A 57,671-nucleotide genomic window follows, 5' to 3' on the forward strand; every position below is an offset into this window, starting at 1 on the left:
GCTCGAAAGATATTCCCGGCGAAATCCTCGACCTGCTGGTGGTCGACACCAAGACGGTTGAAGCCAACCCCGATCTGGGCAAGGCGCTTGCGGGGATCTGGTACGAGACGCTGGCGCTGATGGAGCAGCAGAACGAAGCCGGTGCTTCGGCCCGCGCGGCCATGGCCGAACTGGCGGGAACGACGCCCGAGATGTTCGAAGGCCAGCTCGCTACCACGTTCCTTTACGTCAAACCCGCAGATGCCGTCGAGGCAGCCCGCTCGTCGACGTTGATCGAGAACATGACCCGCGTGCGCGACTTCAGCTTTGCGCAAGGGCTGTTCGGTCAGGGTGCCAGCTCGGCCGATGCGATCGGCATGGCGTTTCCCGGTGGCAAGACGCTCGGCGACACCAACAACATCACGCTCCGCTTCGATGACAGCTTCATGCAGATGGCAGCCGACGGTGCGCTCTAAGGCAATCCTTCTGCTGACGAGCACGAACGATCGGGAGTTTCCATGCGCTGGGTAAATCGCCATGTAAGCCGCAGCCGTTCGGTGATGATGGGCGCCATCCCGATCGTGCTGCTGGTGGTGCTGTATCTCGTGATCGCTGCCGAGCGGCACGCGGCAAACCCCAGCGACAAGATCCTCCCACTGCCCGGCGCGATGGTCGATGCCATGTGGGGCCTGCTGTTCGTGCCCGACCAGCTTTCGGGACGGCTGTTGTTCTGGGCCGATACGCTGGCGAGCCTGCAGCGGCTGTTCCTGGGGCTCGGCATTTCGACGCTCAGCGCCCTGCTGGTGGGGTTGCTGCTCGGGTTGCTGCCGCCGGTGCGCGCGACATTCGGCACGCTGGTGACGGGCATTGCGGTGATCCCGCCGATTGCCCTGCTGCCGATCCTGTTCATCGCCTTTGGCCTCGGCGAGACGGCCAAGGTGGCGCTGATCGTCATCGGCATCGCACCGTTCATGATCCGCGACATTGCCGGCCATGTCGCCGCCCTGCCGCGCGAACAGATACTCAAGGCGCAGACGCTCGGGGCGAGTACCTGGCAACTGATGATCCGCGTGGCCTTGCCGCAGGTCTTGCCGCGCCTGATCGAGGCGGTGCGGCTGTCGCTTGGCCCGGCCTGGGTGTTCCTGATATCGGCCGAGGCCATCGCCGCCGATATCGGGCTCGGCTACCGCATCTTCCTCGTGCGCCGTTACCTCGCGATGGATGTGATCCTGCCCTACGTCGCCTGGATCGCGCTCTTGGCCGCAGTGCTCGACATGATCCTCGTCTGGACCAACCGCAAGGCCTTCCCCTGGGCGCATGGAGGCCGTCGATGACCGCGCTGCTGTCGTTCAAGGACGTGTGGGTCGAGTATGGCGACAAGATCGTGCTCGAACAGATCAACCTCACCATCGAGGAGGGGGCCTTTGTCTCGGTGATCGGGCCTTCGGGCGCAGGCAAGAGCAGCCTCCTGCGGCTGGCGCTCGGACAGGAGGCGCCCTCTCGCGGCACGCTCATGCTCGATGGCGTACCGCTGCCACCCGAATGCGGACCGGATCGCGGGGTGGTGTTCCAGCACTATTCGGTGTTCCCGCACCTCACCGCGCTCGGCAATGTGATGTTCGGCCTTGAATGTGCGCAGTCGCCCCTCTTGGCAAAGTTAACCGGAGCGGCGCGGCGGCAGGCCCGCGAAGAGGCCGTCGCCATGCTCGAAGAGGTTGGGCTCAAGGACGCGATGCATTCCTACCCGGCGCAAATGTCGGGCGGGATGCAGCAGCGGCTCGCTATCGCCCAGGCGCTGATCAAGCGGCCGCGCATCCTCCTGCTCGACGAGCCGTTCGGTGCGCTAGATCCGGGTATCCGCAACGATATGCACCAGTTGATCACCCGCCTGTGGACCGACTACGAGTTGACGGTGATCATGGTCACGCACGATATCGGCGAGGCCTTCAAGCTCGGCACGCGGGTGCTCACGCTCGACAAATGGCGGCACGATCCGCACGCTCCGCACCGCTACGGCGCGAAGGTCGTTTACGACATCCCGCTCGAGCGCAACAAGCAAGAGAGCCTGTCTGAAGAGGCCGACGCACAACCCTTGTCAATCGCGCCGGATGATGCCGGTATTACGATTGACAGATTCGATAATAACTGAGAGGACGCAAAGATGTCCACCGAACCTACCAGCCTTGCCCGCCTCAGCATGAGCTTGCCCGCCGAACTGTTCCGCCAGCTTGATGCGATGGTGGAAGAACGGGGGTTGCCTTCGCGCTCGCAACTGATTGCCGAACTGATCCGCCATGCGCTGGTCGCGCATGAGGCAAATGTTCGTCCCGAAGAGACGATAGCAGGAACGATTACTCTGGTTTACCGCGGCGATCGCGGGTCCATTCGCCAGCAACTGGCGAAGACGCAGGCCGACTATCTCAAGGAGGTCATCTCCTCGCAGCACGTGTTCCTTGAAGAGGATCAGTCGCTGGAAGTCCTGCTGGTGCAGGGGCCGGCGGTGCGACTCAAGGAACTGTGCGACGCCTTGCGCAGCATTCGCGGCGTGCATCAGTTGCAGCTCGTCTCGACCACCGCGCTGCTTCCCCCCTTGCACGATCACACCGACGACGAGCAGGTGGAGGATGCGGCACAAGCTGCCGCTTCGGCCAAGGTTGTCTCCGCCAAGAAGGGCAAGCGCCGGAGGGCCGCAGCATGAGCGATACTGCGACGAGCCCGCTAGCCAACCCGCTGGCCGCGCGCGACCATGCCCGCGCCATGGCGGGCACGAAGGTCGAGGCCATGCCGATGCTTCCGCCCGAGGCGGACGATCTGCCCGAGGGCGTCCCGGCTGATGATCTGCTGTGGGAAGAGACCGTGGCCGCCGGGGGCTATTCCTCGCGCCGCCTGCCGCGCGGATCGCGCCTGCGGCTGATTGATCTTGCGGGCGATGCCTGCGCCTCGCTGCTGATCTACAACGCCGAGATGCCGACCGAGCGGCTTAACGTTGCCGACACGGTGAAGGTGCAGTGGAACGCTTATCTGGGCGAGGGCAAGCTGCTGCTCAGCGACATGGGTCGGGTGCTGATGAGCATCACCGACGATAGCGCGGGCACCCACGATGCCTTCTGCGGCACCTCGAACGCCGCCACCAACGAGGCGAAGTATGGGGAAGGCCGCAACAGTGGCGCCTATCCCAATGGGCGCGATCGCCTGTTGCTCGGCTCGTCCAAGCATGGCCTGCTCCGCCGCGACGTCCACCCTTGCGTGAACTTCTTCAAGGGCACGACAATCGAGCCCGATGGCACCATCACCCCGCAAATCGGCCCGTTCGAGGGCGGTCGGCAGGTGGTGCTGCGCGCAGAAATGGACGTGATCGTGGTGATCGCCAATTGCCCGCACGTGCTCGACCCGCGCGACACATGGAGCGTCAGCCCGCTGCGGCTCACCGCCTGGCGCGGTGCGACGACCGCGCTCGACGATCCCATTCGCCTCGCCACGCCCGAGGGCCTGCGCGCCTTCGAGAATGTCGAAGACTACTACCGCCGCTGAACGGAAGGTTTGCCCAAAGATGACTGTTGACCCGGGAACTGAAGGCCTTTCCGGCACCATAATCCACGACGAGCTGGTGCCCGCCCGTGCGCCCTGGCTTCACCACGTGGCCAAGGGGCAGACGCTCCGCATTGTCGATGTCGAAGGCAATCAGGCGGTAGATTTCCTGCTCTATTCCGCTGCCGACGATGTCGAGCGCTACAGCGCGCAGGATACCGTTTCGGCGCAGGGTAACCTGTTCTTGCGCAAGGGCAGCGTGCTGCGCTCGAACGAGGGGCGGCCGATGGCGACGATCACCGGCACCTCGGTCGACTATCACGACACCATCGGCGGGGCGTGTTCCTGCGAGTCGAACACGCTGCGCTATGGCCACCACACCAAGGCGCAGCACGCCTGTGTCGACAATTTCCTCGAAGCGAACCTCACCGAAGGGCGGGGCAAGCGCGATATGGTGCCCAACATCAACTTCTTCATGAACGTGCCGGTCGAAGCCGATGGCTCGCTTGGCATTGTCGACGGGATTTCCGCGCCCGGCCTCACGGTCGATCTGCGCGCAGAGATGGATATTATCGTGGTCGTTTCGAATTGCCCGCAAATCAACAACCCGTGCAACGCCTTCAACCCCACCCCGGTACGGATGATCGTTTCGGTATGAGCAAGGGCACGGTTCTGATCGCCAACCGTGGAGCGATCGCCACCCGCATTATCCGCACTGTCCGCCAGATGGGGCTGCGCTCGGTCGCGGTCTATTCCGAGGCCGACGCGGAATCGCTTCACGTAGCGCAGGCCGATGCCGCCGTGTGCATCGGCCCGGCCCCGGCGGCGGAGAGCTATCTCAACGTGCCCGCGATCATCGCTGCCGCGAAGGAAACCGGCGCGACGATGATCCATCCGGGGTACGGGTTCCTCGCCGAGAATGCCGAGTTCGCCGAGGCCTGCGAGGCGGCAGGAATCGCCTTCGTCGGCCCGCGCCCCGAGCATATCCGCGTGTTCGGGCTGAAGCACAGCGCCCGCGCGCTGGCTGAGGAGCACGCGATCCCGCTGGCCCCCGGCACCAACCTCCTCACCGACGAGGACGAGGCGGCAGCGGCGGCCAATGCCATCGGCTATCCGGTCATCCTCAAGGCGACTGCGGGCGGCGGCGGCATCGGTATGCGCATCTGTGAGAGCGAGGCTGAGGTCCGCGAGGGTTTTGCCGGGGTCGCGCGGCAGGGCGGGGCCAGCTTTGGCGATGCGGGGGTGTTCCTCGAACGCTACATCGCGAAGGCGCGCCACATCGAGGTGCAGATCTTTGGCGATGGCGAAGGCCGGGTCATGGCGCTGGGCGAGCGTGATTGCTCGCTGCAACGGCGCAACCAGAAGGTGGTCGAGGAAGCGCCTGCGCCGCTCCTGCCGCAATCAGTGCGGCAGAACCTGCTTGCCGCGGCGGCGCGGCTGGCCGAGGCGGCCAATTATCGCTCGGCGGGAACGGTGGAGTTCCTTTACGATGCCGAGCGTGAGGAATTTTACTTCCTCGAAATGAACACCCGGCTCCAGGTCGAACACGGCGTCACCGAAGAGGTGATGGGGATCGACCTCGTCGAATGGATGCTGCGCGGCGGGATGGGCGACTATGCCTTCCTCGAAGGCCCCGCGCCCGAGCCGAACGGCCACGCGGTGCAGGTGCGCGTCTATGCCGAGGACCCGGCGCTCGACTATCGCCCCACCACCGGCACGCTCACCGCGCTGCAATTCCCGGCGAACATCCGGGCAGACACATGGTGCGAGGCGGGCAGCACGGTCAGCGCCTGGTACGATCCGATGATCGCCAAGCTGATCACCCATGCCGAGAGCCGCGAAGCCGCCATTGCGGCCATGCAATCAGCGCTCGACGAAAGCCGGATTGACGGCATCGAGACCAACCTGCGCTGGCTGCGCGATGTCGTGCGCGACGAACGGTTCGAGAGCGGGCAGGTCTACACCCGGATGCTCGACAGCGTGGGCTATCACCCGCGTTCGGTCCGCGTGATCTCGGGCGGTACGGCCACCACCGTGCAGGACTGGCCGGGCCGCGAGGGGCTGTGGTCGATCGGGGTGCCGCCGTCAGGGCCGATGGACGATAATTCGTTCCGCATGGGCAATCTGGCGCTCGGCAATCCCGAGGGCACAGCGGGGCTCGAAGTCACCTTCACTGGTCCTACGCTTCAGTTCAACGCCCCTGCCACGCTATGCCTGACCGGGGCCGACTTCGGCGCGAAGCTCGATGGCGAGCCGGTGGCGCGCGGCGTGCCGTTCGACGTTGCCGAGGGACAGACCTTGGCGCTTGGCCGCGTGAGCGGCGGCGGGATGCGTGGCTATATTCTGTTTGCGGGCGGGCTCGACATCGCGCCCTATCTCGATAGCCACGCGACCTTCGAGCTGGGCCAGTTCGGCGGCCATGCCGCGCGCCGTTTGCTGGCAGGCGATACGCTGCACCTTGGCAATGCTCCGGTTGATCCGGCACTGGCCGAGGGCGTGGGCGCGCAGGAGGACTATGGCCAGCACTGGGAAATCCGTGTGATGTACGGCCCCCACGGCGCGCCCGATTTCTTCACCGATGGCGACATCGCCAGCGTGGTCGAGGCCGAGTGGAAGGTGCATTACAACTCCAACCGCACCGGCGTACGGCTGGTCGGCCCCAAGCCCGAATGGGCGCGCAAGGACGGCGGGGAAGCGGGGCTTCACCCCTCAAACATTCACGACAACCCCTATGCCATCGGCGCGGTCGACTTCACCGGCGATATGCCGATCATCCTGGGGCCTGACGGCCCCTCGCTGGGCGGGTTCGTCTGCCCCTTCGTGGTGATCGCGGCGGACCGCTGGAAGATCGGCCAGCTTGCTCCGGGCAACCGCCTACGCTTCGTTCCGGTCGACATCGAAACCGCCGAGGCCGCCAACCGCGAGGCGCTTGCTTTCGGCAAGCCCGATGTGGCGGAAAGCGGGAAGGCCGTGGCCGATCTCTCCCCGGTTCTCGCGCAGACCGAGGCTAGCGGGCACCGTCCGCGCACTGTCTATCGCCAGCAGGGCGACCGCAATATCCTCGTGGAGTACGGCCCTATCGTGCTCGATCTGGAGCTGCGCATCCGCGTTCACGCGCTGATGACGGTGCTGGAGGCCAAGGGGCTTGCGGGCGTGATCGACATCGTGCCCGGTATCCGCTCGTTGCAGCTGCACTTCGATGGCAAGCAGCTCGATCAGGCCGCCGCGCTTGCGGCGCTGATGGCGGCGGAAGAGGAGCTGGGCGAGCTCGACGATTTCACCATCCCCTCCCGGATCGTCCACCTGCCGCTGAGCTGGCGCGATCCGGCGACGCTCGAAACCATCGAGAAATATATCGCCGCCGTGCGCAAGGATGCGCCGTGGTGCCCCGACAACATCGAGTTCATCCGCCGCATCAACGGGCTGGAGGACGAGGACGCGGTGCGCTCCGTGGTGTTCGACGCCAGCTATCTGGTGATGGGGCTGGGCGATGTGTACCTCGGCGCGCCGGTCGCCACGCCGGTTGATCCACGCCACCGGCTGGTGACGACCAAGTACAACCCCGCGCGCACATGGACCCCGCCCAACGTAGTCGGCATCGGCGGGGCCTATATGTGCATCTACGGGATGGAAGGGCCGGGCGGCTATCAGCTGTTCGGGCGCACCATTCAGGTGTGGAACACCTATCGCCAGACCGACGCCTTCGTCGATGGCAAGCCGTGGCTGCTGCGCTTCTTCGACCAGATCCGCTTTTATGAAGTGAGCGCCGAAGAGCTGGAAGAATGGCGACGCGATTTCCCCGCCGGTCGCCGCAGCATCGAAGTCGAGCAGTCGGAGTTCCGACTGGCCGACTATCGCCAGTTCCTTTCCGACAATGCCGAATCCATCTCCGCCTTTCAGGAGCACCGCCAAGCAGCTTTCGACGCCGAACGCGCCGAGTGGGAGCGCAACGGCGAATTCGCCCGCGTATCCGAGCTGGTCGAAGACGCGGAGGGCGCCGTTCTGGAGGAACCAGCTGTTGAAGTGCCCGAGGGCTCCGAGGTGGTTGAGGCCCCGTTTGGCGGCAACGTGTGGAAGCTGCTGGTGAAGCAGGGCGATACGGTCGAAGAGGGCCAGACAATCGCCGTGATCGAGGCGATGAAGATGGAATGCCCGCTCGAAAGCCCCGCTGCGGGCACTATCTCCGCGCTTTACATCGAGGAGGCGCAGAACATCACCCCCGGCGCGCCGCTGCTGGCGCTGGAGGCAGAGGCATGAGCGCGCTCGAACGCCAGAGCGCGGGTGCCATCGCTGCGGCTGTCAACAAGGGCGAAACTTCCGCGCAGGACGTGATGGCCGATGTGCTCGAACGCCTAGCTGTTTACGATAAGGTGCAGCCGCAAGCGTGGATCAGCCGCGCCGAACCTTCGGCCTTGCTGGCGGCGGCGCAGGCGGTCGATGCGCGTATAGCTGCGGGCCAGAGCCTGCCGCTGGCGGGCGTGCCCTTCGCGGTGAAGGACAATATCGACGTTCTCGGCTTCATGACGACCGCCGGCTGTCCGGCCTTTGCCTATGATCCCGACGATTCCGCCACTGTAGTTCGCAAGCTGCTGGCGGCGGGTGCGATCTGCGTAGGCAAGACCAACCTCGACCAGTTCGCAACCGGCCTTGTTGGCACGCGCAGCCCCTATGGCATTCCGCGCAACACCTCGAACCTCGCTTACGTAAGCGGCGGGTCGAGTTCGGGTTCGGCGGTGGCGGTGGCGGCGGGTTTGGTGGCCTTTGCCCTCGGCACCGATACCGCCGGTTCGGGCCGTGTGCCCGCCGCGTTCAACCACCTCGTCGGGTTGAAGCCGAGCAAGGGGCGCTGGAGCACGCAAGGGTTGCTCCCAGCCTGCCGCACACTTGATTGTATCTCGGTGTTTACCGACAGGCTCGACGATGCGGCGCTGGTCGATCAGGTAATCGCCGGATTCGATCCGGTCGACGCCTATTCGAAGCCGCTGGTGGACCGGACGCTTCCTTCGGCGCGGATCGGGGTGCCCTTGCGCCACCAGCGCCAGTTCTTCGGCGATGCTCGCTCGGAGTATCTCTACGACAAGGCGCTGGAGCAGCTCGCAGGGTTGGGCGAGGTCGTCGAGATCGACACCGCCTTCCTCTCCGAAGCCGCCGCCTTGCTCTATTCCGGCCCATGGGTGGCCGAACGCACCGCCGCCATCGAGGGCCTGCTCAAGAGCAACCCCGAAGCTATCGACCCCACCGTGCGCGCCGTGGTCGCGCCGGGTGAAGATATTTCGGCAGTCGCGCTGTTCAACGGCATGTACCGCCTCGCCGCTCTGCAACGGCAGGCCGAGGAAATGTGGCAGGACGTGGGGATGCTCGCCTTTCCCACCACCGGCACCACCTATCGGGTGAGCGAACTGGCCGCCGCGCCGGTGGCGCTCAACTCGAACCTCGGGGCCTACACCAATTTCGTGAACCTGCTCGACATGGCGGCGCTCGCGCTGCCTGCTGGCCAGCGCGCTAACGGCACCGGCTTCGGCATCACGCTGATCGGCCCGGCTGGCAGCGACCTGGCGCTGGTCGAAGCAGGAAAAACCTATCTCGCCGGAGCGGAGCTGCCTGCTCCGCCTCCGCTCGACATGGAGGGAAAGATGGAAACCGTGAAACTGGCCGTCGTGGGCGCGCACCTCAAGGACATGCCGCTGCATTGGCAGCTCACCTCGCGCGAGGCGCAGTTCGTTTGCGCGACCGAAACCGCGCCCAGCTATCGCCTCTATGCCATGGCCGATTCGGTCCCGCCGAAGCCCGCGCTGGTTTATAGCGAGGACGGGGCGGCGATTGCGGTCGAGGTTTACGAGCTGGATGTCGCCGCCTTCGGCAGTTTCACCGCCGAGGTGCCAGCGCCTCTCGCCATCGGCACCGTGACCCTCGCGGACGGCACCAGCGTGAAGGGATTCGTCGCGGAACCCCGCGCCACCGATGGAGCGGAGGATATCACCTCTCTGGGAGGCTGGCGTGCTTATATCGCGCGCGATTGAGCCGTCACCGTGCGGGCTTGACTCACAGAAAGTCAATTTTCTTTCGTTATTACTCTTGACCTGATCTTTAATACCTATAGCCTCTCCCCCAAGCCATTAGAGCATAATGTTCGCCGGGAGAGATTCTGCAATCGCCCGGGCCGCAAAGGCCCGGCCAATGGAGAATAGGCATGGCCGGGGTTCGAGTAGGAAACAGGATTATTGGCGCTGACGCACCGGTGACGGTGGGTTGGGAGAATATACCGAAGGTTGAAGGGGGACCGCTAAAGGTTGCTTTCTTCACATACTTTCAGCCTGCGAGTCTCATCGCGCTGCTGGCTTTCTGGTATTACGCGCCAAACTCGATCGCGACCGCGCAGACGGCAATCATCATCAGCCTCTGCTTCCGGGCGTTTCTGATTGCTCTTGAATTGATGGCGCCACGTCACCGCAGTTGGATGTTGACCTGGAAAGAGGCCGTTACCGACCTGTTCTATGTCGGTATGGGCTACACCATCGTGCGCATGATGGGCGCCTATCTGGGCGATGACGTCATCATCGAGGCGGTGCAGGGCGCGGCCGACTGGAGCAAGCTGGATTGGTTTGCGGGCATGCCGCTGTTGATCCAGGCGCTGGCGATCTCACTGCTGTTCGATTTCGGCCAGTATTGGATGCACCGCGGAATGCACAACTGGTATCCGCTGTGGCTGACCCACGCGCCGCATCACTACATCACGCAGCTCAACATCAACAAGGGCGCGGTCGGTAACCCGGTGGAACTCTTCCTGATCGGCCTTGGTATCGGCGGCTTCTTCGATTTCCTGCCGCGCGCGGCGTTGCTGGCGGGCACCTTTGGCCTTGCCATTGGCACCTATCAGCACATCAACGTGCGCTTCAACACGCCGCGTTGGTGGAGGTTCTTCTTCAACACCACCGAGCACCACAGCGTCCACCACTCGCAGGATTACGAGGCCAGCCGCAGCAACTACGGCGCGACCTGGATCATCTTCGATCGCATCTTCGGCACCTGCATCGATGGCGAAGCCGAGCAGCTGGGCATGGAAGGCGGCCGCCGAATGACGGTCAAGGAAGCCATGCACTATCCCTTCAGCGAGGGATACAAGACCAGCAAGCAATGGTTCCGGTCGAAGTTCCACAAGCCGAGCGCGATTCCGGCTGAATAGCTACCCCTCCCCCGGCTCGATCCGCGGGCCGGGGGCACCCACCTGATCGCAAGCAACAGACCGTTCACCTTGCTCCCTCGGGGGGCGGGCCGGGGTGCGGCTGCTTGCTCTCCAAACGCCGGAGATTGCCACAGTGAACCTGCCTTTCATCGACTGGATCTGGCGCATCCGTGGCGAGATCGCCATCGAGCCGCCGCTGACGACCGAAGAGACCTTCGCGCGGCTTCAGCCACTGGTCGACAAGGAAACCACCGAGTGCGACATCGGCGACAGCACACTGACCTACGTCAAAGGCAATCCCGCGGCGCAGGACCGGCTGGCGACCTTCTCCAGGGGCACCTTCACTGTTGAGCAGCAGGGCGGACTGACCAGGCTCCTTTACGATGTGAAGAGCAATGCACTGGCGCTCGTCCTGCTGGCTCCGCTGTTTTTTCTGGGGTTCGCCCAGGTGGCTGTCGCCATCAACCAGTGGGAAGATCGCAAGGCCGAGTTGGCCAAGGGCGAAGCGACGGGCGAAGCTGTCGAGGACGAAGAAGAAGGAGAGCCAGCGCCGCATCACTGGATCGACGAGGCGCTGGGCGCGCCGGCACCCGAGACGCTGGAGCAGAAGCAACAACGCATGGAGGAAGAGGGCGAGCAGAAGAAAGAGAAGCTCCCCACGACCCCTTCCTACGCTCTCGCGGGCCTGTTCCTTGCGCTCTATGTTCTTGGTCGTTTCCTTGAACCCTACCTGTTCAGGCGGACCCTCAAGCGGGCTGTCAATCTGGAGCTGGCCGAGATGAAGGCTGTGGCGCCGGAGGCAGCGCAGGCCGGCCGGGCAAGCTGAGCCCGCTCCAACATATCGCTTTTCCTATCCAACCAACCCCGGCGCGATCCGCGCCAGCAGGAGCACTGTGAGAAATGATTACGCTTTCCGTTACCGATCGCGAAGGGAAACCCCACGCCATCAAGACCACGCCCGATGGCACGCTGATGGAAGCGATCCGCGATTATGGCCTGACCGATGGGTTCGCGCTGTGCGGTGGCCATTGTTCATGCGCCACCTGCCACGTGATCCTCGACGATGCGGTTCTGCCGATGCTCTCACCGGTGTCAGATGACGAGGACGGCCTGCTTGACGGTTCCGATCACCGCGAGGCGGGCTCGCGTCTTGCGTGCCAGGTGGCGCTAACGTCTTCGTTCGACCTTGCGAGCGTAAAGATAGCGCCGGCCGACTAATCCGGTCAGCCAAGTCAGTCGATCGTCATGTGGTCGGGAGCGATCCCGGCCACTTGGCGTTTGTGCATCGCGGCAAAGGCCGCCTCGAGTTGGCGGGCATAGGGCGCCGAACGGAACAGCGGAGCCTCTGTGCGGCCTGCTGCGAGCTGCTGGCGGACTTGCGCCATAGCCTCGGCATTTGTCGCCAGTTCGAGCGCCTTGGCCTCGTACTCAGCGGCATTGCTGGTAGCCAGCTCGGGCACACCCGCAGCACTGACCAGGCTTGCCGCAACCCGCGAGAGGAACTGCCGCCCGGCCATCGTCAGCAGCGGCAGGCCCGCCCATAGCGCGTCGGAGGCGCTGGTGTGGGCATTGACTGCGAAGCTGTCGAGAAACAGGTCAGCGTGGACCATGCGGCCGAGGTGCTCGTTGTGCGGCAAGTCGGGCGCGAAGACGATGCGGGTGGGATCGACCCCGCGCTCTGCCGCCTCGCGGGCGAGGTTGGCCTCGGCCCACTCGTTCGAGCGCAGCAGCCACAAGACCGATCCCTCGACCTCCTTCAGGAGACGCATCCAGATATCGAACTCTTGCGGCCCGATCTTGTACGTGTGGTTGAACGAGCAGAACACGAAGCCTTGCTCGGGCAGGCCGTGGTCAGCGCGGGTTCGGCTGTCGGCGATGATTGCGCGCTGGTCGTCGTTGGGCTGATAACAGTTCGGCAGGCGCACCAGCTTCTCGGTGAAATACTGTTCGTAGCCCGCGGGCGTGGTGACGGGATCGGCGATCAGATAGTCCATCGCCGGATGGCCGAGCGATCCGGGGTAGCCCAGATAGTTGACCTGCACCGGGGCGAGCCGGTGGCCAAACATCCCTGAGCGGGTGAAGCGGGTATAACCCTTGAGGTCGACCGCGATGTCGAGCCCATCGGCGCGGGCTTTCTCGGCCACCTGCGCGTCGGAAAGGTGGGCGATCTCGGTGAAGCTGTCGCAATGGGTGCGGGCATGAGCGCGCATGGCATCGCCTTCGCGCGCCGGGCCGTAGCTGTAGGCATGGAGGGCGAAGCGGCTCCGGTCGTGCTCGCGCAGCAGGCCCGCCATCAGGTACATGGTAGCGTGATCGTGGAAGTCGGCCGAGAAATAGCCGATGCGGATACGACCGTCGCTCGAAGGGGCCGGGGCAGGAGGCGTTGGCGCCACCAGCGGGAACACCTTGGCCGCATGAGCCTTGGCATGGGCGAGCTGTCGCGCGGGATCGTCAGCGAAGGGAAAGGCGGCGAAGGGTTGCAGCGAGCCGAGCTGGGACGGCGGCAGCTGGTCGAATTCGCCGCGGGCGTGCCAGTCGCAGATGTGCGCTTCCTGGAACAGCGCATGAAGGTGGGCCTCGGCGTTCAGCGGTTCTTGCCGCAGCACCGTGCGGAAGCTCGTGATGGCATCGGGTAGCGCGCCGGTGGACACCTGCGCCTTGCCCCGGTTGAGCAGCACCTTCGTGTCGTCCGGTTGCAATGCCAGCGCGCGGTCGTAAGCGGCGACAGCTTCCTCGGGCTGGTGCAGCGCCTGTAGCTCTGCGCCCATGTTGTTGTGCGTGTCGGCGTGGTCGGGGCGGACGCGGGCGGCTTCGAGGAACTGGGCGAGCGCTTCCTTGTGGCGCTTCTGCGCGGCAAGCAGGTTGCCGAAATTGTAGTGCGCATCGGCGTGATCGGGCGCCATTGCGAGGCATTCATTGTAAGCCGCTTCGGCCTCTCCGTCGTGACCGCGTTCCTGCAGCACGTGGGCCAGGTTGTAGCGCGCGTCGATATAGGCCGGGTCGATCGCGATGGCCTCGCGATAGAGCTGCTCGGCGGCCTCTTTCTCGCCCATGCGCGAGAGCGTGATGCCGAGGTTGTTGGTGCAGGCTGCGTCACCGGGGGCGAGGTCGCGGGCGCACTGGAACGCGTCGCGGGCGGCTGCGAGGTCGCCCAGCTGCAGCAGTGCTGCGCCGCGCAGGTTGTGAATCGCATGTTTGCCCGGATGGGTGCGGCACAGCGCCTCGCCGATGCGTGCTGCATCGGCCATCTCACCGGCCTTGTAGGCAGCAACCATCTTGTCGAGCGCGACCTGCGCATCGTTGCCGGTGTCGAGCTGGTCGAGCGCGAGGCGCAGCCGCTTGTTGCGCGGATAGCGCGCCAGCGCCTCTTCGTAGAGGGCACGCGCCGTGTCGGCGTCGCCACGCTTCAATGCGCCGTTCGCCTTGATCAGCGTGCTTTCTAGTCCTGCCATGCGCGCCTGGTCCTTCCGCAGTATGTCACGCAATGGCGCTAGCCAATCATGGTTGAGGAGCGGGAAGGGTGGACTAAGGGAATTTCCTTATGGCCATCTTCGTCGCCATCTCCTCTTCCGTCTTGCCCGGCGAACCTCTAGGCGGAGGTCGCTAGAAGCGAGAAGAGGACCGCCTGTGAGCGAGAAGCCGCGCGACCGCGATTTGGTCGACCACAAGTTCTATCATGCCGATGCCGAGGCCGGGTTTGCCGACAGTGCGCCCGATGATACGCCGCAAACGCGCCACCCCAGCTACAAGCTGGCCTTCCGCGATACCGAGTTCCTGCTGCGCGAGGAGCTGCGTCCGGTGCGTTTCCAGCTCGAACTGCTCAAGCCCGAGATGGTGCTGGAAGAGGCGCGGGTCGGCTCGACGCTGGTGATGTATGGCTCGGCCCGTATCCCTGCGCCCGAGCAGATCGACGATGTGATGGCGCGCGCGCAGACGCCCGAAGAGAAAAAGATCGCCGAAAAGCTGGCGGAAAAGTCGCGCTACTATGTCGAGGCGCACAAGCTGGCAAAGCTGGTGAGCGAGAAGAGCATCATCGAGGACGGCCTGCGCCAGTTCGTGATTTGCTCGGGCGGCGGCCCCTCGATCATGGAAGCGGCCAATCGCGGTGCGAGCGAGGCCGGCGCGGAGAGCGTCGGGCTCAACATCGTGCTTCCGCACGAGCAGGCGCCCAATGCCTATGTGACGCCCTATCTTTCGCTCAACTTCCACTATTTCGCGCTTCGCAAGATGCACTTCCTGATCCGCGCGCGGGCCGTGGCGGTGTTCCCCGGCGGCTTCGGCACCTGCGACGAGCTGTTCGAGCTGCTGACCCTGATCCAGACGGGCAAGATGAGGCCGATCCCGGTGCTCCTGTTCGGCAAGAATTTCTGGGACCGGGTGATCAACTTCGAGGCGCTGGTCGAGGAAGGCACGATCAACGCCGCCGATCTCGACCTGTTTCAGCGGGTCGAGACGGCCGAGCAGGCCTGGAAGCACATCGCGCAGTTTTACGAGCTGGAGGGGTAGGGGACTATCTCGCATCCCGCTCGTCCTGAGCGGATTGGGTCTTGGGGCTGCTGTCAGCCCATCCGCACCGCCTGATGCCCCATCGGGCCCGCGCCGCCGCCATAGCCGGGCGCAGCGTGGAGCGCCTCGCGCACGAACTGGCGCGCCTTGTCTATCGCCTCCTCCAGCGGAGCCCCACGCGCAAGCTGGGTGGCGATAGCGCTAGATAAGGTGCAGCCGGTGCCGTGCGTGTGGCGGGTGACGATGCGCGCCTCGCTCCAAACCTTGTCGGGCTGGCCCGGGCGCACGAGCCGGTCTTCCACCATCGGACCATCGGCATCGCCGCCCTTGGCAAGAAAGCTCATGCCCTTGTCTGTCAGCGCTGCTGCTCCGCCAAGTGCTTCGAGTTCGGGCACGTTGGGCGTCGTCAGCGTCGCCAGCTCCATCAGCCAGGAAAACACCGCGATGGTCGCCTCGTCGGCCAGCACCGAGCCGCTGGTGGCCACCATCACCGGATCGAACACGATCGGGCAGGGCAGGTCTTCCAGCCGGTCGGCCACGACTTCGGCGATGTCGGCACTGCCGAGCATGCCGATCTTCACCGCTTCCACGCCGATGTCTTCCATGCAAGCATCGATCTGCGCAGCTACGAAATCGGGCGACAGCGCTTCGACCCCGCGCACGCCGCGGGTGTTCTGGGCGGTGACGGCGGTGATCGCGGTCATCGCATAGCCGCCGAGCATGGTGATGGTCTTGATGTCGGCCTGAATCCCCGCGCCGCCGGAACTGTCCGATCCGGCGATCACCAGCACGCGGGGCGGGCGTTCGCTCACGCTGCCGCCTGCACCGCGTCGCAGATGCGGTCTACCACCGCTTCGACCTGGCCCGCATCGTCGCCCTCGGCCATCACGCGCACCAGTGGCTCTGTGCCCGACTTACGGATCACGAGACGGCCCTTGCCGGCCAGTTCGCCTTCGGCTTGCGCAATCACCGCCTGCACACTGTCGGCGGCAAGCGGATCGCCGCCGTCATAACGCACGTTCTTCAAAAGCTGCGGCACCGGATCGAACAGGTGGAGCAATTCGCTGGCGGGCTTGCCGCTCTGCACCAGTGCCGCCAGCACTTGTAGCGCGGCCACGGTGCCATCGCCGGTGGTGGCGTGATCGAGCAGGATCATGTGGCCCGACTGTTCGCCGCCGACATTGTAGCCGCCCGCCTTCATTGCCTCGAGCACGTAGCGGTCGCCCACCTTCGCGCGCACCAGCGAGAGCCCGCGCGCATCGAGGAAGCGTTCGAGCCCGAGGTTGCTCATCACCGTGGCGACCACGCCGCCGCCCTTGAGCTGGCCCTGTTCGGCAAGGCGCGATCCGATCAGCGCCATGATCTGGTCGCCATCGACCGCCTCGCCCTTTTCGTCGATCACGATCAACCGGTCGGCATCGCCATCGAGCGCAATACCGAGGTCGGCGCCTTCCTCCACCACCTTGGCCTTCACCGCGTCGAGCGAGGTCGAGCCGACACCGTCGTTGATGTTGAGGCCATTGGGCGCAACGCCCATCGCGATCACCTTCGCGCCCAGCTCCCAGATCGCGGTGGGAGCGACCTGATAGGCCGCGCCATGCGCGCAATCGACCACGATCTTCAGCCCGTCGAGCCGCACATCGTTCGGCAGCGACTGCTTCACCGCATGGATATAGCGCCCGCGCGCATCCTCGATCCGGCGCGCCCGGCCGATGTCGGCGCCCTCTGCCAGGGTCTGGTCCTCGCCGAGAAGCTTCTCGATCTGCGCTTCGTCTTCGTCCGACAGCTTGAACCCGTCGGGGCCGAACAGCTTGATGCCATTGTCACCGAACGGATTGTGGCTGGCCGAGATCATCACGCCGAGGTCGGCGCGCATCTCGCGCGCGAGCAGGGCCACGGCAGGGGTCGGCAGGGGGCCGGTCATGATCACGTCCATGCCCACGCTGGTAAAGCCGGCCACCAGAGCGTTTTCCATCATGTAGCCCGACAGGCGCGTGTCCTTGCCGATCACCACCCTGTGCCTGTGATCGCCGCGCAGGAAGTGCTGCCCGGCCGCCATGCCGACCTTCATCGCCAGCGATGCGGTTAGCTTCTTTCCGTTGGCGCGGCCGCGAATGCCGTCGGTCCCGAAGTAGGTGCGTCCCATTGAATTCCCTGAACTTGCCGAAATGCGCGTTGTTGTCCTGCTTTGCCGCTTGAAATCGGGCTTGTCACGCCCGAGATGGTTCCTTGTCTTGCTCATGCAACCCGGCGGCGGTTCACGCGTTGGGAAATCAGTTACGACCCAAGAGACAGGAAGGACCATACCATGGCATTCACCCTTATTGACCTGCCCTACGACAGCGAAGCGCTCGCCCCGGCGATCAGCGCCGAGACGCTGGGCTATCACCACGGCAAGCATCACAAGGCCTATATCGACAAGACCAACGCTGCGGTCGAAGGTGGCGAGCTTGACGGAAAGCCGCTTGAAGACGTGATCGTGGCAGCGCGCGGATCGAATCAGGGTCTGTTCAACAATGCGGCGCAGAGCTGGAACCACGGGTTCTACTGGCACTCGCTCGCCCCCTCGACCAGCGGCCCCTCGGGCGATCTGGCCAGCAAGATCGACGAAGCTTTCGGCTCGCTCGACGAGCTGAAGACCAAGCTCAAGGATCGCGGTGCCGGCCACTTCGCCAGTGGTTGGGTGTGGCTGGCCGAGAAGGGCGGCAAGCTCTCGATCGAAGAGACCCACGATGGCGACACGCTGGCCGACAGTGGCTTCAACCCGCTGCTGACCATCGACGTGTGGGAGCACGCTTACTACCTTGACCACCAGAATGCCCGTCCGAGCTATCTCTCGGCTGTGGTTGACGGTCACCTCAACTGGGATTTCGCCGCCGACAACTTGGCGCGCGGTTCGGCCTGGGCCTACCCGGCCTGATCCGACTGATCCGCTTAATTCGAGAAGACCCGCTCCGGCATCAGGCCGGGGCGGGTCTTCTCGTATCGGGGTCAGTCTTCGTTTTGCAGATCGAGCACGTTGGCGGCAAACAGAGGTTCGCCGAACAGGAAGCCGATGAAGTTGGGCCGCCCTAGGTGATCTACCAGCGCCGTCAGCGTCAGCAGGATCGGCACCGAAAGCAGCGCGCCGGCAACGCCCCAGATCCACCCGAAATAGGTCAGCGCCAGCAGAATCAGCACCGGGTTCATCGTGAAGCGCGCGCCCAGCACGGCGGGCGTGACGATGTTAGCCTCGATAGTATGCAGGCCAAGATAGGCGGCGGCAGGAATGAGGCCGACCAACAAGTGGTCCGCCGAGCCGATCCCGAACAGCGACAACAGGCCCACCATCGCCAGCGGGCCGACGTAGGGCACGAAATTGAGCAGTGCGGCAAGGCCGCCCCACATCAAGGGAGCTTCGAGCCCGATCATCCAGGCCCCCAGCGTCACCACGATGCCAACGCCGGTGTTGATAAGGCCAACGGTGAGGATATAGGCTGCCACCCGGTCCTGCACCTCGCGCATGGCGCGCGCGGCCTTGAGGCTGGCTCCCACTTGCTGGCGGTCGAGCAGCAAGCGGCGGCGCAGGCGGATGCGCGCTTCGATCATGAAGAAGGCCATCATGAAGGTGAGCAAGACTTCGAGCAGCACGGTGGGCGTGGCAAAGGCCAGCTGTTCTAGGAAGCTCGGCGTCGCCAGCACGACCTCGCGGACTTCCTCGCCCTCTTCAAAACCGCCGAGTTGCTGATTGAGGTCGGTTATCCAGCTGAAGGCCATGCGAAGTTCGGCAAAGTGCTTCTGCACCTGCGCGACCATCGCGGGCACATCGTCGAACAGCGATACCGCCGGTTGCAGCACCACTGTAAGCGCGAGCGCAAGCACGCCGAGAAAAGCCAGCAGAGCAAGCAGCGAAGCGAGGAAATTGGGCACCCCCCAGCTCGACAGCTTGTCGGCCAGGGGAGAAAGGATGATCGTCAGGATCACCGCCGATACCAGCGGCAGGAACACCACCGAACCGATCGACAGAACAAAGGGCAGGGCGAAAAACAGCCCCAGGGCCATCAGGAACACCAGCGCCGAAATCAGGCGCAACTCCTGCGCCGCGAAGCTTAGTTGCTGGCCAGGTTGTGATTCTGAGTCGGGCTCGCTGGCTTTGCCCGTGGGATCGATGCTCACCCGGCGCTCGTCATCGGGTCGGTTCTGCCACGCCCAGCCCAGCTGCAACCTTCCCCAGCTCGTCGAGAATGGCGCGGTGCGCAGCCGGGTCATCGCTCGAGCGGTCGGGGATGTCGCCACTTTCGAGCATGGCCGAAAGTGCGGACCGGGCGCGGCCCACACGACTCTTGATCGTACCTACCGCGCAGCCGCAAATTTCTGCAGCTTCTTCATAGGAAAAGCCCCCTGCGCCAACCAGCAACAGGGCCTCGCGCCGTTCGGCAGGCAGCGTGAGTAGTGCCCGGTGCATGTCGGAAAGATGCATTGGCTCCTCCTGACTTGCGGGCTCGGTCAGCGTGCGTTCGGCAACGCCTTCGTCATACTCACCGCGGAATCGATTTCGCCTCATGTCGGTCAAATAGGCATTGCGCAGAATCACGAAGGTCCAGGCGCGCATCGAGGTGCCCGGTTCGAACCGTTCTTGCGCGGCCCAGGCTTTCATTAGCGCTTCCTGCACAAGGTCGTCGGCCATGTCGGGTCTGCCGCACAGGCCGCGCGCAAAGGCACGCAGGTGCGGGATGACTTCGGTCAGTTCGCGTTTGAAATCGCTCCGTTCGGCTGCGCTGCGCTTGGGCCGGGAGTCTTCCTTCGCCGAGCCACTCATTTGCGCGTGCTGCTTTCTCCTTCAGCGCCGCTATCAAGCTTGGACAGAAGGTCGTGAAAGGTATCGGGCAGGGGTTCGTCCACGACCGAATTATAGAGCTGTTTGAGGCCGTTGGCCCATTCGGGTTCGTCCATGGTCTTATCCTTGCCGGGTCGGCCTTTCGTCATCGCTGGTCCGCACTTTTTCCATTTGTCTATCGATGCCCGAAGCGTTCCGGGCAAATGTAGTCGCTTTTTTGGAACGAAACGGCCTTCATCTGGTTCCCAGAAATGATTGTAGAGTAAAATCGGGTGCGGAAATTGCCAAGAGGGCTGTTCCGGCTATTGGCAGGCACAGGGTGTTGCGGTCGCTTCCTCGCGCACATCCAGGGCTTCGAAGGGCATTGGGTGAACCATCAGCAGCAACAGCAGGGCAGACGCAAGGATGCAAAGCGGTGGCTGGTGAAGTTCCCGCGCGCTTTGCCGATTGGTATCTTTCTCCTGATCAGCGCTATTGCGCTGTTGAGCGCTTTTGCCATCGAACGTGGCGAGGCACAACGAGCATCGACGCAGCTTACCGCGCGCACCGACGCGATAGCCTCTGCCCTTGAGCGGCGCGCCAATGCTTCAAGCGCCTATTTGCGGGCCGGCGCGGCGCTGCTTTCAACGCTTGGCGACATACCCGAAGCCGAATTCCGCCGTTTCGTCTCAGAGCTGCGGCTGGATTCCGACTTTCGCGGCAACGACGGCATCGGTTGGGCCATGGTGGTAAGGCCGGGCGAAGAGGATGAGTTCGACGCTCTGATGGAGCGCGATTACGCCATGCCGCACCCGCTTTATCCGCGTCCGACCGGCAGCCAGCCTTTCGCCGTCCCGGTTACCTATCTCCATCCCCAGAACGATCGTTCGCGCCGCGCGCTGGGGTACGACATGTATTCCGAGCCAGCCCGCCGGTCGGCCATGATCGAGGCTGCCGTTTCCGCGAGCCCGACGGCGAGTGATGGCGTGGTCCTCCAGCAGGAGGGAGGCATCGAGGCACCCGGCTTTCTCATTTACATGCCGGTCTATACTCCGGCGCCCGGCGGGCGGGCGCTGCAGGGGTATATCTACAGCCCTTTCAACGCCGACCAGTTCCTCCACACTGCGCTTGAGCTGGAAGAGGCGGGGCAGTTCGGCGTTCAGCTGTTCGATGGCGATCGGGCCTCGCCGGGCAACCTCCTGGCGAGCACGATTGCGGATGAGAACCCCGATGCTCACTTCAGTCGCCGCGAGGTGACGATTGCCAACAATACGTGGCTGCTGGTGGTGAGCCGCAGCGGAGGCGGCTTGCTCTCAGGCCTCGCTTTTGCAACGCTGATGTTCGGCTTGCTGGTGGCGAGCCTGCTCGCCGTGGTGGTGCGTCTGCTTACCCAGCAGGCGGAAGAAGACGAGGCGACTCTGGCCTGGTATAGCGAGCAGGCGTCGATCCGCAATTCACTCACGCGCGAACTTAACCACAGGGTCAAGAACACACTCGCGAATGTGCTCTCGATCATCTCGCTCACCCGGCGCCGCAGCGAGGATCTCGAAAGCTTTGCCGATTCTCTTACCGGGCGCATCCGGGCGCTGTCGGCCACGCACGACCTGCTCACCCAGTCCGACTGGGGGGCTACCCCGGTCGGCGCGGTGGTCGAGGCCGAATTGCTGCCCTATGCCACCAGCGGAGATCACACGCTGGTGATCGAAGGCGAGGCGGTGAATCTGGCGCCGAACGAGGCCTTGTCGCTCGGTCTGGCCGTGCATGAGCTGGCCACGAATGCAGCCAAATATGGCGCGCTCAGCGTGCCCGATGGCAACCTCAAGGTCACCTGGGAACTGGTCAGTGAGGAATTGGTCCGGATCGAATGGCTGGAACGCGGTGGTCCTCCGGTCAAGCAGGACCGTGGGCGCGGGTTCGGCACCGATCTGATCCAGCGCATTGTTGCCCACGAGCTGAGCAATCCGGTCGAACTTAGTTTTGAACCGGAGGGTGTGCGCTGCGTGATGTGCGTGCCGATCCGACGTCCGCGCGAGTTCGCCCTGCGCGCCGGGGCCCTGACGAGCAAGGGCAAGCGTATGCGCAGGGGACGCATTGCCTCGCGGCTCGAAGCCGAGGGGCAGTAAACGCAGGCGAGGCCACCCGCGATTGCCGTAGACCTACTGTATACACCCATATATAGCGCGCAATGCGATGCGCAGCTTTCCGTCACTTCTTGTCCTAATTCTGGCCTCAGGCAGCCTGTTTCTGGCTGCTTGTGACGCCAAACCCGATGCGAACAGCGCGCCGGTAGTGCTGGCGGCCGCAAGCATGCAGGAGGCGATTGAGGATGCTGCTCAGGGCTGGGCTTCGGCAGGACATGCCCGTCCGCTGCTATCCTTTGCGTCGAGCGCGGTTGTTGCTCGCCAGGCTGCCGAGGGCGCTCCGGCCGATCTGGTCGTGACCGCCGACGAGCAGTGGATGGACTGGATGGAAGCCCGGCAGCTGCTTCGCCCCGGAACGCGGCGGAACATTGCGGGCAACACACTGGTGCTGGTCGCACCGGCCGATCCGGACGAAGGGCAAGCGGACCTATCCATGCTGCTTGCGGCATTCACCGGGCGCCTAGCGATTGCCGAGCCGGAAACGGTGCCCGCTGGGCGTTATGCGATGGCGGCATTGACGCAGATGGGCTTCGCCGAACGTCTGTCCGACCGGATTGTCCCGGCCGAAAACGTGCGCGCTGCGCTGGCTCTGGTCGAGCGGGGTGAGGTCGAACTCGGGATTGTCTATGCCACCGATGCTCTCGCTTCGGACAAGGTGACAGTGCTGGCAACCTTCGATCCCGACGCGCACGCGCCGATCCGCTATCCGCTGGCGGTGCTGGCAGGCTCGACCCAACCCGATGCAGAAGCATTTGCCGACTATATTGCGTCCCCCGCCGGCCAGGCGATCCTCGCAAGACATGGCTTTTCCGCAAGCCGATGAGCGGCTGGTTGTCTGCAGCCGAATGGGCGGTGATCGCGCTGTCGCTCAAGGTCAGCCTTGTGGCCGTGCTGGCAAGCTTGCCGCTGGCCTATGCGCTGGCCTGGCTGATCGCGCGGCGGCGGTTTCCGGGGCGGATGCTGCTCGATGCCGCTGTGCACCTGCCGCTTGTGCTGCCGCCGGTGGTGACGGGCTGGCTGCTGCTGCTCGCTTTCGGGCGCAACGGACCGATTGGCCACTGGCTTGAACAGGCCTTTGGAGTCTCGTTGGTGTTCACTTGGGGCGGCGCGGCGCTGGCGGCGGCAGTGATGGCGCTGCCGCTGATGGTGCGCGCCATGCGGCTTTCTATCGAGGCGGTGGACCGCAAACTGGTTGAGGCGGCGCGCACGCTTGGCGCTTCGCCGCTGCGGGCCTTTGCCACGATCACGCTGCCGCTCAGCCTCCCGGGAATAGCGGCGGGCGCGATGCTTGGGTTCGCGCGCTCGCTGGGCGAGTTCGGCGCGACCATCACCTTTGCCGCCAATATCGAGGGGCAGACGCGCACCCTGCCGCTCGCAATCTACACGGGCCTGCAAGTCCCCGGCAGCGAGGGGGCGGTGGCGCGGCTGGCGATCATGGCTATCGTGCTGTCGCTGGGCGCGCTGATGGTGTCCGAATGGCTGGTGCGCCGCTCGGGTGGGAGCCGTGCCCATGTCCTTTGAGGTGCGGTTGAGCCTGCGACTGGGCGAGGCGGAGGTGTTTGCCGAGTTCTCGTCCGATGCCCGGTTAACCGCGCTGGTCGGCCCTTCGGGTGCGGGCAAGACCAGCGTACTCAACGCCATTGCTGGGCTTCTGAGACCGCGCGAGGGGCGGGTGGTGGCGGCAGGTCAGGTGCTGTTCGACAGCACACGGGGCATCGACCTCGCCCCCGAAGCGCGCCGCGCAGGCTACGTGTTTCAGGACGGCCGGCTGTTTCCGCACATGAGCGTGCGCGCGAACCTTGCCTATGGCGAGCGGCTGGCCCCGCCGTCCGAGCGCTGGATCACACGCGACGAGGTTGCGGGCCTGCTCGATATCGGCAATCTGCTGGATCGGCGAACCACCAACCTCTCGGGCGGCGAGGTCCGCCGGGTGGCGATTGCCCGCGCCTTGCTGGCGGCCCCGCGCTTCCTCCTGCTCGACGAACCGACCGCCTCGCTCGATGCCGCTCGCGCCGAGGCGCTGCTCGGCCTGATAGAGCGCATTCGCGATGCGCTCGAGGTGCCGATCCTGCTCGTCAGCCACAGCCGCGCCGAGGTCGAACGGCTGGCCGGACAAGTGGTCGAGATGGCCTGAACGGTGCTCCTCCCACGCGGGGAGAGGCACCGGTTGGATCAGGCAAACAGGCTGCTGGTGTCGATGGGCAGGCTGCGCACGCGCTTGCCGGTAAGGGCGAACAGCGCGTTGGTCAGAGCCGGGATCACCGGGGGCAGGGCTGGTTCACCAAGCCCGGTCGGCGAATTGTCCGACTTCACCCATTCGACGTGGATTTGCGGCGTCATCGGCATGCGCGGCAGCGGGTAGTTGTGGAAGTTCGACTGCTTGACCGCGCCGCCTTCGACCTCGACCGCGAGCTGCAGAGCCTGGCCGATGCCGTCGATAATCGCGCCCTCCACCTGGTTCAGCGCACCGAAGGGGTTGATGATCTGGTTGCCGACATCGCCAGCGCACCAGACATTGTGCACCTGCACCTTGTTGCTGTCGGACAGCGAAACTTCGACCACCTCGGCGAAGTATCCCTGGTGACTCCAGTAGTAACCGAAGCCCAGCGCATGCCCGTCGGCCACCGGCTTGCCCCAGTCGGCCATTTCGGTGGCCTTGCGGGTCACTGCGCGCAGGCGACCGGGGTTGAAGCCGGGGGTGGGGCCGGTGAAGCCCATGGTGGTCGGCTCCGGCTCGGCGCCCTCGACAATCTCCATCAGCAGCGTCGGCAGATCCTTGCCCGTTTCATGCGCAACCTCATCAAGGAAGCTCTGCGTCACGAAAGCCAGCGCGTTGCTGTTGGGCGCGCGCAGGGCACCCATCGGGATCGCCGTGCGCAGCATGTCCTGCTCCAGCAGCAGATTGTCCATCAGCTTGGCAGGGAAGGTATCGGGCGCCATCAGCGCCGGATTGAACGGGCTTTCGCCCAGATCGAAGGTGACGAAGTGGTCTTTGAGGCCCGTCATCTTGCCCTCGGCATCGACCGAGGCGGTCAGGCGGTGCCAGCCGGCTGGGCGATAGAAGTCGGTCTTGACGTCGTCTTCACGGCTCCAGATCAGCTGCACCGGCGTGCCGGGCATTTCCTTGGCGATAGCCGCGACCTGCACCATGTAATCGTTATTCAGACGCCGGCCAAAGCCGCCACCCATGCGGGTGATGTGAACGATCACCTTTTCCGGCGGCAGGCCAAGGTAATTCGCCACTGAGGTAAGCCCACCCTGCGGAGTCTGCGAAGGAGCCCACATCTCCATCACGCCATCGTCACGCATCAGCGCGGTGCAGTTCATCGGCTCCATCGGCACGTGGGCGAGGAACGGGTAGGAATAGTCGGCGGTGACGACCTTGGCCGCCGAGGCGAGTGCCCCGGCCATGTCGCCGCGTTCGCCGAACACTTCGGCCGCCTGCCCGCCGTCCATCAGTTCCTTGGCCTTGGCGGCATAGCCTGCGGTCGAGTGGCTGGCCCATTCCCCGTTGTCCCACTCGGGCTTCAATGCACTGCGGGCGCGGTTGGCGAGCCACCAGTTCGAAGCGATCACGGCCACGCCATCGACCAGCTCTTCGGGGTTGCCGTTGCCGCGCACGACAAAGGCGTCGATCACGCCGGGCTGTGCCTTCGCGGCCTCCAGATCGGCGCCCTTAAGCGTCGCGCCGAACACGGGCGAGCGTTCATAGGCGGCATAGACCATGCCCGGCAGTTGCATGTCGACGCCGAAGATCGGCTCGCCGCGCACGATCTTGGGGCTGTCGATCCCGCCAATGGCGCGGCCGATAATGCGGAAATCGGCCTGATCCTTCAGCGTCAGGCTTTCGGGATCGGGCACCGGCATCGTTGCCGCGAGGCTGGCCAATTCGCCGTAGGTTGCCGAACGACCCGAGGCCTTCTCGACCACCTTGCCCGGCTCGGTGCTGAGCGACGCGGCGGAGACGCCCCACTGCTGCGCGGCAGCGGCGATCAGCATGGCGCGCGCCGTTGCGCCGGTCTGGCGCATCGGCATCCAGTTCATCGGGGTCGAGAACGAGCCGCCCGCGAGCTGCGGGCCGTATTTGGCCATGTTTGTATCGGCCATCTCGATCTTGACCAGATCCCAGTCGGCATCGAGTTCCTCGGCCACGATCATCGGCAGCGAGGTCTTGATGCCCTGGCCGATCTCGGGGTTCTTGCCGATGATGGTGATCGTGTTGTCGGGCGCGATGGTGACGAAGGCGGTCAGCTCGGCCGGAGCGGCAGCCTCGCCGCCCACGGCGCGGGCGACCATCGGCATGGTGGCGCTCAGCGCAAAGCCGCCGCCAGCCAGCGCCGAGACCTTGAGCAGGCTGCGCCGCGAAAGGGTGGTTGCCTCAGACATTGGCGGTTTCCTCATTGCGCGCGACCTGGGCGATGGCGGTCTTGATCCGTTTGTAGCAGGCGCAGCGGCAGATATTGCCCTGCATGGCTGCGTCAATCTCGTCGTCCGAAGGGGTGGCGTTCTTGTTCAGAAGCGCGGTTGCGCTCATCAGCTGGCCGGCCTGGCAATATCCGCACTGCATCACATCCTCGTCGAGCCAAGCCTGTTGCAGTGCCTGGCCGACCTCGGATTGTGCAAGGTTCTCGATGGTGGAGACCTTCTTGTCGCCGATGGCCGAAAGCGGCAGCGAGCACGAGCGCACCGCCTGCCCGTCTAGGTGCACGGTGCAGGCACCGCACATGCCGATCCCGCAGCCGAATTTGGTGCCAACCATGCCGAGTTCCTGGCGCAGGGCCCATAGCAGGGGCATGTCGCCCGGCGCGTCGATCTCGCGCGTTTCGTTGTTGATAGTGACCGTGATGGCCATGTCGCTAGTCTCCCGAAATTCCAGAGCGCCCGGGGCAGGCGCGGTGATACGTCGAGCAGTCTACCGGGTTTGTCCTTTCAAGCCAACGACAAAGGATATTGGCTTCGGCCCGGCCTCAGGAAAGCAGGTGGAAGCTGGCAACGGCCGCGAAATTGCCCAGCATGATGCCCGCGAGGCCGCACAGGATCGATGGCATGACAAGGTCTTCGCGCCCCTGCGCCGCCGCGACAGCCGCCGCCGAGGGTGGCCCGCCCACGCCGCACAGCGAGGCCAGGAACAACTGGTGGGGATCGGTGCGAAGGATGCGCCCTCCGATCAGGAGGACGATCAGATGGACAGTCAGCGCCAGCGTTGCAAACAACGCGACCCGCAATGCCTGTGCCCCCATGCTGAAGAGGTCGATCTGCGCGGCGATGGCGCAAACGAACAGGAACATCAGGACAAGGCCAAGTTCGCGATCGCCGCTGACGAGGCAGCGAATGCTTTTGAACACGTTGGGCACCGCAATCGCGACCACGGTGATCGCGAGAATCGTGAGATGCCCAAGGCCGACCGCGCGCATGACGCTGTCGACCGCGATAAATATTCCGATGCCATAGAGCAGTGCCATCAGCATGCCCATGGGCGGTCTGGGCGGAGACCGATCTTTGACAGACGCTTCGACGACGACTGTTTCCTCTGCGGCGTTCAGGCTGGAGCCGGGCGCGGCGCGGAGGAAGCGACCAAGAGCCTCGCTGCGCATCAGATAGGTGGCTGCGCCAAGATAGGCGGGCAGGACGAAGGCGCAGCCGGCAATCGCGGCGGTGAGGAAGGTCGGGTCCATGCGCACTGCCTGGGCGGTGGCAACGACATTGACGGTGCTTCCGGTAAGATAGGCCACGAGTACTGCCGCCACGTCGGCTCCATGCGCGCCGACATCGATGCTCATAAAGGCGACGCTGATGCCGATATAGCTTGCCAGCAGGCCGACGAAGAACAGGCCCAGCATGCCGCCCGATCGGCGAATGATCTCGCCGATGTCTGCACGCAGCAGAAGCAGGGCCACGCCGACCGGCACGCTGAACTGGTAGATCGCATCGTATTCGGGCGCGGCCGAGGGGATGATGCCCAGGTTGGCCAGGGCGCAGGGGATGATGATCACCGTCACCGGTCCGGGCAGATATTTCTTCAACCGGCTCCGTTCCAGCGCGAGGGTGAGCGCGATGATAGCAAGGAATACCCAGATGATCGGGTAGATTTCGCCAGCCGGAATCAGGGGGTCGGTCAAGATTCCCTCACCTCCGGGCAATACCCGGCCTGCGCGCTTGGTGGCATAAACCTGCCTGGTGCAGCAGGACTGAGCAGCCCGATCATCTCGATAACCCTCCCAAGGTTCTTAAAGTAATTGTTTACTTACTCTTCTTGGCCTTGGCAACCGTTCACTGACGGGGGAGAAAGTTCGGCCAGCGTGGTGGCGGGGCGCGACTTAGCCCGTGTCCATCGTGGCTAGTGCCGGAGAGCCTTACTCTTCAGGCGCGGGTTGAAGGAGGAGCCGCCCGACCTTCTTCAGCGCCTTGCGATAGCGGGCCTGGAACTCTTCGCTTTCGGGGTCTTCGTTCAGGGCGATGCTCACCGATTGGGGAAAGCTCATCGGGTAAATCGCCAGCGCCACGAGGATGAGGTACAACACTTCCGGTTCGATGTCGGCGGAGACTTCGTCGCGTTCCTGCGCTTTGCGTATGGTATCGACCCGGCGTTGCAAGGCCGCCCGGCGGCCCTCGACATCGGTCACGTCCCGGCTGGGTGGGCGGGCGGTGCCGACAGCGGTTGCTTCGAGTGCCTCCCACTCGAGCAAGCGAACCCGGTGCCGGTCGGACGCATAGCCATCGAACAGGAACAGGAGGAAGTCGTCGATCCGGTCGGGCAATGTGCCCATCTGCTCCTGACGGCTTAGGAAGATGTCGGAGAGAACTGCTTCGAGCAGACCGAGCTTGTTGCCGAAATGATGGTAGATCATCCGGACGTTGACATCTGCCGCGGCGGTTATGCGCTCAATCCTTGCGCCCGAATACCCGTTGGCCGAGAACTCTTCGTAGGCTGCCTTGAGCAGCCGCTGCCGGCTGTCCGGCCCCGAACTGCCGGTCTCACCCTTTCGCTCGGCTCGCGCCTTCTTCGTCTGACGGTTCACGATATCCCTGTCGTCCTTGATGGAACCCGGGCCAACGGGGAAGACCCCGCATGTTGCCCAAATCCGGCTGAAACTGCGGCGCGATCTGGAAAGCGCATTTGCACACGCAACCTAGCATCCCTGCCAACTTCCTCATGCAAAGGTAGAGGTCAACCCCGCTCCGGTCTCATCCCCGCCAATTGCGCAAGCCCGAGTGGCCAAGGCGCGCGGGCGGCCGGCTAACGCTCTGCGCACCGCTCTCTTGACGAATCGCGGGATAAATGTAAGTGTTTACTTACTCAGTATGTCGGAGCATGCCGACTTTGCTAACAGTGCGCTGCTTTGCGATTGCATGCAGTGCTGGACGGGTGGAATGCGGCTTGCCATTATTGGTAAGTAAGCGCTTATTGAAAGTGGCGACAAGGCCTGATTGGAATCCGCCAGGAGCGGAGCGCGGGCCAGCGCGAGAGGAGTGCAGAGGATGAGCAGGGGCCTTGCGATTGCCGTGTTGCTGTGCGCGTTTGCCAGCCCGGCGTATGCCCAGATCGATTGGCCGGTGGCGGTCGATGGGGGAGAGGTTGCGGGCGTGCCCGCCGACGGGGTTGTCGAATTTAAAGGCATCCCTTTCGCTCGTCCGCCAATTGACTCGCTGCGATGGCAGCCTCCTCAGCCGGTCGAAAGCTGGAAAGGAGTTCTGCATGCAGACAGATTTGCCCCGGCCTGCCCGCAGCTCGGCGGCGGGGCGATGGCAGGCGATAGCGATGTCCTTCCCGCGGGCGAGGACGAGGATTGCCTGTATCTGAATGTCTGGACTGCAGCCGAAAGCGCTGACGAGAAAAGGCCGGTTATGGTCTGGATCTATGGCGGCGGATACCGTGCCGGGGCGACTGACCTGCCTGAATTTGACGGAGCCGCGCTGGCGGACAAGGGCGTGGTCTTTGTTAGCATCGCCTATCGCGTGGGCGTGCTCGGCTTTCTGGCGCATCCGGGGCTTTCCGCGCAATCGGCGCGCCACGTGTCGGGCAACTATGGTTTGCTGGACCAGATTGCGGCGCTCGACTGGATTCGGCGAAACATCGCTTCCTTCGGCGGTGACCCTGACAGGATCACCATCTTCGGCCAGTCGGCAGGTTCGATGTCGACCAGCTACCTGGCCGCATCGCCGCTCGCCACCGGCAAGTTTCACCGGCTGATCGGCGAAACGGGAGCTGGGTTTGGCCTGCTCACGCCGCGTCCGCTGGCGCAGGCGGAGGCGGAAGGACTGGAGTTCGCTCGTAAGGTTGGTGCCGACGGGGTGGACGATCTGCGTTCGATCCCCCCCGCGACCCTGGTGAGGGCGGCGGGACCGGCATCGGGCAGCTTCGAGCCCAATCGCGACGGCTGGCTCGTGCCTGACACACTGGCCGAGATCTATCGCAACGGGGCGCAGAACGATGTCGACATGCTGATCGGCTCCAACGCGGACGAGGCCGGCGAAGATCCGACGATGACGCTGGCCGCTTACCGCGAGCGTCTCCTATCGATCTATGGCCGCGATGCAGCGGCGCTGCTGCGGCTTCACCCGGCCACCGACGATGCCGAGGCACGCGCGAGCCATCGCCTGCTCTCCACCATCTCACTGGGCGATTACACCATGTACAGCTGGGCGAGGGCGCAGGCGCGGACCGGCACTGCGCCGCTTTACGTCTATCGGTTCACCCAGAACCCGCCGATTCCGAAAGCCGAACAGCCCGGTGGTCCCGACGCTGCTCCTCCGGGCGCGTGGCACGGGGCGGAGATCGTCTACGCGCTCGGAAATCTCGACAGCAAGGCATGGCCCTGGTCGGCCGCAGACCGTCGGCTCTCGGACCAGATGATGTCTTACTGGGTCAACTTCGCGACCAGCGGAAATCCGAACGGCGCGGGCCTGCCATACTGGCCGACCTATCACGAAACTCCCGGCGCGGTGATGCAACTGGGCGAGGATGTGGGCGCAATCCCACGGCCTTTTCTGCCCACAATGGAGATTCTGGACCGGCATCTGAGCCGGTGAAGCGGCCGGCTGGGCCGGGTCTTTGAAAAACACAACAGGTGAGAGGGAATAATCATGAGACATACCAACCATACTTCGATGAGCTCGCAGCGTGGCCGAAGCGCATTGCTTGCCGGCGCCGCCATGGCGCTGATGCCTATGGGCGCTGCCCATGCGCAGAGCGCGGATGAGGGTGCACAGGAGGCTGAACCCGAGGTCATCGTCGTCACCGGCAGCCGCATTCGCGGGGTTGCGCCGGTCGGTTCAAACCTCATCCAGATGGGGCCCGCCGATATCGCGAAATCGGGCGCGACCACCGTTTCCGACGTGTTGCGGCAGGTGCCGCAGGTCACCTCGCTGAGCATCAATGCTGAGGGTGCGACCGGGGCGGGGGCCAGCAGCAATATCACCCGTGCGACCGGCCCCAATCTTCGCGGGCTTGGCTCCACGGCAACGCTGGTCGTGTTTGACGGCCTGCGCGTGCCGGTGGCAGGAACGCAGGGCAATTTCGTCGATCCGTCGTTTGTCCCTTCGCTGGCCCTGCAACGTATCGAAGTTATCGCTGACGGTGCCTCGGCGATCTACGGGTCGGATGCAGTGGCAGGCGTCATCAACCTCATTCCGCGCAAGAATTTCGACGGCGTCGAGGTGAGTGGCCAGGCTGGCTTTGCCGATTCCTATTCCGAATATCGGATCGGTGGCATCGCCGGCAGCTCTTGGGGCAGCGGCAATATCGTCCTTGCCGCCGACTATGTGCACAACGATGCCTTGCTCGGGACCGACCGTGACTTCATCTCGTCAGACAGACGACGTGGCGGCGGGGCGGATGCGCGCTCGGTAGCCTGTCAGCGCGCTACGATTACGAGCGGCGGCGTCACCTATGCCGTGCCCGAGGGCGCGACGGGTGTGCTCGACTTCAACGATCTTGAAGCGGGCACGGTCAATCGCTGCGATCTGGCCAAAACAGGCTTCCTGATCCCCGAGCAGGATCGCGTCAGTGTCTACGGCAGCCTGCAGCAGAGCCTTGGCGATGTGATCGGCGTGTTTGCGCAAGGCTTTTACACCCGTCGCGAGTTTTCGGGGCGGGGTTCGGTTTCGGCGGTCAACAATGTCGTGGTGCCGACCAGCAATACATTCTACCCGACCAATGCTCCGGCCACGCCAATTTCGGTCAGCACGAACTTTTCCGATGGTGCCGGAGAGCGCGGTACGCAGGGGCTTTCGAAGAGCTTCCTCATCAATGCAGGGCTACGTGCCAACCTCAAGGCCTGGGAGGTGACGCTGGCAGGCTCCTATGGCGAAAGCTATGACGAGGAAAAGCGCGATCCAACGCTTAGCGCGTCGGCGCTGTCAGCCTTGTTGGCCGATTCCGATCCCGCCACCGCGATCAATCCTTTTGGCACCACGCCCTTCGATCCTGCGCGGGCCGACGCAATCTATGTTGATACCTTCAACCCCACTGCGACCAACCGCCTCAAGTCGATCGCGCTCGATGCCAATGGCCCGCTGTTCAGCCTGCCCGGCGGCGAAGCTCGCATGGCGTTGGGGGGCGAGTATCGCCAGGAGCGCCAGTTCGGAGCCTTCACCTTTGGCCGCGTTTCCGCGCCAATCAGCCTGCCGACCGACATCGACCGCGATGTAAAGGCGGTCTTTGCCGAGGTTTTCGTCCCCATCGTCGGGGCCGACAATGCCAGCCCGGGGCTGGCTAGCCTCGATCTGGTCGCGGCCGTACGGCACGAGGACTACAGCGATTTCGGCTCGACCACCAATCCGAAGGTCGGCCTCAACTACAGCCCGATGGACGGCGTGGTTCTGCGCGGTAGCTATGGCACCTCGTTCCGCGCGCCGGGCCTCGCGGAGGTGAACGCGAATTCGAGCGGTGCGGGTATTCGCACCCAGTCGCTGACCGTACCTGGTAACCCGGTGCCTCGGACTTTCGCCGTGCTGGCGGCGGGCAACCCGGATCTCGAACCGGAAACCGCCACCACCTGGTCCGCCGGCATCGACATCACACCGCCTGACGTGCCCTCGCTCAGGCTGAGTGCGACCTACTTCGACGTAACCTACGAAGCGCAGGTGCTCGATGTCTACACCATCCTGCCGCAGGTGCTGGCAGAACCGCAGAACTTTTCCGACATCCTCACATTCAACGATGGCAGCGCGAACTGGCAGGAGGCCGTCAGCTGGTTGAGCGGGACGCAATATTACGATCCCGGCTCGATCAATTTCAGCGCACTCGATGGCATTATCGATGCCCGCAAGGCCAACCTCGGCAACACGCTGGCCAACGGCATGGACTTTGAAGTGGGCTACAGCTTCTATGCGGGGCAGAACGATTTCAGCCTCGCAGCCAATGCCACCGTATTCTTCAGCTACAAGAACGCGACTGGCTCGGGAGAGCTGATCGACCGGCTGGGCACCTATGGCTATCCCAACGATTTCCGTGCGCGGGCGATGTTCGGCTGGGATCGCGGCCCGATCGCGACCCGCACGACTGTCAACTATCTTGGGGCTTATCAGAACATGACCAGCGCCCTGGTGCGGGACGTGTCGAGCTACCTGACGGTGGACTTCGATTTCAGCTACAGCTTCGGCGATACGGGCAGCCTTGCCGATGGCGTGAAGTTGGGTGTGAATATCCGCAACCTGTTCGACCGCGATCCGCCCTTTGTCGATGCCGGGTTGGGCTACGATCCCTCCTCGGCGAGCGCGCTGGGGCGGGTGGTCAGCTTCTCGCTGGCGAAGGCCTTCTAGCCTCCCGCGCTGCCGCCGGCACGCGCGCTGGCGGCAGCGTTCCCGGGCCGTCATCGGTTTCGTGCCGATGGCGGCCTTTTTCCTGGCACGCCGTAGCTACCTCTCAGCGGACAGCTACGGCGCATTCGTTTTGCTCTTCTTCAGAAGACGGAGGTCGTCGCGCCGCCGTCGATCACCAGGCTCTGGCCGGTGATGTAGTTGGCCTGCTCGCTACAGAACATCGCGACGAAGGCGCCAACATCATCGCAATCGCCGAAGCGCTCTGCCGCGATGCGCCAGTCCTTCGCGAAGTCCTCCACCACCTCCTCGTAGGTCTTGCCAGCCGCCGCCGCCCGTTCGCCGAACTGCTTCTCGACGAAGGCGGAATGATGCATGCCGGGCAGGAGATTGTTGATGACGACATTGTGCTTCGCCACCACCTTGGAAATCGCCACCGTGTAATTGGCAAGCGCGGCCCGTGTGCTGCCGGAGAGCAGGCGGATTTCGGCGGGGTATTTGGCGGCGACCGTGGCGATGTTGACGATCCGACCCCACTTGCGTTCGACCATTCCGTCGAGCACCTCTCGCATGAAGCGGACGGGTGACAGCAGCGAGATGTCGATTGCCGAACGCCACTGCTCGTCGGTGACTTCGCGGTAGTCGGGAGTCATGGGAGGGGGCGCGCAGGTGCCAACCAGAATGTCGGGGGCGGGGCAGGCTTCGAGAATGCGCTGGCGACCTTCGTCGCTGCTGTGGTCTGCGCAGACCGGTGTCACGCTGGCACCCGTTTCACGAGCGATTTCCTCACACGCTGCGACAAGCCGATCCTCGGTGCGCGCCGTCACGAATATGTCGGCGCCTTCGCGCGCCAGAGCCAGTGCCGCGCTGCGGCCCATCCCCGCGCTGCCCCCATTGATGAGCGCCTTGCGGCCCCGAATTCCGATGTCCACGTGTGATCTCCTTTCAGCAATCCATGCAGGCGGCCAGGCCCCGTCATTTCCTCGCGGATTACGCTGGCCTTCGCCTTGTTGGCTGGGGCGACCATGCCACTCCAATGGTAGGTAATAAAGCACTTACTTTCTTCATCGGCCTTGGTTATGAGGAAGAAGACTCATGGCCTCCTTATGGGCTGGCGCCGGCGTTTGTCAGGCACGACAGGAGCAGCCTGGAAGGGCCATCCGAATTGAATACGAATAGCTGCAAAGGAAGCGAAAATGCGCGAACTGGAAACCACCAAGATCAACGGTGTTGCCATCATCGATCGGCTGCAAATCCTCGATGAGGTCAACCGTTATGCTTGGGCGTGGGATAGCGGCGATATCGAGGAGTATCTCGATTGCTATGCCGAAGACGGAGCGCTCGAGCATCCGACCAAGGACGGCCAGCCCGGCTATCACACCGGGCGCGATGCCGTGCGCGCGGCGATCAAGGCCAATATGGAGGCTCGCCCGACCAACGCCTACGGACTTCAGCACCATTTCGGCTCGCCTCGGCTGGAACCGGATGGGGATGACGTTATCGTCAATGCCTATTGCGCGGTGCTGCGCCACGAATTCCACCGGACCTACTGGCCGAGCGGCCCGAGCTTCCGGATCGGAACCTGGCATTGCCGTTATACCCGCACCGATGCGGGATGGCGTATCAAGGTGCTTTCGGTGAAGATGTGGACGGACACCGCCTTCAACTCCGGAATCGCGATTCAGGATCGCAAGCCCGGCATGGTGGGAACGGGAACGCCGTTCGGCTGACCCGGCCTTCTCCGACAACTGATACTGCAACTTGAAAGATGGGAATTCCAAATTGTCCGCAACACCTGTGCTAGAACATGCCTTCAGCGTTCGCCTGCGTTTCCCCGAAGTGCCACGCACACGCTTTCAGCCAGCCTTTTCGCAGTTTACACGAGGCTTTGTCTCGGTCGCTGGAGGCGATGTCTATGGGCCACAGCTGAACGGCATCGTGGTCCCCAACTCAGGCGGTGACTGGCCGATGATGTGGGGGAGCGGGCTGATCGATTTCGAGGCGCACTACATGCTCGAAACCGACGACGGGACGCCGATCTATGTCCATAACCGGGGCCTGGCCTATTCATCGCCCGAAACGCTACGGAAGATCGAAGCGGGCGAGCAGGTGGCGCCGGAGGAGACCTATCTGCGGATAACGCCGCGCTTCGAAGTGCCCACAGGCAAGCATGAATGGCTTGCCCGCACGATCTTCGTGGGAACGGCGGAGCGGCAGGGCAACGAGACGCAGTTCGAGTACTATGCTGTCCGCTAAGGGCAATTGAACCAAATTTGCGCGGGGGCAATCCGGGGACGAGAACGCCCGGCTTGTGCTGCCAGGCCCTTATGGAGCTATCGCCACCCTCCATTCCAAACCCCGGCCTGCAACGCGTGAGAGCGTTCATGCCGGGGTGATGGGGAAGTCGATGTCCCACATACTGTTTTCGACACTCATGGCTGCCTTGCAGAAGCCGAGTGCGCTATCCCACTTCATGCCGTTTGTGGTGATGCAGAAGGTGTCACGAAAATACTCGCTGGGAAGACACTTCAGCGTGTCACTTCGCGACCTGTGCGTGAACATTTAGTCGAGCCGCCAGCGCCAGACGGGAATACCTTCGCCCATATGTTCTAGGACAATCTTCAGATTGGAAAAGCGGTCGAACAGTCCTGACCTGATCAAGCGCAATCCGTGTAGCCCGGTTCCCGCCCCCACACCCCTGGATTGCGGTTTCCAAGCCATACCGCATGACGGGTTCGGCCATGCCAGCCGAGGGTCGGCGCGGGTGGATGTCAGCGGGAATCGATAGCAGCTTTCTTTGCCGTAGCCGCATTGCCGAGCTCGCTCCCGCCGTTCGCGAGGAAGCCGGAAATGAGGGTTTTGAATTCTTCACCCGCCCCGATGCCGAGGATGGCTGGACGATGATAGAGCGGTATCGCGACCGCGCTGCGTTCGAAGCACATCTGCAGGCCGCTCACACGCGCGCGTTCAATGCCGCGCTGGAGAATCTGGTGGAGGACGGTGCGTCAGAGGTCACCGAACTTACCCCCGCGTGCCAGCCGCAAGACGCGGCTCCGGGCATTCGCGGGATCGACCATGTCGGCGTGACGGTGCCCGATATCGACACGGCGTCCGATTTTCTCAGCCGGGCCTTTGACGCGCGCGCACTCTACGACGTGCTGCCCGCCAATGCCGAGCCGATGAAGGGCGATGACGTGGAACACCAGCTCGGCCTGCCTAAAGGCGCGCGGATCGGCGCATCGGCCAATATCGAGATGTTCCGCATCGCAAATGCCGAGCAGGCGGGTTCCGCAGGGCTCGCCGACTATGGCCTTCAGCATATCGCGCTCTACGTGGATGACATGGCCGCCGCCGCCGCCCGGCTCGAAGAAGCCGGGGGCACACTGTTGTCCGATCCTCACGCGCTCGCTGGCGTAGAAGGGGCGCAGAACAATTCGGGGTTCTACGCTCGTGCTCCATGGCATATGTTGATCGAACTGATCTCCACGCCTGACGGGATCGACTACCCCGACGATTGCCCGATGCCCCGGTTGAAACCACAGCCCGGCGCGCAAGCAGCGGAGACGGTCCGATGATCAAAGATGGCCATGTTTCTCAAACGCAAGCAGGGAATGAGCCACGAAGCCTTCGTAAGACACCATATCGAGGTCCACGGACCCAAGTTTCGCTAAATTCCCGAGGCGGAAACGCATTGGTTGCGCTATATTCAAACCCATCCTGTGCAGCTTGACACCGACGCGGCCGAAAATGCCGATTACGACGGCATCGCCGAGCTGTGGTTCGACAGTCAGGAGGGCATGGAGGCCGTGTTGACATCACAGACTTACAACGACGTGGTCTTCCCCGGCGAGAAGACCTTTCTCGACCACGACAACACGCTGATCCTGGTCGGCGAGCAGTTCGAGATCATCGGCAACCATCGCGAGGGGGCATGAGCGCGGCAGCCGACCGCCCTTCCGCGACCCGAGCCGGTCTCGTAATTCTTGCGCTCGCGATGGGCGGGTTTGCGATTGGCACCACCGAGTTCGCGGCGATGAGCCTGCTGCCATTTTACGCGGCAGACTTCGCCATTAGCGAACCCGTCGCCGCGCACGCGGTGAGTGTCTACGCGCTGGGCGTGGTGATTGGCGCGCCGATCCTCGCCTTGTTCGGGGCGAGCTGGCCACGGCGTCGCCTGCTGGTGTGGCTGATGGCGGCGATCGCGATTGCCAATGCGGCGACGGTGCTGGCACCCACTTACCCTACTTTGTTGCTGTTCCGGTTCCTCAGCGGAGTGCCGCACGGTGCGTATTTCGGCGTGGCCGCATTGGTCGCCGCCTCGCTTATGCCGGAACGACGCGCGGCAGCGGCGTCCTACGTGATGGCGGGCCTTGCTGTCGCCACCGTGATCGGCGCGCCTTTCGCCAATTGGCTTGGCCTGCATGTCGGCTGGCGGGTGGCCTTCGGCGGCGTAGCGGGGATCGCAGCGGCGACAGCGCTTGCCCTCCGGATCCTGGCACCGCTGCAACCGGTGGAGGGGGTGCGAAGCCTACGAGGAGAAATGCGCGCGCTGTCGCATCCGCAGGTGCTGCTCACGCTGGGCGCCGGGGCGGTGGGCTTCGGTGGGTTGTTCGCTGTCTATAGCTTCCTTGCGCCAGTGCTGAGCGAATATACCGGCGCTGCGCCGGGCACCATCCCGTGGGTCTTCGCGATCTTTGGTATCGGCATCCTTGCCGGGAACCTTGTTGGGGGCTGGATGGCGGACCGCGCGCTCAGGCGGTCGGCCATAGGCCTGTTGGCATGGAGCGCCGTGTTCCTCGCCCTCTTCGCCTTCGCGGCCGGCAATATCTGGTTGCTCATGCCGGTATGCTTCGCCATCGGAATGGGCGGAGGCCTCGGGCCGATCCTTCAGGTCCGCCTGATGGATGTTGCGGGCGAAGCGCAGACGATGGCAGCGGCGCTCCACCACGCTGCGTTCAACATCGCCAACGCGCTGGGGCCATGGCTGGCTGGCCTCGCCATCACCGCCGGAATGGGCTGGACCGCGCCGGGCTGGGTCGGGCTCACACTTGCCTTGGGAGGCATCGCGATTCTCCTCGCTGCATTCGCGCTGGAGCGACGCAACGAGGGCCGCGTGGTCGTTGCGACGTCGCCTTAGTTGGCTGAGACCTTCAAACTCTCCTTAGCCCGGCGTCGAGCTGTGCGATGAGATCGTCTGCATCCTCGACGCCGCAGGAATAGCGCAGGAGGGTTTCCGATATACCGAGCGCTGCGCGCTGCTGCGCGGTGCATTCGACATGGCAGGTGACCGATGGCGGCCCGATCAGCGTATTGACCGATCCCAGGCTCGCCGCGCGGTGGACATATTTCAGCCCGCCAACGAAGCGCTTGAGCACCTCGAAATCGCCATCGACCGAGAAGCTCAGCATCCCGCCGAAGCCCGACATCTGGCGCTTGGCCACATCGTGCTTGTCGTGAGTTTCGAGGCCGGGGTAGAACACGCTCGCCACCTTGGGGTGCTGATTGAGAAAGCGCGCCACTGCGAGGCCGGTCTCGTTCTGTTTCTTCACCCTGAGGTCGAGCGTCTTCATCCCGCGCAAAAGAAGGTAGGCGGAGAAGGCGGAGAGGACCGCGCCGCAGATCTTGCGGTGTTCGTAAACCGTCTTCACCAGGTCTTCACGCCTGATCAGCACGCCGCCCATCGCATCCATCGCGATCAGCCCGCCGTCGCCGCCGAGCGCGCCGATCAACGTGTGGTGGCTCGGCGTGGAAGATGTGCCGATGGAATATGCCCAGCACCGCTATCTGACCAAGGATTCGGCCGCGACCTTTCTCAACCCCGACTACCAGATGCAGGAAGCGACCACCTTTGCCGGACGGACTTTCAAGCGCGTGATGTATTACGCATGCTCGGACCCGGCCCGACTGTTGCCGCCGGTTACCGCGATGCTGACCGCGTTCGAAAGGGGCACGCGAGACGATCTGGCCTGGGTGGAACTCACGGCTGGCACCATGATCGAGAGCGGCAAGCGGGATGCTGCACGCAAACTGCTTACCCACTATGCCGGCACCCGCGCCATGGCCGCGCTCGATATGGGCGAGACGATGGCCGATGCGCTCGATGCCTATACGTTGCTGGCGATGGGTCGGCGCGTGCCTGCGGGCAGTGAGATCAACACGTTCGATCCGACGGTCAACTGCCTTGCCAATGGCGACCCCGACGTGCCGGATTGAGCTGACCGACCGTTTCGATGCCGATTGCGATGTGCTCGCGGATCGGCTGCTCGTAGAAGCGGTTGGCCTGCCCCGGCCGCTTGATCTCGCCATGAAGCGGCTGGTCCGAAACGCACAGCAGCATTCCGCGGGGCAAGCGAAAGCGCTGGCCTTGCGTGGCGATGGTTACCGATTCCATGTTGATGGCCACGGCGCGCGACTGGTTGAAGCGCAGCGCATATTCATCGTGCCGCAGTTCCCAGTTGCGATCGTCGGTGGTGACGATGGTGCCGGTGCGCAGCCGGTCGCGAACGCCTGCGTCATCCTTTCCGGCGACGATTGCGGTCGCGCGGTGAAGGGCCTGCTGACCTCCGCGAGTGGCGGCACCGGTCGAGCATCCGGTCGAGCACATGATCGTCGCGCAGATAGCCATGGGCGAGCACGTAGTCGCCGATGACCTGGCTCGACCCCAGGCCGCGAAGGCATCGACATAGCGGTGCTGAACAGCACTTAGCGCTGAAATGCCCGAGCGGGCGAATCGCAGCCTGGCGCACTGCGCCATCAGCGACATGATCGCCAACCAGCGCCGGCTCGGTGGTCGGCAGGACCGTCGCCAGCTCTGCGGCCCGCACGTCCTCAAGGTCCAGACCGTCAATTGCGTAAGGGTAAGGGATTTCGACGCCGGAGGTCGCGATCTCTACCTCGATCTCGTGATCGGATTCAGCGGCCGATACGGATCACCCCGTCGTGTTCTTCCACCGGGGTATCGAGGCTGACCGCGATCGCATCGGCAAAGCTACGCGCTTCGTTCGGCTTGAACGAGCCTTGGAGCTGTTGCTCCCCCAGCCTGCGATCGGTCACTCGCATTTGTATGCGGTTGTGCCGGCTGAATTCGGCCACTGCGACGCAGAGCGTTTCTCAGTTCAAATCGATATTGCCTTCACGCCACGCCAGCGCGCAGCGCATGTCGCCCGTCTCGACGCGCTGCACCAGGCCCGTTTTCTTGATGCGCTAATGCCATTCATCCCCGGCGACGGTCGAACCGTCTTCGAGGGCAAGCGAGCAAACCTCGCCGTGTTCGGTCACGATTGTCTGCTCGGCGATGGGCAGGAAAAGGACCGCCGCCAGAATAGCGTCGATCCGGTCGAGCTTTCGACGGGAGCAGACGACCTCTTCGGTATCCGACCCAGGCATCCCGACGACCGGCGACTGATTTTCCGTAAGCGCCTCGAGCTGGATCACACGCTCGCGGCGCAGCCGATCCCGGCAAAGTTGGCGACGAGATCTGGCAACAGCAACGGCAACGGTCGGGCCGCGCGATCCCGCCGCCGCGATAGCGACAAAAAACGGTACGCAGGAATATCATGCGCAATGGAACAACGGCGGTTCTTGGGGTTTTAAAGAGCGTACATGGTCTATACCCTGCGTCATGAAGGCGAGTGTGCCAACAGATGAAGCTAGCTCCCGACTTCTGGAATTTTCGCGGCTCGTTCAAGGTGGCCAAGATCATCGACGTGGGGACCCATCTATCGCTGGTCCGCCGCCCCAATGGACGCTTCCTCGTCCTTGACAGCTATGATCTGGAACAGGAGCAGCGTGATCAGCTGATGCGGTTGACGGACGATGGCAAAGCGGTGGACGCCATCGTAAACGTTCATCCGTTCCACACCGTCTTTTGCCGCGCCACACACGAACTTTTGCCCCATGCGCGATTGATCGGCACAAGGCGGCATCTGTCGGAGTTGCCGGAGTTGCCCTGGGACAAAAACGTGATCGAAGATACCGCGACCCAGGCAGACTTCGCCGATACGCTGGAATTCTCGCTCCCAGGCGGCGTCGATCTGGTGACGGACGATCCGGATGTGCATGCAGGTTCGGTGCTTGCCCGCCACCGCGAAAGCCGGATCGTCCATGTGGACGACACAATCAACGTCCTGGCTGCCCCGGGCTTTCTTGGCCGCCTGCTGCCGCAATCCTCGCTCAAGTTTCATCCCAAGCTGCCTGAGGCGCTGGAGAAGCGGCCGGGTGCGACCGATGCGTTCGCGGGCTGGGCGCGAGACATCGCAGAGCGCTGGTCTGACACACGGATCGTCTGCGCCGCCCACTCCGACATACGCCACCTTGGCGAGGGCGGCTGGCGAGAGGAGGTGCTGAAAGCGCTGGAAGGCGTGGACAAGACGCTTTCCAGACACCGCGCGGAATTCGGCTAAGCCGCCGATCGCGCCACTCGATACCATGCTCCTCCCGCAAGCGGACCCAAGTGAATGACGGACAGTTTGAAATGCGATGTCGCTGTGATCGGCGCCGGCACAGCGGGGCTGGCGGCGGAACGTGCGGCGCGCAACAACGGTGCGACCACTTTGCTGATCGACCCGCATTTCGCGGGGACCTTGTGCGCGACCACTGGCTGCATGCCCTCGAAGTTGCTGATCGCCGCTGCGGAAGAAGCGCATCGTATCGAACGGGCCGATACCTTCGGCATTATAGTCGGCGACATCGAAATCGACGGGCCTGCCGTCATGCGCCGGGTCCGGTCCGAACGCGACCGCTTCGCCCGGCTCACCCGGGAAGGCTTCGATAATATTCCCGACGGCATCATGATCGAGAGCCGCGCGCGCTTTCTCGGTCCGAACCGGCTGGCTCTTGCCGATGGGCGCGAGATCGAGGCAAAAGCGATCGTGATCGCCACTGGCGGGGAGGCCAGGCTTCCACCCGCCTATGCCCGGCTCGGCTCGCGCGCGCTCACCCACGAAAGCATCTTCGAGATCGAGGATTTGCCTCGCCGCCTGGCCGTGGTCGGCAGCGGCCCGATTGGCCTCGAACTGGCGCAAGCCTTCGCGCGCCTCGGGGTGGAGGTCGCCTTGTTCGACCGCGCCGACACCTTGGCCAAGGTGCGCTGCCAGCGCGTGCATCGCGCGCTGCTCGAAACGGTCGAGAGCGAACTGAGCGTCCATCTTGGCTGCGATGTCGAGCCCGAGCTGTCCGAAGAGGGTGTCACCATACGCTGGTCGGCGAACGGAGGTGGAAACGAAAACGGCGAGGAGCATTTCGACCTCGTTCTTGCCGCCATGGGGCGACCGCCTGCCCTCGAAGGTCTCGATATCGACAAGGCCGGGCTGGACTGCGATGAACACGGCGTGCCGTGCCATGACCGCGCGACGATGCGCTGCGGCGACAGCGCGATCTTCCTCGCCGGGGACGTGGCGGCGGACTTGCCGCTGCTGCATGAAGCATCGCACGACGGCGCAATTGCCGGTCGTAACGCTGCCCGCTTCCCCGCAGCGATCAAGACCGACCGGTATGTGCCCTTTGCAATCACCTTTACCCATCCCGCCCTTGCGACGATCGGCAGCGCCGAAGACGATGGAGCGATAACGGGAACAGTCGATTTTTCCGATCAGGGCCGCGCCCGAGTGGAGGCTCGCAATCGCGGTGTCTTGACGCTTTACGCTGCCGCGCCCGATGGCCGCCTGATCGGCGCGGACCTGTTCGCCCCGGCAGGCGAGCATCTTGCGCATATGCTCGCCTGGGCTATCGACACCGGAATGACCGCTAGCGAAATGCTTGAACGACCCTTTTATCACCCAACCGTGGAAGAAGGCCTCAAAAGCGCGCTGAGGACGATATGCGCGGCCACGCCAATCCCGCTCCCAGACGATCAGGACAAGGGCGTGCCCCCGGGGTCATGAGGGGACTGCGCCTTCTCGCCGGGCTTGCGGTAACTCTCTCCTTTTTCGCGCTTCGAAATGCAAGCCGGTTGCCGGCCCGCAAGGTCGCGGCTGGCAAGGAATTGCCCGATGCCTCCGGCACATCGCTTGCTGCGGCTGCAAGGCGGCAGACCAAGGACCATCCGAATCTTTCCGGGCTCCATCTTCTCGAAAGCGGTATCGACGCATGCGCTGCGCGGCTGGCTTTGGTGAAGGCGGCCGAAAGTCGGCTCGATGTGCAATATTACATCTGGCACGGTGATCGGACCGGCACGCTGTTGCTGCAGGCCATCCACGAGGCTGCCGAGCGTGGCGTGAAGGTCCGCATGCTGCTGGACGACAACGGCATCTCAGGGCTCGATACGGCGCTGGCCGCGCTCGACCAGCACCCCGGTGTAGAGATCCGGATATTCAATCCCTTCGCTATTCGGTTTCCCAAGGCACTTGGTTTCCTGTTCGACTTCAAGCGTCTCAACAGGCGCATGCACAACAAGAGCCTTACGGTAGACGGCAGCGTGACCATTGTCGGCGGACGCAATATCGGCGATGAATATTTCGATGCCGATGACGAAGCGATGTTTGTCGATCTTGATGTCCTCGCAATCGGCCCGGCTGTGGCTGCCGTAGAGGAAGATTTCCAACGGTATTGGGACAGCCAGTCGGCATATCCGGCGCACCAGATCCTGCCGCGAGTGCGAGCATCGCAACGACGCAAACTTGCCAAGCGGGCCGCCGCTGTTTCACGCGATGATTCCGCGCGTCGCTATATCGGGCGGCTGAACGAGTTGTCGCTCGTCGACGATCTGCGCAATGGGGCGCTGGCTCTGGAGTGGGCCGAGGTCCGCTTGGTAAGCGACGATCCGGCAAAAACCCTGGGCAAGGCTGAACAGCGGGACTTGCTGCTGACGAACCTTCAAGGCCTGATGGGCCCTGTCAGACGCGAGATCGGCCTTGTTTCCGGCTACTTCGTGCCGGGAGCGCAGGGAGCGGAAACTTTCGCCGATCTTGCAGCCTCGGGGATTTCGATCACGATCCTGACCAACGGCTATGCCGCCAGCGACGTGGGCCTGGTACATGCCGGTTACGCACCCCATCGGAAGCGGCTCGTCTCCGCCGGAGTACGGCTTCTCGAGATTCAGCCATGGCCTACTTCCCCGGGTACAGCCCAGAAGACCAATCACGTCGGTATCGCCAAGCGGTTTCGCGGCACGGGCACCGGATCCACCGCGGCCTTGCGGTCGGGCGTGACGACGTTGCACGCCAAGACCTTTACGGTTGACCGGGAAAGGCTTTTCGTCGGGTCATTCAATCTCGACCCCAGGTCTTACGAACTGAATACCGAGCTCGGCTTCGTGATCGAAAGTCCGGCATTCGCGACAAGGGTTGCCGATCGACTGGAGGAGGCGGTGAAGGGGCCGGTTTGCGAAGTCGTGATGGGTGCCGACGGCGAATTGCGCTGGAAGTTCGTTGCAGAGGACGTGAGCCTGGAGCTCGATGCAGAGCCCGGCATGACCGCGCTCGATCGATTAATCGTCGGTATCGCCAGGCGCCTGCCTATCGCGCGGCTGCTTTGAGGGCGGAAAGCGACCGTTGCTCAACTGCACTTAGATGTCCGCCAAGCGCCCTAATTTCAGTCATTCGAGCACTCCGGGCATATCCCCGAAAGCGGACGTCGAAATCGCCGAGCAGCAGCAATCGGGGACGATCCGGAACGTCTCCTTTCGGCAGCGCAGATTGGGATAGCGGACGTTATCTGGGGAGACCGGCGTGTCGGCTTTGCGGGTTCAAGCCCCGACATCCAGTCGGCCTGGGCATTACTCCCATGGCAGCCATTCAGCTGCAACAAACTGTATCGTCCAGCGTGTTGAGCCAACATGCATGGCGGCTGTCATGATGATGTTATGATCTCCTTCTTATGCGGACCTCCTTTACCAAGGAGGCCCCATGCAGCCGTTGCACGAGCAATCCACATCGCTGCTGCAGCGCCGCGATGTCTTTCTCGGACTATCGTTGGCCGAGTTCTGGGAGCGCTTTGCTCTTGCCGGTCTCAAATCGATGTTGACCCTTCTGCTTATCGAAGAGCTTTTGCCGCAGAGCGGAAGCATACCCGGATTGGATATCCTTCGGTCTTTGCTAGCTCGGGGCACGAATGGACCAAATGCCCCCGTGGCACTCGCATCTCAGATTTATGGCTTCGCAAATGCTCCGAACATGATCTCGATGCGGTTTCGGCGTTTGTATCGGCGCTTGTCGTATTTGACGGGAAAAGAACGGGATTTGAGGCCCGGAATGCAGGGCGTGATGCCCTTTTGCTCGAGCGCATCCCTGAACCATTCGGCGTCATAGCCCCGGTCAGCCAGCATCCACTGCGCCTTGGGTAGATCATCGAGCAGGGCTGCCGCGCCGGTGTAATCGCTGATTTGCCCTGCCGTGATAAAGAAGCTCAAAGGGCGGCCGTTGGCGTCGGTGACGGCGTGAAGCTTGGTGTTCATGCCGCCCTTGGTCCGCCCGATCAGGCGGCCGAGGCCCCCTTTTCTACCCCAAGGCTGGAAGCCGTGCGGTGGTGCGTCTGCTCACAATCACAGGTGACGAAGTGCAAACTTCAACCCTCACGCCTCCAGACGGCCACGCATCGCTCTACCCGGACCTGCAAATCGGCCCCGAAGGCGTGGCCGCGCTAACCTGGTTCGATGAGCGCGACGGAAATCAGGAGGTCTATCTCCAGTTGTTTGCGGCTGGCGATGGCGCGCTTGCACCGACTGGTGAGCCCCGACGTATCAGCCACGGGCCCGCCGACTCCATCGGCGCCTATATCGCCTGGAATGGTGCTACGCTCGGCCTCGCCTGGAGTGACTATGTGATTACCGGCGACGGCGGGCATGGCTCGGTCACCAGTTCGACCGCGCAGTTTGCCCTCCTAAGCGGAAGCGGGTGATCCTGTTCCGCGCCGTCTATTGGCAAAGTTCCATCCCAGCAGCGCGAAGAGGAACAGGCCGAAAGCCAGTATAAAATCCTGCAGCGACATCGACGCAAGCTTCGGCTGCTCGGGCATCTCAGGCTGTTGCGACCGCACTTCCTCCGACATGACCTGTCCCGTCAGCGGCGGCTGATCTATAGGTTCAACGCTCTCACTCGCAGGAGCAGCCGTAGCGTCACCCGGCTCCGCGCCAGACACTGGCGGGGCCTCTGATGGCGCGCGCCCGGCAGGTGCCTCGGGCGCTGCTACGCTCGCTGAAACAGGCGCGGCAGGCGAAGGCAAGCGCGAAACCAGCTCGCGTCGCTGGTCGCGCGTCGCCTCTTCGCGCGCATCGTTGCTGACGGCGAAAGCAGCAAGCTCGGTGGCGGCTTCCGCAATGGGGCGACCCATCGCGGCCTCGAAGGCAGCGCGCGTCTGCTCACGCAGCTCTACGGCCACGCCCATGCGCTCGGCCTCGGCATAGACATATTCGAGCATCCGGCCATTGCCGCAGGAGACCGAGGTGCAGTTCACCCCATGCTCCGCGACATTTTCCAGATACTCGCGCACCAGTGTCGCGCGGGTATCTTCGTCGGCGTTCCAGTAGTCCTTGCGGATAGTCTCGATCATCCGCGCGGTGATGTCCTGATAGGCATAGGGCGAATTTTCGTCGAACCACTGCTTCATGCCGAGATTCTGGCTGTCGAGCACATAGGTTTCGTAGGTCTGGTTCCACAAGGAATCGTCGATGATCTCGGTCGTCGTCGCTTCCCATCCCCAAAGGTATTCGACGAATTCGCGCATGGCCCCGGCACCGGCATAGCCTTCGGCCTGCATGCCCCTGATCCATTTGCCATTGACATAGCGCGAGCGGAATTCGCGGCCGATGAACTGTTCCAGCCCGATCATCGCCGGATTGCCCGGGTCGCGCGTGTCGGTGATGACGAGATCGGGATCAGCCCCGTCGATGCTGCGGATCGCGGAGGAGAGACCGCCCATGTACATGAACATGTCGTCGTTATCGAGCGTGCCGTAGAGCATAGTCGAGTTAGAGTGGACGATCTTCTCGGTGCCCGAGAGGTTGAGCGCGAAGACATCGGGCATGGGCTGGCCCCAGTAGCCGTTGCCATAGGCATGGCCCATCTTGCGGATATACTCGTTGGCAAATCCCGCGTCGCTGTCCCACGATCCGCTGGTGGCCACGATGTCCGAGGTGTTGAGATTGAAGGTGCCCGGCGGCTCGTCGAAGATGCGCACGCCAGCCATCTGATCGGCCTCGGCCTCGGGCACGCCGCTTTCGATCAGCGCCTGCTTGATCTCAAGATAGTGCTGTCGGACCTGGTTATCCGGCTCGTCGAGCACGCGCACTTCCTGCACCGCCTTGTCCATCAGGCGAGTGAGTCCACCGAACAGGCCGGCGGCGGTCGAGGCGATCACGATATCGACGCGCGGTCGGCCCAATTCCTCATGCGGGATGACCTCCACGTCGACCACCCGGCCGCGCGCGTCCCATACGGGCTTGGTACCGAGCATGTAGAATATCTGGCTTTCCAGCACGCCCTCGTGGCGCATGGTTTCGTCACCCCAGATCACGAAGGAAATCTTTTCGGGGTATCGCCCGTTCTCGGCCAAGTGGTCGTCGAGCATCTGCTGGGCCAGTTTGCTGCCCATTTCCCACGCCGCAGGCTTGGGGATCTTGTCGGGGTCGATGCCGTAGAAGTTGGCTCCGGTGGGATAGCTGTCTGGATTACGGACCGGTTCGCCACCCTTTCCGGCCGGAACGAAACGCCCTGCGAGCGCCAGCATCAGGCCGTCGAGCTCGCGCGGGCCGGAGGCGAGGATGCGGCCCTCCATCTCCTCGCCGAAAATGGTGACGGCATCTGGCAGCGCCGAACGGTCGATGCTGAGGATCGCTTCAACCGTGCTGTCCACCGCCTCGGGCGCAGGGGTGCGGCCGAAGGCGTGCAGACCATAGGGGATGATCTGTCCACGTAGCTCGATCATGTAATCCTCGACCCGGTGCAGTTCCTCGTCGGACCACTGCGCAGCTGGATCGAGATCGAGATCCTTGGCGATACCCAGCTCGATGGCGAGATCGCGTGCCTGCCTCGCGTAAATCTCAGCCAGTTCGGGGTTCTTGCTCTCGTTCTGGATGTGGTCGTTCATCAGCTCGCTGAGCCGCGCGAGGTCTTCGGTGAGCTCCCCGCGCACGAAGGGCGGCACCATGTGATCGATGAGCGTCGCCATGCCGCGACGACGCGCGACCAGACCTTCGCCCACCACATCGACGTTGTAGATATAGGCATCGGGCAGGTCGCCGATCATGGCATCGGGTGCATCGTCAGGACCAAGGCCCGCATCGCGACCATCGAGCCATTCGAGCGTGCCATGGGTGCCGACGTGCACCACCGCATGGGCGTCGAACGCTTCGCGCACCCAGGCATAGGCGGCGTAATACTGGTGGCTCGGCGCAAGGTTCTGCGCGTGATAAAGCATTTCGAGGTCTTCGCCCCAGGCGCGCGAGGGTTGCGGCATCAGGCGAATATTGCCGTATTTGAGCGCGGGGACGATCAGGTTTGCCTGCTCGCCAAGGTGCTCGGTCATCAGCTTGCTGTCAGCGGGATAGCCCCAGTCGGCCAGCATTTTTTCCTTGAGCGAGGGAGAGAGCTGGTCCAGCCATTCCACATACTGTGCCAAGGGCACGCGCTGGGCGCCACCGAGCGCGATGAGTTCGGCCAATTCACCCGGCGCATCAGAGCCGACGTTGCGCGCCCGGCTGGTGATATCGGCAAGGATCGCATCGGCACTGGGTGGTTCGCCGCCGATGTCGTAACCTTCTTCCGCGAGGCGCTGCATGATCCGTTCGAGCGATTCCGCCACGTTGAGATAGCTGGCCGCGATCCCGGCGCGGCCCGGCGGATAGCTATAATACATGATCGCAACGCGCTTGTCGGCATTGGCAGTGCGGGAGAGGTCGGCAAAGTTGAGCGCGCGGCGCACCGCCATGTCGACCCGTTCTGCGATGGGCCTCGTGACGACCGACGACAGGCCGGTCACCGCATCGTTCACCCGTTCCTTGGTGCCGACCACGGTCGGCGCGACCGTGCCCGCAAGTTCGGGCGAAGCGAGATTGAAAGTGCCCTCGAAAGCCGATAGCCCGGTGGGCGAAGTGCGCCAGTCTTCCTCGCTGCGGCCATAGAGGCTTATGACGTTGATGACCGGAATACCGACCTCTTCGAGCAGTTTCGCCGCCTCGGCATCGTTGAACTGGAATGAGAGGCCGAGTCCGACATCGGCGCGAACATCCTCGCCGGTGCCCAGCAGTTCGCGGAAGGCCACCGCGCCCGGATAGCCGAAGATCGGCACCGCCTCGGCGCCCTGCGCTTCGATATCGGCGATCACCGCGTCGATCAGCGCCATGTCGCCCGAGTAGTAATTCGCCTTAAAGAAGCCGACCGCGACCCGCGGCGCCCCCGGCTTCAGCTTGCCATTGTCGGCGCGCCACTGGTGGAACGCGTCCCAATCGGCAAATACGCGGCCCGTGCCGCCATCGGGGTAGTAGTAGCCGAAATCGAGCGACAATTGCGGCTCGGGCAATTCCAGACCTTCGATCCCCGCTCGTTGCAGCGCCAGCTTAAGCAGTCCCAACTGGTTCGACGGCCCGCCATGCTTCCAATAGGCGCGCGCGCGCGCGTCCCATTCAACGCCCAATTCGGTGTAGTAGCCTTCGCCCTGAATGCCCACACCCACGCCGAGTACACGGCCCGTTTCGGCGAGCAGATCGGCATCGTTCTGGTCGTCGAACTGGTCGAGCATCTGCTGGTTCATCGTGTCGAACACCAGCACGTCGTTCTCCCGGAACGCGGCAGCGTCGGTGTCGGCAAACGAGCTTTCGGTGAGGATGCGGATTTCGATCCGATCCTTGAGGTCGGGCCGCTCCTCGAACAATGCGCGCAACGCCGCTACCGTGCCCGGCGTCTGTCCATCGGAAAACAGGTAGCCGAGCTGGATCACTGGGGTGTCGCCAGCCTCCTCCTGCGCCGCCAGCGAGGCGGGCAGGGCAAGCAGCGCCCAGAGGAGCCGAATGGTGTTAAGGAGCTGGCGCAAGAACCTGCTCACCTGCTGGCTGCATCTTCGGGCGTCTCTCCATCGGGAACATAGATGATCTGGCCATTCGCCAGCCGATAGGCCGAGCCGAGCCGCTCGCCATCGCCCGAACCTTCCTCGCCCGTCACCTTGTAGGCGGTGATCGTCTCGGCTTCCTTGACGACGATCTCCTGCATCCCGTTCTCGTCGGTCTTGATCATGGTCACGGTGCCTTCGCCGCTCATCAGGTCGCCCATGTTGTAAACCGAGAACAGCGTGATCATCAGCCCGACGATGAACACGATGGAGGCATCGAACAGGTTGGCAACGCCAGCCAGCGGATCTTCCTCGGCAGGCTCGTCAGGGGCGGCTAGCTTGATGAAGCGGCCCATCAGCGGTTCTCCATCTCGGCAGCGACAACTTCGGCCAGATAGCGCTGCTCGCGGATCGACGCGCTGACCCAGCCCTGCCGCAGCGCCACGAGGCCATAGGCGACGGTGCCGGTGGCAAGGCCGATGATCGTGCTGGTGAAGGCCACCACCATCTGCCCGGCCATCGCGCCGAGATTGCCGCCCGCCATCGCGGCCAGCGAGGTGCCCATCGGGATCAGCGTGCCGATGAGGCCGAGGCTCGGGCCGATCTTCACCAGCGCGCGCGGACCATCGAGGCCGTGGCGCAGCTGTTCCTCGTATTCGGCGACGACGTTTTCGAGCCCGCCATGGTGCAATGCCTTGCCCGCATCGAGCGCCTGAATCTCGGTCAGCATAGCGCCCAGCGTCCCTGGCAGTTCCTCGCGCCGTGCCAATTCTGTATCGAGCACGCGACCGCTTTGAAGCCAAGCCTTCAGATCGAAACCGGCTCTGTCCCTGCGCCTGCGCACCGCAATCACAAGGTAGCTGGCCGCGTAATAGAGCGTCGCCGCTACACAGACCCACAGCAGGATGAACACCGGCAGGCGCAGCACCTGGCCGAGCGCAAATAGGCCCTGTTCGAGAATATCTCCGAAATTCATTTGCTTGTCCAAATCCCTCTCACAAGGCCAGCCGCCAAAGCCAGACCCACGATTGCCAAGGCCCATAGCGGCGGATCCACAGAAGCCCCGGAGGCCGAGCCTTCGCCCAGCATTCCGGCCGACTGCCAGCCATAAACGATGTCTCCCGACAGCCCGATAACAGGCAGGATCAGGGCGACAGCTATCATCAACTGTTCATCGCGCCACTTCGCCGAGCCACGTCCCGTTTGCAGAGTGAAGGCCACGATCAGTGCTGCGGCGCTAAGCGAGCCGGCAATCCATGTCTGGATCCCGGCCGTGGCAACCAGAGCCGCGGCCAGACCTGCGCTTGCCCCTGCCAGCAGCGGCCCGAGGCGCGATCCGCCATCCGCGATCAGCCGCCAGATCGCCCCCATCGTTACAAGAACCGCAATCCAGTTCGGTTGCGGCGATAGCCAAAGTGCGCACGGCAATATAAGCGCAAAGCCGAGCGCCGCCCACAGAGCCGACGAAAGCGTCCGCCCGCCATCGCGCAGGTGCATGGCCGCCGCGATGAGCGCAAGCATCCAGATCAGCGATACGGCAATCGACAGCATCAATCCTCGCCCATCGGGCTTGGCGCAGACCGCCTGCTATTTCTCAGCCATAGAAACACGCCTGCAAGCGCGGTCGCGGCAACGATGAGGCCGAACAGGCTGATCACCAGCTTGTAGCCCTCACCGAACATTTCGCCCGTATGAAGAAGGCGCAGCGACTTATCGAACGCATCGGCGCTCGTCTCGCCAAATTGCTGGCGAAATTCGATCAGTCGGCCGGAAGCCTGATCGAACCAGACAGCGGTCGAGCCGGTTTCGGTCGGCCCATCGAGACTGGTCCGCGCGTAGTAGCCTATCACATTGGCATAGGGCCGAAAGCTCAGCGCCTCGGGGCCGCGCACCGTGAAGCCGCGTTGATCTGCCTGCGCCTGCATCAGCCTTGCGCCAACCTCTTCTGCTCGCTCCGGGGGCATCGCCTGGCCAGCATCAGGAGCGGGGTTGTCGACCGGTTCGTACAATCCTTGCGCCCCCAGCATACGCTGGACCGGCTCATGGACGGCATCAAGATTGAACGCCACGGCAGACCATGTGAACACGAAGGTCAGCGGCGCTAACCAGAGGCCAGTAGCGCGGTGAAAGTCGCAAAGGCGAACCTTGTGCGCGCCCCTGCGGCGAAGGCGCCATGCACGCCCCCAGTGCCGCCAGAACGAAGGGCTGCGCCTGCGCGAAAAGGTCAGCACCAGGCCGGCGATCGAGAGCAGCAGCCAGGCGAGGGCCACCACCCCGAGGATCAGCCGACCCGTCTGCCCGGCGGCAAGACTGTAATGCACAGAGACAAGGAACGGAGCGATATTGATTGGGCCGTCGCTTAGTTCAGCGAACTTTACCCGCGCGCGGATGTCGCCGGTGTAGGGATCTAGGAAATATTGCTGGAACGGCAGCGGCGGCTCGCCGGTCTGGGCGCTGACGAACACCGATGATGCGTGATCGGCGTCGGGCACTAACTGGATGAAGCTGACCGCGCCGCCGGTCTCTTCCTCAACGATGCGCTTCAGCTCGAGGCCCGACAGGACGGGCGCGCCGGGCACCGGCGGCGAGACATCCCATACCTCGCCCGCGACAAGCGAGCGGATATGGTCCTGATAGGGGATCACCGCACCAGTGAGCCCGGTAATGACCACCGCGAGAGCGACGATCAAACCGAACCACCGGTGGGCGATCAGCAATGCCTTTCGCATTCAGCTAATGCGGTACGTCACAGACGCACCCGCACCCCGCCATAGACCATCTGCGGCGGCGAGCCGTAGTTAAGGATGGTCTGGTATTCCTCGTCGAACAGGTTTTCGACGCGGGCGTAGATTTCCACCATATCTGTGATCGGATAGGAGGCGCGCAGGTCTACCGTGGTGTAACCCGGCACGACTTGCGTGTTCGCCGCATTGTTGAAGTGATCGCCGACGAAAGTCACGGTGCTCGCCAGGCTGAGGCCGGAAGGTGCGGTATAGCTGGCGGTGGTGTTGAAGGTGTCCTTGGCGCGGCGCACCAGCTGCTTGCCGATGTTGGGATCGCCCGGCGTCGCAACCTTGGCATCGAGATAGGTGTAGTTCGTCGACAGGCTGAAACCGCCGAGATCGAGCCCGGCGCCCAATTCGAGCCCTTCTGCGTCGACCTGCCCCTGGTTCTGGTAGATGCCGAACAGGCTAGGATCGGAAGAGCAGCGCGGATTGTCAGGAATCGCCACACAGCTCACATAGGCGACGAGGTTTTCGGTCTCTCGGTTGAAGTAGACTGCCGAAACACGGAACATGTCGCCGAAGAAATGTTCGCCGCCCACTTCCCAGCTTTTCGCTTCCTCGGGCTGCAGGTCGGGCGTGCCGTAACCGGCAGCATAGAGTTGGAACAGGCCCGGTGCCTTGAACCCTTCCGAGTAGCTGGCGCGCAGCACTGTGTTGCCGCCGTTGGGCGTATAGGCAACCGAGGCCGCGCCCACCGTGGCGCCGCCGAAGTTGCTGTGATCCTCATGGCGCACACCGCCGGTCAAGGTCAGCCCTTCGATCGGCTCGACGGTGATGTTGCCATAGAAGCCGAGCGTATCGTCGCCCACGGTAACGGCAGCCGAGGAGCTATCGAACGCGTTCTCGGCATATTCCACTCCGAACACCACGAAGTTGCCTTCCGAGATGTCGAAGGTGCCTTGATATTCGAACCGGTCGCTGCGCCCGCTCGCATCGAAGGTCTCGACCGGGTTGATCGGATCGGCCTCGCTCAGGTTGACGCGGCTGATCTGGGTCCGGCCATAGGAGATGCGATTGGCAAGCCGGTCGAACAGTGTGAAGTTGAAGCCGGCATAACCGAGCCAGCTTTCGCTCAGGCCGCGGTTGGCAGCATCGCCATTGAACGCGTCGTATTCGACGTCGCCATCGGAATAGAACGTGCGCAGGTCGAGCGAGACATCGTCCGAGAACGCATAGTTGACGCGGCCGTTGAGTGAGACGTTCTCATATCCGTCACGCTCGGTGCCGGTGGCGTAGGCAGAGACGCCGTCCGAGGTGGAGTAGTTGCCGCCGGTCGTCCAGGTCAGGCCGCCACTCTTGCCGCCCACGCCGACATTCATCAGGTAGCTGTCGAGTTCGCCCGCCTCGGCCTGGAACTGCGCCTCGAAGGGCTTGCTCGGCGCCTTCGAGATGATGTTGATCACGCCGCCGATCGCCTGGCTGCCGTAAAGCACCGACTGGGTGCCGCGCAGGATCTCGATCCGGCCGATACCGCCGGTGGTCACGTCCGTCAGCGAAGCACCGCCGTCGGTGGTCGAAGGATCGTGCAGGTGCACGCCATCGTAAAGGATCAGCGTCTGCCCGCTGTCGGCACCGCGGATGTAGACCGAGGTCGCTGTGCCGCGACCGCCGTTGCGGCGGAACTGCACGCCTGGGGTCTGCGCAATCAGTTCGGTAACGCCGATCTGCTGGCTCGCCTCGATCTGGGCCTCGGTCAGAACCGTAACGCTCTGGCCGACCTGATCGAGCGAGACAGGCGTGCGGTTGGCGGTAACGACGATCCGCTCGTCGTTCTTGTCTGCGGCTTCGTTAATGCCGGTGGTCGTCTGAGCATGCGCGATTGCGGGCAGCATCAGGCCAATGGCGCACAGCGGCGCAACCGTAACGGACTTCCTCATGATAACTCTTTCTGTTCTCGAACCTGCACGAGAGGAAGGGAACTGCCCTGCGCGACCTCAAAACGACCCAAGCGCCAGTAAGTGTCAGTTGTGGAAGCCCCTCTCGATTGCGCGGCAATGGCAGGAGCCGCACGACCGAATAAGGTTATTTACGGCAACAAGCGGGTTACAGCTGCGTTACAAGCAGCGATGTCCGGAGAACACAACCTTGGCCTTTCCCGAAGTGGATCAGTTCAAGGCGCGCAGCTCGAAGGTCGGGCAGAAGTTCGGTTGGCTGATCGTTTGTTGTTCGCTCACATAGGCATGATGCCAAACCGCTCCATGCACTGAAGACCGGCTGCTCTTAGGTCACAACGGTGACACTTTGGAAGTCTGGAATTAGGGCGCTTTATTGGCAGTCGGCTCGACCAATTGGCAATGACGGGTTTAGGCAAGAGCGGACATTGGCTGAAAGACTAAAGTGCTCTCAAAGCAATAGGGTTAGTGAACTTGCGCAGCATCGTCACATTCCTGAACTTCGCCATAGCTGTCGGGCTTTGCTTGACCGCATCAGCTACCATGGCGCTCACCCCTCTCGTCTATCCGCAAGTTCCGCTCTTTCCGTTCATCGCAGCCAATTGGGTGCTTTGGATAATCGTAGCAGGCGTCTTTCGCCGCTCAAAAGCAGAATGGGCCACACCTGCGGAGAGCATTTGGTGGAATAGACTCACATCGCTCGCGCTCATTTCGTTTACTCTCGCGGGCTTGTTCGCATTTTATCACGCTAAAACTCTCATTCGCGCTGGAGACCTAGCTCAGTTGCGTTGAAGCAATCACGTTCGCGTAGCGCAATGACGGCTCTCCACCCTATTCTGTTGAAGAAGTCGCCGCTGGAATGGTTGGGCACTCGCAGCTGACAGGGGGCGAGCGGCCCTGCCGTTTGGCTCAGGCGGGTGCGAGGCCTGGCATCGGCCGCATCTTGGCGAGCTTGCGTAGGTTTTGGGCTGCGGCGACGAGGTGGAACTCATCTTTTGCTCCATTGGGACCGCGCAGGCGCAAGCGGTCCAGCTTCAGGATGCGTTTGAGGTGAGCGAACAGCATCTCGACTTTCTTCCGCTGGCGACTTGATACGAGGAAAGCATCGCTGGTGGTGATCTCGCGGGTCAGATCGCGTGCCCCTTCGTGGACCGACCGGGTTACTTTGCGCGCAGGCATGTTGGGTGTGCAACGCTGCCGCAGGGCGCAAGCCTGACAGTCCTGCTGCCGGGCGCGGTAACGGATTGATCCGTCCTTATCGATCCCGCTGCGCGGGGTGCTAAAGTTGCGATTGGACCGTCGCAGCCGATTGCCACCCGGGCAGACATAGCTGTCATTCTCATGGTCGTAGATGAAGGCGGATCGCTCGAAGGTGCCGTTGTTGCGCGCGGATTTTTCGAACACCGGGATGTGCGGCTCAATGCCTCGATCCTCGACCAGCCAGGCCAGGTTCGGGGCCGAGCCATAAGCGGTATCGGCGACGAGCTTCTCGGGCCACAGGTCGAAGCGATCCTGCGTCCGCTCGATCATCCGCCGCTGGGCGAAGACCTCGGCCTGCCTGATTGCGGTAGTCGCTTCGACATCGACGATCACCGCGTGGTCGATATCGATCAGGTAATTGGTGCTGTAGGCGTAGAAGGCCCGCTCACGCGTGGCCGCGGTCCAGCGTGCAGCAGGATCGGTCAGGTTGATCCGCTTGGGCGTGACCGGGGTCGATCCGCCGAACGCGGCATCGTCGAGCACTTCGAGATACTCGGCAACCGCGCGGCCCGCCGCTTCGGACGGAAGACCTTCCTCGCCCGGCACCGAACGCTGGCGGTGAACATCGGCGCGGATCAGGCTGGCATCGACCGCGAACCCCTCGGCGCCCACCAACCCTTCGGCCATGCAGCGCTCGACGGTCAGCTCGAAAACCTTGCGTAGCAGATCGCTGTCGCGGAAGCGGCCGTGCCGGTTCTTCGAGAAGGTCGAGTGATCGGGCACAGCGCCGTCGAGATCGAGACGACAGAACCAGCGATAGGCGAGGTTCAGGTGGACCTCTTCGCACAGCCGCCTCTCCGAGCGGATGCCCATGCAATAGCCGATGATCAGCATCCGGATCATCAACTCGGGATCGATCGAGGG

The 57,671-nt window shown here is 63.5% G+C and carries 49 protein-coding genes and 4 pseudogenes (2 of these 53 only partly in view); 30 read left to right on the top strand and 23 right to left on the bottom strand.

Annotation, left to right across the window (positions count from 1 at the left end; all coding sequences use genetic code 11):
- The 11 genes from ABDJ38_RS14735 to ABDJ38_RS14785 all read left to right on the top strand — a co-directional run.
- Positions 1–455, top strand: partial view of a putative urea ABC transporter substrate-binding protein gene (locus tag ABDJ38_RS14735; RefSeq protein WP_346785884.1) — the 3' portion only. It extends 631 nt beyond the left edge of the window; only the last 455 of its 1,086 coding nucleotides appear in the window; the start codon falls outside the window, past its left edge; the stop codon is at positions 453–455.
- Positions 456–497: 42 nt separating this feature from the next.
- Complete coding sequence (locus tag ABDJ38_RS14740; RefSeq protein ID WP_346785885.1) at positions 498–1,313, top strand: ABC transporter permease; 816 nt, start codon at positions 498–500, stop codon at positions 1,311–1,313.
- Positions 1,310–2,128: an ABC transporter ATP-binding protein gene (locus tag ABDJ38_RS14745; protein ID WP_346785886.1), complete on the top strand. Its 819-nt coding sequence runs from the start codon at positions 1,310–1,312 to the stop codon at positions 2,126–2,128. The genes ABDJ38_RS14740 and ABDJ38_RS14745 overlap by 4 nt, the downstream gene beginning before the upstream one ends.
- Before the next feature lie 12 nt (positions 2,129–2,140).
- Complete coding sequence (locus tag ABDJ38_RS14750; protein ID WP_346785887.1) at positions 2,141–2,677, top strand: CopG family ribbon-helix-helix protein; 537 nt, start codon at positions 2,141–2,143, stop codon at positions 2,675–2,677.
- On the top strand, positions 2,674–3,510 hold the full coding sequence (locus tag ABDJ38_RS14755; RefSeq protein WP_346785888.1) for an urea amidolyase associated protein UAAP1: 837 nt from the start codon (positions 2,674–2,676) through the stop codon (positions 3,508–3,510). The genes ABDJ38_RS14750 and ABDJ38_RS14755 overlap by 4 nt, the downstream gene beginning before the upstream one ends.
- 19 nt (positions 3,511–3,529) lie before the next feature.
- Complete coding sequence (locus ABDJ38_RS14760; RefSeq protein ID WP_346785889.1) at positions 3,530–4,165, top strand: urea amidolyase associated protein UAAP2; 636 nt, start codon at positions 3,530–3,532, stop codon at positions 4,163–4,165.
- Positions 4,162–7,764, top strand: a complete 3,603-nt coding sequence (gene uca, locus ABDJ38_RS14765) for an urea carboxylase (protein WP_346785890.1) — start codon at positions 4,162–4,164, stop codon at positions 7,762–7,764. The genes ABDJ38_RS14760 and uca overlap by 4 nt, the downstream gene beginning before the upstream one ends.
- Positions 7,761–9,527: an allophanate hydrolase gene (gene atzF, locus ABDJ38_RS14770; protein ID WP_346785891.1), complete on the top strand. Its 1,767-nt coding sequence runs from the start codon at positions 7,761–7,763 to the stop codon at positions 9,525–9,527. The genes uca and atzF overlap by 4 nt, the downstream gene beginning before the upstream one ends.
- A gap of 170 nt (positions 9,528–9,697) precedes the next feature.
- Positions 9,698–10,690 carry a sterol desaturase family protein gene (locus tag ABDJ38_RS14775; protein WP_346785892.1) on the top strand — a complete coding sequence of 331 codons (993 nt, stop codon included), beginning with the start codon at positions 9,698–9,700 and terminating at the stop codon, positions 10,688–10,690.
- 133 nt (positions 10,691–10,823) lie between these two features.
- Positions 10,824–11,516, top strand: a complete 693-nt coding sequence (locus ABDJ38_RS14780) for a hypothetical protein (RefSeq protein WP_346785893.1) — start codon at positions 10,824–10,826, stop codon at positions 11,514–11,516.
- A gap of 74 nt (positions 11,517–11,590) precedes the next feature.
- A complete protein-coding gene (locus ABDJ38_RS14785; protein WP_346785894.1) occupies positions 11,591–11,908 on the top strand; it encodes a 2Fe-2S iron-sulfur cluster-binding protein in 318 nt (105 codons plus the stop codon).
- A 14-nt stretch (positions 11,909–11,922) separates the two neighbouring features.
- On the opposite strand, the gene ABDJ38_RS14790 is transcribed toward ABDJ38_RS14785, so the two are convergent.
- Positions 11,923–14,142 (bottom strand): O-linked N-acetylglucosamine transferase, SPINDLY family protein, encoded by a 2,220-nt coding sequence (locus ABDJ38_RS14790; RefSeq protein WP_346785895.1) that lies wholly within the window; start codon positions 14,140–14,142, stop codon positions 11,923–11,925.
- A gap of 175 nt (positions 14,143–14,317) precedes the next feature.
- Here ABDJ38_RS14790 and ABDJ38_RS14795 point away from each other — a divergent pair, with 175 nt between their 5' ends.
- Positions 14,318–15,196: an LOG family protein gene (locus ABDJ38_RS14795; RefSeq protein WP_346785896.1), complete on the top strand. Its 879-nt coding sequence runs from the start codon at positions 14,318–14,320 to the stop codon at positions 15,194–15,196.
- Positions 15,197–15,249: 53 nt separating this feature from the next.
- Here ABDJ38_RS14795 and thiD read toward each other — a convergent pair whose 3' ends face one another.
- Positions 15,250–16,008: a bifunctional hydroxymethylpyrimidine kinase/phosphomethylpyrimidine kinase gene (thiD, locus tag ABDJ38_RS14800; RefSeq protein WP_346785897.1), complete on the bottom strand. Its 759-nt coding sequence runs from the start codon at positions 16,006–16,008 to the stop codon at positions 15,250–15,252.
- Positions 16,005–17,342: a phosphoglucosamine mutase gene (gene glmM / locus ABDJ38_RS14805; protein WP_346785898.1), complete on the bottom strand. Its 1,338-nt coding sequence runs from the start codon at positions 17,340–17,342 to the stop codon at positions 16,005–16,007. The genes thiD and glmM overlap by 4 nt, the downstream gene beginning before the upstream one ends.
- A 162-nt stretch (positions 17,343–17,504) precedes the next feature.
- Between glmM and ABDJ38_RS14810 the strand changes: the two genes are divergently transcribed.
- Positions 17,505–18,116 carry a superoxide dismutase gene (locus ABDJ38_RS14810; RefSeq protein ID WP_346785899.1) on the top strand — a complete coding sequence of 204 codons (612 nt, stop codon included), beginning with the start codon at positions 17,505–17,507 and terminating at the stop codon, positions 18,114–18,116.
- A 71-nt stretch (positions 18,117–18,187) separates the two neighbouring features.
- Here ABDJ38_RS14810 and ABDJ38_RS14815 read toward each other — a convergent pair whose 3' ends face one another.
- Genes ABDJ38_RS14815 through ABDJ38_RS14825 form a run of 3 tightly spaced genes read right to left on the bottom strand, consistent with a single transcriptional unit; the run spans position 18,188 to position 20,128 of the window.
- Positions 18,188–19,444, bottom strand: coding sequence for an AI-2E family transporter (locus ABDJ38_RS14815; protein ID WP_346785900.1), 1,257 nt, complete (start codon positions 19,442–19,444; stop codon positions 18,188–18,190).
- On the bottom strand, positions 19,362–19,994 hold the full coding sequence (locus ABDJ38_RS14820; RefSeq protein WP_346785901.1) for a sigma-70 family RNA polymerase sigma factor: 633 nt from the start codon (positions 19,992–19,994) through the stop codon (positions 19,362–19,364). The genes ABDJ38_RS14815 and ABDJ38_RS14820 overlap by 83 nt, the downstream gene beginning before the upstream one ends.
- Entirely contained in the window at positions 19,991–20,128 is a 138-nt protein-coding gene (locus ABDJ38_RS14825) for a NepR family anti-sigma factor (RefSeq protein ID WP_346785902.1), read from the bottom strand. Before ABDJ38_RS14825 ends, ABDJ38_RS14820 begins: the two co-directional genes overlap by 4 nt.
- 252 nt (positions 20,129–20,380) lie before the next feature.
- Between ABDJ38_RS14825 and ABDJ38_RS14830 the strand changes: the two genes are divergently transcribed.
- From ABDJ38_RS14830 to ABDJ38_RS14845, 4 genes are all read left to right on the top strand, one after another.
- On the top strand, positions 20,381–22,114 hold the full coding sequence (locus tag ABDJ38_RS14830) for a CHASE domain-containing protein (protein WP_346785903.1): 1,734 nt from the start codon (positions 20,381–20,383) through the stop codon (positions 22,112–22,114).
- Between the two features lie 67 nt (positions 22,115–22,181).
- Positions 22,182–22,955, top strand: a complete 774-nt coding sequence (gene modA / locus ABDJ38_RS14835) for a molybdate ABC transporter substrate-binding protein (RefSeq protein ID WP_346785904.1) — start codon at positions 22,182–22,184, stop codon at positions 22,953–22,955.
- Positions 22,952–23,653 (top strand): molybdate ABC transporter permease subunit, encoded by a 702-nt coding sequence (gene modB, locus ABDJ38_RS14840; RefSeq protein ID WP_346785905.1) that lies wholly within the window; start codon positions 22,952–22,954, stop codon positions 23,651–23,653. The genes modA and modB overlap by 4 nt, the downstream gene beginning before the upstream one ends.
- Positions 23,643–24,266: an ATP-binding cassette domain-containing protein gene (locus ABDJ38_RS14845; RefSeq protein ID WP_346785906.1), complete on the top strand. Its 624-nt coding sequence runs from the start codon at positions 23,643–23,645 to the stop codon at positions 24,264–24,266. Before modB ends, ABDJ38_RS14845 begins: the two co-directional genes overlap by 11 nt.
- 38 nt (positions 24,267–24,304) lie before the next feature.
- Here the strand turns inward: ABDJ38_RS14845 and ABDJ38_RS14850 are convergent, their stop codons facing one another.
- The 4 genes from ABDJ38_RS14850 to ABDJ38_RS14865 form a co-directional block, all read right to left on the bottom strand.
- On the bottom strand, positions 24,305–26,518 hold the full coding sequence (locus tag ABDJ38_RS14850; RefSeq protein ID WP_346785907.1) for a xanthine dehydrogenase family protein molybdopterin-binding subunit: 2,214 nt from the start codon (positions 26,516–26,518) through the stop codon (positions 24,305–24,307).
- Positions 26,511–26,984: a (2Fe-2S)-binding protein gene (locus ABDJ38_RS14855; RefSeq protein WP_346785908.1), complete on the bottom strand. Its 474-nt coding sequence runs from the start codon at positions 26,982–26,984 to the stop codon at positions 26,511–26,513. The genes ABDJ38_RS14850 and ABDJ38_RS14855 overlap by 8 nt, the downstream gene beginning before the upstream one ends.
- 115 nt (positions 26,985–27,099) lie before the next feature.
- The gene (locus ABDJ38_RS14860) at positions 27,100–28,251 is read right to left on the bottom strand and encodes a DUF819 family protein (RefSeq protein WP_346785909.1); all 1,152 of its coding nucleotides are present in this window, start codon (positions 28,249–28,251) and stop codon (positions 27,100–27,102) included.
- Between the two features lie 234 nt (positions 28,252–28,485).
- Positions 28,486–29,151 carry a TetR/AcrR family transcriptional regulator gene (locus ABDJ38_RS14865; protein WP_346785910.1) on the bottom strand — a complete coding sequence of 222 codons (666 nt, stop codon included), beginning with the start codon at positions 29,149–29,151 and terminating at the stop codon, positions 28,486–28,488.
- Between the two features lie 460 nt (positions 29,152–29,611).
- On the opposite strand from ABDJ38_RS14865, the gene ABDJ38_RS14870 reads away from it, so the two are divergent.
- On the top strand, positions 29,612–31,162 hold the full coding sequence (locus ABDJ38_RS14870) for a carboxylesterase/lipase family protein (RefSeq protein WP_346785911.1): 1,551 nt from the start codon (positions 29,612–29,614) through the stop codon (positions 31,160–31,162).
- Between the two features lie 54 nt (positions 31,163–31,216).
- Entirely contained in the window at positions 31,217–33,895 is a 2,679-nt protein-coding gene (locus ABDJ38_RS14875) for a TonB-dependent receptor plug domain-containing protein (RefSeq protein WP_346785912.1), read from the top strand.
- A gap of 140 nt (positions 33,896–34,035) precedes the next feature.
- On the opposite strand, the gene ABDJ38_RS14880 is transcribed toward ABDJ38_RS14875, so the two are convergent.
- On the bottom strand, positions 34,036–34,824 hold the full coding sequence (locus tag ABDJ38_RS14880; protein WP_346785913.1) for an SDR family oxidoreductase: 789 nt from the start codon (positions 34,822–34,824) through the stop codon (positions 34,036–34,038).
- Between the two features lie 264 nt (positions 34,825–35,088).
- Here ABDJ38_RS14880 and ABDJ38_RS14885 point away from each other — a divergent pair, with 264 nt between their 5' ends.
- From ABDJ38_RS14885 to ABDJ38_RS14905, 5 genes are all read left to right on the top strand, one after another.
- Entirely contained in the window at positions 35,089–35,622 is a 534-nt protein-coding gene (locus tag ABDJ38_RS14885) for a nuclear transport factor 2 family protein (protein WP_346785914.1), read from the top strand.
- 52 nt (positions 35,623–35,674) lie between these two features.
- Positions 35,675–36,148, top strand: coding sequence for a DUF3237 family protein (locus tag ABDJ38_RS14890; RefSeq protein ID WP_346785915.1), 474 nt, complete (start codon positions 35,675–35,677; stop codon positions 36,146–36,148).
- A gap of 470 nt (positions 36,149–36,618) precedes the next feature.
- Positions 36,619–37,467 (top strand): antibiotic biosynthesis monooxygenase, encoded by an 849-nt coding sequence (locus ABDJ38_RS14895; RefSeq protein WP_346785916.1) that lies wholly within the window; start codon positions 36,619–36,621, stop codon positions 37,465–37,467.
- Between the two features lie 144 nt (positions 37,468–37,611).
- Positions 37,612–37,827, top strand: a complete 216-nt coding sequence (locus ABDJ38_RS14900) for an EthD domain-containing protein (protein WP_346785917.1) — start codon at positions 37,612–37,614, stop codon at positions 37,825–37,827.
- Complete coding sequence (locus ABDJ38_RS14905) at positions 37,824–39,029, top strand: MFS transporter (protein ID WP_346785918.1); 1,206 nt, start codon at positions 37,824–37,826, stop codon at positions 39,027–39,029. Before ABDJ38_RS14900 ends, ABDJ38_RS14905 begins: the two co-directional genes overlap by 4 nt.
- A 13-nt stretch (positions 39,030–39,042) precedes the next feature.
- Here ABDJ38_RS14905 and ABDJ38_RS14910 read toward each other — a convergent pair whose 3' ends face one another.
- Positions 39,043–39,621: a PLP-dependent transferase gene (locus tag ABDJ38_RS14910; protein WP_346785919.1), complete on the bottom strand. Its 579-nt coding sequence runs from the start codon at positions 39,619–39,621 to the stop codon at positions 39,043–39,045.
- A 31-nt stretch (positions 39,622–39,652) separates the two neighbouring features.
- Here ABDJ38_RS14910 and ABDJ38_RS14915 point away from each other — a divergent pair, with 31 nt between their 5' ends.
- On the top strand, positions 39,653–40,105 hold the full coding sequence (locus ABDJ38_RS14915; protein ID WP_346785920.1) for a hypothetical protein: 453 nt from the start codon (positions 39,653–39,655) through the stop codon (positions 40,103–40,105).
- On the opposite strand, the pseudogene ABDJ38_RS14920 reads toward ABDJ38_RS14915, so the two are convergent.
- The 3 genes and pseudogenes from ABDJ38_RS14920 to ABDJ38_RS14930 all read right to left on the bottom strand — a co-directional run.
- Positions 40,065–40,560, bottom strand: a pseudogene (locus tag ABDJ38_RS14920) (phosphorylase family protein); the annotation flags it as partial. The gene ABDJ38_RS14915 and the pseudogene ABDJ38_RS14920 sit on opposite strands and share 41 nt — an antisense overlap.
- Positions 40,561–40,686: 126 nt before the next feature.
- Positions 40,687–40,791, bottom strand: a pseudogene (locus tag ABDJ38_RS16995) (hypothetical protein); the annotation flags it as partial.
- Positions 40,792–40,804: 13 nt separating this feature from the next.
- The gene (locus tag ABDJ38_RS14930) at positions 40,805–40,945 is read right to left on the bottom strand and encodes a hypothetical protein (RefSeq protein WP_346785922.1); all 141 of its coding nucleotides are present in this window, start codon (positions 40,943–40,945) and stop codon (positions 40,805–40,807) included.
- Positions 40,946–40,963: 18 nt separating this feature from the next.
- On the opposite strand from ABDJ38_RS14930, the gene ABDJ38_RS14935 reads away from it, so the two are divergent.
- From ABDJ38_RS14935 to ABDJ38_RS14950, 4 genes are all read left to right on the top strand, one after another.
- A complete protein-coding gene (locus ABDJ38_RS14935; RefSeq protein WP_346785923.1) occupies positions 40,964–41,485 on the top strand; it encodes a hypothetical protein in 522 nt (173 codons plus the stop codon).
- 95 nt (positions 41,486–41,580) lie between these two features.
- A complete protein-coding gene (locus ABDJ38_RS14940; protein WP_346785924.1) occupies positions 41,581–42,294 on the top strand; it encodes a hypothetical protein in 714 nt (237 codons plus the stop codon).
- Between the two features lie 54 nt (positions 42,295–42,348).
- Positions 42,349–43,773 carry a dihydrolipoyl dehydrogenase gene (locus ABDJ38_RS14945; protein WP_346785925.1) on the top strand — a complete coding sequence of 475 codons (1,425 nt, stop codon included), beginning with the start codon at positions 42,349–42,351 and terminating at the stop codon, positions 43,771–43,773.
- Positions 43,710–45,365 carry a phospholipase D family protein gene (locus ABDJ38_RS14950; RefSeq protein ID WP_346785926.1) on the top strand — a complete coding sequence of 552 codons (1,656 nt, stop codon included), beginning with the start codon at positions 43,710–43,712 and terminating at the stop codon, positions 45,363–45,365. The genes ABDJ38_RS14945 and ABDJ38_RS14950 overlap by 64 nt, the downstream gene beginning before the upstream one ends.
- Positions 45,366–45,995: 630 nt before the next feature.
- On the opposite strand, the pseudogene ABDJ38_RS14955 reads toward ABDJ38_RS14950, so the two are convergent.
- Positions 45,996–46,354, bottom strand: a pseudogene (locus ABDJ38_RS14955) (IS5 family transposase); the annotation flags it as partial.
- Between the two features lie 30 nt (positions 46,355–46,384).
- Here ABDJ38_RS14955 and ABDJ38_RS14960 point away from each other — a divergent pair.
- On the top strand, positions 46,385–46,726 hold the full coding sequence (locus ABDJ38_RS14960) for a hypothetical protein (protein WP_346785927.1): 342 nt from the start codon (positions 46,385–46,387) through the stop codon (positions 46,724–46,726).
- Here the strand turns inward: ABDJ38_RS14960 and ABDJ38_RS14965 are convergent.
- From ABDJ38_RS14965 to ABDJ38_RS14995, 7 genes and pseudogenes are all read right to left on the bottom strand, one after another.
- On the bottom strand, positions 46,709–50,854 hold the full coding sequence (locus ABDJ38_RS14965; RefSeq protein ID WP_346785928.1) for a cobaltochelatase subunit CobN: 4,146 nt from the start codon (positions 50,852–50,854) through the stop codon (positions 46,709–46,711). The two genes, ABDJ38_RS14960 and ABDJ38_RS14965, sit on opposite strands and share 18 nt — an antisense overlap.
- Positions 50,855–50,862: 8 nt before the next feature.
- Positions 50,863–51,225 (bottom strand): DUF2149 domain-containing protein, encoded by a 363-nt coding sequence (locus ABDJ38_RS14970; protein ID WP_346785929.1) that lies wholly within the window; start codon positions 51,223–51,225, stop codon positions 50,863–50,865.
- Positions 51,225–51,845 carry a MotA/TolQ/ExbB proton channel family protein gene (locus ABDJ38_RS14975; RefSeq protein WP_346785930.1) on the bottom strand — a complete coding sequence of 207 codons (621 nt, stop codon included), beginning with the start codon at positions 51,843–51,845 and terminating at the stop codon, positions 51,225–51,227. The genes ABDJ38_RS14970 and ABDJ38_RS14975 overlap by 1 nt, the downstream gene beginning before the upstream one ends.
- Positions 51,842–52,420 carry a hypothetical protein gene (locus tag ABDJ38_RS14980; protein WP_346785931.1) on the bottom strand — a complete coding sequence of 193 codons (579 nt, stop codon included), beginning with the start codon at positions 52,418–52,420 and terminating at the stop codon, positions 51,842–51,844. The genes ABDJ38_RS14975 and ABDJ38_RS14980 overlap by 4 nt, the downstream gene beginning before the upstream one ends.
- Entirely contained in the window at positions 52,420–53,586 is a 1,167-nt protein-coding gene (locus ABDJ38_RS14985) for a PepSY-associated TM helix domain-containing protein (protein ID WP_346785932.1), read from the bottom strand. Before ABDJ38_RS14985 ends, ABDJ38_RS14980 begins: the two co-directional genes overlap by 1 nt.
- A gap of 29 nt (positions 53,587–53,615) precedes the next feature.
- On the bottom strand, positions 53,616–55,532 hold the full coding sequence (locus tag ABDJ38_RS14990; protein ID WP_346785933.1) for a TonB-dependent receptor plug domain-containing protein: 1,917 nt from the start codon (positions 55,530–55,532) through the stop codon (positions 53,616–53,618).
- Positions 55,533–56,456: 924 nt separating this feature from the next.
- Positions 56,457–57,671 (bottom strand): annotated as a pseudogene (locus ABDJ38_RS14995) (IS1182 family transposase) (it continues 139 nt past the right edge of the window).

The sequence above is a fragment of the Aurantiacibacter flavus genome (genome assembly GCF_039710615.1).
Lineage (GTDB): Bacteria > Pseudomonadota > Alphaproteobacteria > Sphingomonadales > Sphingomonadaceae > Alteraurantiacibacter > Alteraurantiacibacter flavus.

Bases quoted from the DNA above. Each gene is read 5' to 3' on its own strand.
- ABDJ38_RS14975 (WP_346785930.1), bottom strand. From the start codon at position 51,845: ATGAATTTCGGAGATATTCTCGAACAGGGCCTATTTGCGCTCGGCCAG.
- atzF (WP_346785891.1), top strand. From the start codon at position 7,761: ATGAGCGCGCTCGAACGCCAGAGCGCGGGTGCCATCGCTGCGGCTGTC.
- ABDJ38_RS14950 (WP_346785926.1), top strand. From the start codon at position 43,710: ATGCGCGGCCACGCCAATCCCGCTCCCAGACGATCAGGACAAGGGCGT.
- ABDJ38_RS14740 (WP_346785885.1), top strand. From the start codon at position 498: ATGCGCTGGGTAAATCGCCATGTAAGCCGCAGCCGTTCGGTGATGATG.
- ABDJ38_RS14755 (WP_346785888.1), top strand. From the start codon at position 2,674: ATGAGCGATACTGCGACGAGCCCGCTAGCCAACCCGCTGGCCGCGCGC.
- ABDJ38_RS14970 (WP_346785929.1), bottom strand. From the start codon at position 51,225: ATGGGCCGCTTCATCAAGCTAGCCGCCCCTGACGAGCCTGCCGAGGAA.
- ABDJ38_RS14855 (WP_346785908.1), bottom strand. From the start codon at position 26,984: ATGGCCATCACGGTCACTATCAACAACGAAACGCGCGAGATCGACGCG.
- ABDJ38_RS14905 (WP_346785918.1), top strand. From the start codon at position 37,824: ATGAGCGCGGCAGCCGACCGCCCTTCCGCGACCCGAGCCGGTCTCGTA.
- ABDJ38_RS14990 (WP_346785933.1), bottom strand. From the start codon at position 55,532: ATGAGGAAGTCCGTTACGGTTGCGCCGCTGTGCGCCATTGGCCTGATG.
- ABDJ38_RS14815 (WP_346785900.1), bottom strand. From the start codon at position 19,444: ATGACCCGGCTGCGCACCGCGCCATTCTCGACGAGCTGGGGAAGGTTG.
- ABDJ38_RS14760 (WP_346785889.1), top strand. From the start codon at position 3,530: ATGACTGTTGACCCGGGAACTGAAGGCCTTTCCGGCACCATAATCCAC.
- ABDJ38_RS14895 (WP_346785916.1), top strand. From the start codon at position 36,619: ATGACGGGTTCGGCCATGCCAGCCGAGGGTCGGCGCGGGTGGATGTCA.
- ABDJ38_RS14915 (WP_346785920.1), top strand. From the start codon at position 39,653: ATGGAATATGCCCAGCACCGCTATCTGACCAAGGATTCGGCCGCGACC.
- modA (WP_346785904.1), top strand. From the start codon at position 22,182: ATGCGCAGCTTTCCGTCACTTCTTGTCCTAATTCTGGCCTCAGGCAGC.
- ABDJ38_RS14885 (WP_346785914.1), top strand. From the start codon at position 35,089: ATGCGCGAACTGGAAACCACCAAGATCAACGGTGTTGCCATCATCGAT.
- ABDJ38_RS14980 (WP_346785931.1), bottom strand. From the start codon at position 52,420: ATGCTGTCGATTGCCGTATCGCTGATCTGGATGCTTGCGCTCATCGCG.
- glmM (WP_346785898.1), bottom strand. From the start codon at position 17,342: ATGGGACGCACCTACTTCGGGACCGACGGCATTCGCGGCCGCGCCAAC.
- ABDJ38_RS14825 (WP_346785902.1), bottom strand. From the start codon at position 20,128: ATGGACGAACCCGAATGGGCCAACGGCCTCAAACAGCTCTATAATTCG.
- ABDJ38_RS14945 (WP_346785925.1), top strand. From the start codon at position 42,349: ATGACGGACAGTTTGAAATGCGATGTCGCTGTGATCGGCGCCGGCACA.
- uca (WP_346785890.1), top strand. From the start codon at position 4,162: ATGAGCAAGGGCACGGTTCTGATCGCCAACCGTGGAGCGATCGCCACC.
- ABDJ38_RS14810 (WP_346785899.1), top strand. From the start codon at position 17,505: ATGGCATTCACCCTTATTGACCTGCCCTACGACAGCGAAGCGCTCGCC.
- ABDJ38_RS14850 (WP_346785907.1), bottom strand. From the start codon at position 26,518: ATGTCTGAGGCAACCACCCTTTCGCGGCGCAGCCTGCTCAAGGTCTCG.
- ABDJ38_RS14750 (WP_346785887.1), top strand. From the start codon at position 2,141: ATGTCCACCGAACCTACCAGCCTTGCCCGCCTCAGCATGAGCTTGCCC.
- ABDJ38_RS14870 (WP_346785911.1), top strand. From the start codon at position 29,612: ATGAGCAGGGGCCTTGCGATTGCCGTGTTGCTGTGCGCGTTTGCCAGC.
- ABDJ38_RS14785 (WP_346785894.1), top strand. From the start codon at position 11,591: ATGATTACGCTTTCCGTTACCGATCGCGAAGGGAAACCCCACGCCATC.
- ABDJ38_RS14775 (WP_346785892.1), top strand. From the start codon at position 9,698: ATGGCCGGGGTTCGAGTAGGAAACAGGATTATTGGCGCTGACGCACCG.
- ABDJ38_RS14790 (WP_346785895.1), bottom strand. From the start codon at position 14,142: ATGGCAGGACTAGAAAGCACGCTGATCAAGGCGAACGGCGCATTGAAG.
- ABDJ38_RS14875 (WP_346785912.1), top strand. From the start codon at position 31,217: ATGAGACATACCAACCATACTTCGATGAGCTCGCAGCGTGGCCGAAGC.
- ABDJ38_RS14820 (WP_346785901.1), bottom strand. From the start codon at position 19,994: ATGAGTGGCTCGGCGAAGGAAGACTCCCGGCCCAAGCGCAGCGCAGCC.
- modB (WP_346785905.1), top strand. From the start codon at position 22,952: ATGAGCGGCTGGTTGTCTGCAGCCGAATGGGCGGTGATCGCGCTGTCG.
- ABDJ38_RS14745 (WP_346785886.1), top strand. From the start codon at position 1,310: ATGACCGCGCTGCTGTCGTTCAAGGACGTGTGGGTCGAGTATGGCGAC.
- ABDJ38_RS14845 (WP_346785906.1), top strand. From the start codon at position 23,643: ATGTCCTTTGAGGTGCGGTTGAGCCTGCGACTGGGCGAGGCGGAGGTG.